The sequence below is a fragment of the Pseudaeromonas paramecii genome (genome assembly GCF_039540575.1).
Taxonomy (GTDB): domain Bacteria; phylum Pseudomonadota; class Gammaproteobacteria; order Enterobacterales; family Aeromonadaceae; genus Pseudaeromonas; species Pseudaeromonas paramecii.
In genome coordinates, this window is the sequence record NZ_BAABFC010000020.1 from 1 (window position 1) to 57,671 (window position 57,671).

47 protein-coding genes and 1 riboswitch (1 of these 48 running past the window's edge) are annotated in these 57,671 nt (G+C 62.4%); of the genes, 18 read left to right on the forward strand and 29 right to left on the reverse strand.

Features of this window, described 5'->3' with window-relative positions:
- Positions 1-64 precede the first annotated feature (64 nt).
- Genes ABD847_RS13495 through ABD847_RS13505 form a run of 3 tightly spaced genes read right to left on the reverse strand, consistent with a single transcriptional unit; the run spans position 65 to position 5,775 of the window.
- The gene (locus ABD847_RS13495) at positions 65-1,456 is read right to left on the reverse strand and encodes an efflux transporter outer membrane subunit (protein WP_345013896.1); all 1,392 of its coding nucleotides are present in this window, start codon (positions 1,454-1,456) and stop codon (positions 65-67) included.
- Positions 1,449-4,601, reverse strand: coding sequence for an efflux RND transporter permease subunit (locus ABD847_RS13500; RefSeq protein ID WP_345013899.1), 3,153 nt, complete (start codon positions 4,599-4,601; stop codon positions 1,449-1,451). Before ABD847_RS13500 ends, ABD847_RS13495 begins: the two co-directional genes overlap by 8 nt.
- Before the next feature lie 7 nt (positions 4,602-4,608).
- Positions 4,609-5,775, reverse strand: a complete 1,167-nt coding sequence (locus ABD847_RS13505; RefSeq protein WP_345013901.1) for an efflux RND transporter periplasmic adaptor subunit — start codon at positions 5,773-5,775, stop codon at positions 4,609-4,611.
- A 148-nt stretch (positions 5,776-5,923) separates the two neighbouring features.
- Here ABD847_RS13505 and ABD847_RS13510 point away from each other — a divergent pair, with 148 nt between their 5' ends.
- Positions 5,924-6,577: a TetR family transcriptional regulator gene (locus tag ABD847_RS13510; RefSeq protein ID WP_345013903.1), complete on the forward strand. Its 654-nt coding sequence runs from the start codon at positions 5,924-5,926 to the stop codon at positions 6,575-6,577.
- 161 nt (positions 6,578-6,738) lie between these two features.
- Complete coding sequence (locus tag ABD847_RS13515; protein WP_345013905.1) at positions 6,739-8,841, forward strand: methyl-accepting chemotaxis protein; 2,103 nt, start codon at positions 6,739-6,741, stop codon at positions 8,839-8,841.
- 56 nt (positions 8,842-8,897) lie between these two features.
- Here ABD847_RS13515 and ABD847_RS13520 read toward each other — a convergent pair whose 3' ends face one another.
- From ABD847_RS13520 to sstT, 11 genes are all read right to left on the reverse strand, one after another.
- On the reverse strand, positions 8,898-10,859 hold the full coding sequence (locus ABD847_RS13520) for a carbohydrate-binding module family 20 domain-containing protein (protein ID WP_345013907.1): 1,962 nt from the start codon (positions 10,857-10,859) through the stop codon (positions 8,898-8,900).
- Between the two features lie 263 nt (positions 10,860-11,122).
- Positions 11,123-12,856 (reverse strand): methyl-accepting chemotaxis protein, encoded by a 1,734-nt coding sequence (locus ABD847_RS13525; RefSeq protein WP_345014078.1) that lies wholly within the window; start codon positions 12,854-12,856, stop codon positions 11,123-11,125.
- 121 nt (positions 12,857-12,977) lie between these two features.
- On the reverse strand, positions 12,978-13,988 hold the full coding sequence (gene mglC, locus ABD847_RS13530) for a galactose/methyl galactoside ABC transporter permease MglC (protein WP_345013909.1): 1,011 nt from the start codon (positions 13,986-13,988) through the stop codon (positions 12,978-12,980).
- Between the two features lie 16 nt (positions 13,989-14,004).
- The gene (gene mglA / locus ABD847_RS13535) at positions 14,005-15,516 is read right to left on the reverse strand and encodes a galactose/methyl galactoside ABC transporter ATP-binding protein MglA (protein ID WP_345013911.1); all 1,512 of its coding nucleotides are present in this window, start codon (positions 15,514-15,516) and stop codon (positions 14,005-14,007) included.
- 57 nt (positions 15,517-15,573) lie between these two features.
- Positions 15,574-16,560, reverse strand: coding sequence for a galactose/glucose ABC transporter substrate-binding protein MglB (gene mglB, locus ABD847_RS13540; protein WP_345013913.1), 987 nt, complete (start codon positions 16,558-16,560; stop codon positions 15,574-15,576).
- A gap of 184 nt (positions 16,561-16,744) precedes the next feature.
- Complete coding sequence (locus tag ABD847_RS13545) at positions 16,745-17,779, reverse strand: fimbrial protein (RefSeq protein ID WP_345013915.1); 1,035 nt, start codon at positions 17,777-17,779, stop codon at positions 16,745-16,747.
- Positions 17,776-20,274 carry a fimbria/pilus outer membrane usher protein gene (locus tag ABD847_RS13550; RefSeq protein WP_345013917.1) on the reverse strand — a complete coding sequence of 833 codons (2,499 nt, stop codon included), beginning with the start codon at positions 20,272-20,274 and terminating at the stop codon, positions 17,776-17,778. Before ABD847_RS13550 ends, ABD847_RS13545 begins: the two co-directional genes overlap by 4 nt.
- Positions 20,228-20,944 (reverse strand): fimbrial biogenesis chaperone, encoded by a 717-nt coding sequence (locus tag ABD847_RS13555; RefSeq protein ID WP_345013919.1) that lies wholly within the window; start codon positions 20,942-20,944, stop codon positions 20,228-20,230. Before ABD847_RS13555 ends, ABD847_RS13550 begins: the two co-directional genes overlap by 47 nt.
- Before the next feature lie 8 nt (positions 20,945-20,952).
- Positions 20,953-21,486: a fimbrial protein gene (locus ABD847_RS13560; protein WP_345013921.1), complete on the reverse strand. Its 534-nt coding sequence runs from the start codon at positions 21,484-21,486 to the stop codon at positions 20,953-20,955.
- A 234-nt stretch (positions 21,487-21,720) separates the two neighbouring features.
- Complete coding sequence (locus tag ABD847_RS13565) at positions 21,721-21,969, reverse strand: hypothetical protein (RefSeq protein ID WP_345013923.1); 249 nt, start codon at positions 21,967-21,969, stop codon at positions 21,721-21,723.
- A gap of 89 nt (positions 21,970-22,058) precedes the next feature.
- Complete coding sequence (sstT, locus tag ABD847_RS13570; RefSeq protein ID WP_345013925.1) at positions 22,059-23,309, reverse strand: serine/threonine transporter SstT; 1,251 nt, start codon at positions 23,307-23,309, stop codon at positions 22,059-22,061.
- 375 nt (positions 23,310-23,684) lie between these two features.
- On the opposite strand from sstT, the gene ABD847_RS13575 reads away from it, so the two are divergent.
- Positions 23,685-25,064: a PhoH family protein gene (locus ABD847_RS13575; RefSeq protein ID WP_345013927.1), complete on the forward strand. Its 1,380-nt coding sequence runs from the start codon at positions 23,685-23,687 to the stop codon at positions 25,062-25,064.
- Here ABD847_RS13575 and thiQ read toward each other — a convergent pair.
- From thiQ to thiB, 3 genes are read right to left on the reverse strand one after another with little or no spacing between them, the layout of a single operon-like run.
- Entirely contained in the window at positions 25,061-25,786 is a 726-nt protein-coding gene (gene thiQ, locus ABD847_RS13580) for a thiamine ABC transporter ATP-binding protein (RefSeq protein WP_345013929.1), read from the reverse strand. The genes ABD847_RS13575 and thiQ overlap by 4 nt on opposite strands.
- Positions 25,770-27,365 (reverse strand): thiamine/thiamine pyrophosphate ABC transporter permease, encoded by a 1,596-nt coding sequence (thiP, locus tag ABD847_RS13585; RefSeq protein ID WP_345013931.1) that lies wholly within the window; start codon positions 27,363-27,365, stop codon positions 25,770-25,772. The genes thiQ and thiP overlap by 17 nt, the downstream gene beginning before the upstream one ends.
- The gene (gene thiB, locus ABD847_RS13590; protein WP_425568468.1) at positions 27,366-28,352 is read right to left on the reverse strand and encodes a thiamine ABC transporter substrate binding subunit; all 987 of its coding nucleotides are present in this window, start codon (positions 28,350-28,352) and stop codon (positions 27,366-27,368) included. It abuts the gene before it with no gap.
- Between the two features lie 42 nt (positions 28,353-28,394).
- Positions 28,395-28,486: riboswitch (TPP riboswitch) on the reverse strand.
- Between the two features lie 68 nt (positions 28,487-28,554).
- Between thiB and ABD847_RS13595 the strand changes: the two genes are divergently transcribed.
- On the forward strand, positions 28,555-28,845 hold the full coding sequence (locus ABD847_RS13595; protein ID WP_345013933.1) for a PilZ domain-containing protein: 291 nt from the start codon (positions 28,555-28,557) through the stop codon (positions 28,843-28,845).
- 3 nt (positions 28,846-28,848) lie between these two features.
- Here ABD847_RS13595 and ABD847_RS13600 read toward each other — a convergent pair whose 3' ends face one another.
- On the reverse strand, positions 28,849-29,793 hold the full coding sequence (locus tag ABD847_RS13600; RefSeq protein WP_345013935.1) for a hypothetical protein: 945 nt from the start codon (positions 29,791-29,793) through the stop codon (positions 28,849-28,851).
- Between the two features lie 161 nt (positions 29,794-29,954).
- Here ABD847_RS13600 and ABD847_RS13605 point away from each other — a divergent pair, with 161 nt between their 5' ends.
- Entirely contained in the window at positions 29,955-30,419 is a 465-nt protein-coding gene (locus tag ABD847_RS13605; RefSeq protein ID WP_345013937.1) for an acyltransferase, read from the forward strand.
- 26 nt (positions 30,420-30,445) lie between these two features.
- Here the strand turns inward: ABD847_RS13605 and ABD847_RS13610 are convergent, their stop codons facing one another.
- The 6 genes from ABD847_RS13610 to galE all read right to left on the reverse strand — a co-directional run bounded on the left by ABD847_RS13610 (position 30,446) and on the right by galE (position 37,133).
- Positions 30,446-31,660 (reverse strand): glycoside hydrolase family 26 protein, encoded by a 1,215-nt coding sequence (locus tag ABD847_RS13610; protein ID WP_345013939.1) that lies wholly within the window; start codon positions 31,658-31,660, stop codon positions 30,446-30,448.
- A 109-nt stretch (positions 31,661-31,769) separates the two neighbouring features.
- Positions 31,770-32,783 carry an aldo/keto reductase gene (locus ABD847_RS13615; RefSeq protein WP_345013941.1) on the reverse strand — a complete coding sequence of 338 codons (1,014 nt, stop codon included), beginning with the start codon at positions 32,781-32,783 and terminating at the stop codon, positions 31,770-31,772.
- A gap of 60 nt (positions 32,784-32,843) precedes the next feature.
- Positions 32,844-33,875 carry a galactose-1-epimerase gene (gene galM / locus ABD847_RS13620; RefSeq protein WP_345013943.1) on the reverse strand — a complete coding sequence of 344 codons (1,032 nt, stop codon included), beginning with the start codon at positions 33,873-33,875 and terminating at the stop codon, positions 32,844-32,846.
- Between the two features lie 3 nt (positions 33,876-33,878).
- Positions 33,879-35,039: a galactokinase gene (gene galK / locus ABD847_RS13625; RefSeq protein ID WP_345013944.1), complete on the reverse strand. Its 1,161-nt coding sequence runs from the start codon at positions 35,037-35,039 to the stop codon at positions 33,879-33,881.
- A gap of 8 nt (positions 35,040-35,047) precedes the next feature.
- Positions 35,048-36,088: a galactose-1-phosphate uridylyltransferase gene (gene galT / locus ABD847_RS13630; RefSeq protein WP_345013946.1), complete on the reverse strand. Its 1,041-nt coding sequence runs from the start codon at positions 36,086-36,088 to the stop codon at positions 35,048-35,050.
- Positions 36,089-36,110: 22 nt separating this feature from the next.
- Positions 36,111-37,133: a UDP-glucose 4-epimerase GalE gene (gene galE, locus ABD847_RS13635; protein WP_345013948.1), complete on the reverse strand. Its 1,023-nt coding sequence runs from the start codon at positions 37,131-37,133 to the stop codon at positions 36,111-36,113.
- 323 nt (positions 37,134-37,456) lie between these two features.
- On the opposite strand from galE, the gene galR reads away from it, so the two are divergent.
- The 8 genes from galR (at position 37,457) to ABD847_RS13675 (ending at position 45,867) form a co-directional block, all read left to right on the forward strand.
- Positions 37,457-38,473 carry an HTH-type transcriptional regulator GalR gene (galR, locus tag ABD847_RS13640; RefSeq protein WP_345013950.1) on the forward strand — a complete coding sequence of 339 codons (1,017 nt, stop codon included), beginning with the start codon at positions 37,457-37,459 and terminating at the stop codon, positions 38,471-38,473.
- Between the two features lie 297 nt (positions 38,474-38,770).
- A complete protein-coding gene (locus ABD847_RS13645; RefSeq protein WP_345013952.1) occupies positions 38,771-40,015 on the forward strand; it encodes a maltoporin in 1,245 nt (414 codons plus the stop codon).
- 90 nt (positions 40,016-40,105) lie between these two features.
- Entirely contained in the window at positions 40,106-41,206 is a 1,101-nt protein-coding gene (locus ABD847_RS13650; protein WP_345013954.1) for a glycoside hydrolase family 53 protein, read from the forward strand.
- 55 nt (positions 41,207-41,261) lie between these two features.
- Positions 41,262-42,383, forward strand: a complete 1,122-nt coding sequence (locus ABD847_RS13655) for a glycoside hydrolase family 53 protein (RefSeq protein WP_345013956.1) — start codon at positions 41,262-41,264, stop codon at positions 42,381-42,383.
- Positions 42,380-43,417, forward strand: a complete 1,038-nt coding sequence (locus tag ABD847_RS13660) for a glycoside hydrolase family 53 protein (protein ID WP_345013958.1) — start codon at positions 42,380-42,382, stop codon at positions 43,415-43,417. The genes ABD847_RS13655 and ABD847_RS13660 overlap by 4 nt, the downstream gene beginning before the upstream one ends.
- A 153-nt stretch (positions 43,418-43,570) precedes the next feature.
- A complete protein-coding gene (locus ABD847_RS13665; protein WP_345013960.1) occupies positions 43,571-43,924 on the forward strand; it encodes a hypothetical protein in 354 nt (117 codons plus the stop codon).
- Positions 43,925-43,993: 69 nt separating this feature from the next.
- Positions 43,994-44,944 carry a hypothetical protein gene (locus ABD847_RS13670; RefSeq protein WP_345013962.1) on the forward strand — a complete coding sequence of 317 codons (951 nt, stop codon included), beginning with the start codon at positions 43,994-43,996 and terminating at the stop codon, positions 44,942-44,944.
- Positions 44,945-45,114: 170 nt separating this feature from the next.
- On the forward strand, positions 45,115-45,867 hold the full coding sequence (locus ABD847_RS13675; RefSeq protein WP_345013964.1) for a substrate-binding periplasmic protein: 753 nt from the start codon (positions 45,115-45,117) through the stop codon (positions 45,865-45,867).
- 6 nt (positions 45,868-45,873) lie between these two features.
- Here the strand turns inward: ABD847_RS13675 and ABD847_RS13680 are convergent, their stop codons facing one another.
- From ABD847_RS13680 to ABD847_RS13700, 5 genes are all read right to left on the reverse strand, one after another.
- A complete protein-coding gene (locus ABD847_RS13680; RefSeq protein ID WP_345013967.1) occupies positions 45,874-46,203 on the reverse strand; it encodes a hypothetical protein in 330 nt (109 codons plus the stop codon).
- Positions 46,204-46,316: 113 nt separating this feature from the next.
- On the reverse strand, positions 46,317-47,324 hold the full coding sequence (locus ABD847_RS13685; RefSeq protein WP_345013970.1) for a glycoside hydrolase family 53 protein: 1,008 nt from the start codon (positions 47,322-47,324) through the stop codon (positions 46,317-46,319).
- Between the two features lie 144 nt (positions 47,325-47,468).
- Positions 47,469-47,885 (reverse strand): early set domain-containing protein, encoded by a 417-nt coding sequence (locus ABD847_RS13690; protein ID WP_345013972.1) that lies wholly within the window; start codon positions 47,883-47,885, stop codon positions 47,469-47,471.
- Positions 47,886-47,920: 35 nt separating this feature from the next.
- Positions 47,921-49,942 carry a methyl-accepting chemotaxis protein gene (locus ABD847_RS13695; RefSeq protein ID WP_345013974.1) on the reverse strand — a complete coding sequence of 674 codons (2,022 nt, stop codon included), beginning with the start codon at positions 49,940-49,942 and terminating at the stop codon, positions 47,921-47,923.
- A gap of 332 nt (positions 49,943-50,274) precedes the next feature.
- The gene (locus ABD847_RS13700; protein WP_345013976.1) at positions 50,275-51,357 is read right to left on the reverse strand and encodes an ABC transporter ATP-binding protein; all 1,083 of its coding nucleotides are present in this window, start codon (positions 51,355-51,357) and stop codon (positions 50,275-50,277) included.
- Positions 51,358-51,916: 559 nt separating this feature from the next.
- Between ABD847_RS13700 and ABD847_RS13705 the strand changes: the two genes are divergently transcribed.
- The 5 genes from ABD847_RS13705 to ABD847_RS13725 all read left to right on the forward strand — a co-directional run.
- Positions 51,917-53,146 (forward strand): extracellular solute-binding protein, encoded by a 1,230-nt coding sequence (locus tag ABD847_RS13705; RefSeq protein WP_345013978.1) that lies wholly within the window; start codon positions 51,917-51,919, stop codon positions 53,144-53,146.
- Positions 53,147-53,220: 74 nt separating this feature from the next.
- Entirely contained in the window at positions 53,221-54,525 is a 1,305-nt protein-coding gene (locus tag ABD847_RS13710; protein WP_345013980.1) for a carbohydrate ABC transporter permease, read from the forward strand.
- A gap of 12 nt (positions 54,526-54,537) precedes the next feature.
- The gene (locus ABD847_RS13715; protein ID WP_345013982.1) at positions 54,538-55,389 is read left to right on the forward strand and encodes a sugar ABC transporter permease; all 852 of its coding nucleotides are present in this window, start codon (positions 54,538-54,540) and stop codon (positions 55,387-55,389) included.
- A 17-nt stretch (positions 55,390-55,406) separates the two neighbouring features.
- On the forward strand, positions 55,407-56,618 hold the full coding sequence (locus ABD847_RS13720) for a glycoside hydrolase family 53 protein (RefSeq protein WP_345013984.1): 1,212 nt from the start codon (positions 55,407-55,409) through the stop codon (positions 56,616-56,618).
- Positions 56,619-56,696: 78 nt separating this feature from the next.
- Positions 56,697-57,671 carry the beginning of a beta-galactosidase gene (locus ABD847_RS13725; RefSeq protein WP_345013986.1) on the forward strand. The gene runs 1,080 nt beyond the window's last position, so the window shows 975 of its 2,055 coding nt (coding positions 1-975); the start codon lies at positions 56,697-56,699; its stop codon lies beyond the right edge, outside the window.

The following is a 57,671-nucleotide window of genomic DNA, read 5'->3' on the forward strand; positions in this document are numbered from 1 at the left end:
TAATGCCGCACCATTCCCTGGCTGCGGACATGGGCTTATGCAACTGGAGCGGCATTAGGATCAGCTATTTAGCCGGCTCGGCCTGCGCCTGCCAGCCTCCACCGATGGCCTTGTATAGGCTCACCTGGTTGGACAGGGCCGCCAGCTGACTGGAGACCAGACTCTGCTGGGCGCTGAACAGGCTGCGCTGAGCATCCAGCCGGGTCAGGTAGCTGTCCACACCGTGCTGATAGCGCTTGTCCGCCAGGGTGAAGTAGGTCTGGTTGGCTTCCACCTGGGCCTGTTGGGCCGCCAGCTGTTGCTGGTAGTCCGTCTGGGCGTTCAGGCCGTCCGAGACTTCCTGGAAGGCGGTCTGGATGGTCTTCTCATAGGTGGCGACCGCCTGCTGCTGATCGATCTTGGCGACATCCAGGGTCGCCTGGTTGCTGCCGAAGTCAAACAGCGGCAGGGACAGGCTGGGCACGAAGGACCAGCTGCCGGAGCCCGCGCTGAACAGATCCCCCAGCTCGGCACTGGCGGTTCCCGCGGTGGCCGTCAGGCTGATGCTGGGATAGAAGGCGGCTCGCGCCACCCCTATGTTGGCATTGGCGGCCTTGAGGCTGTGCTCCGCGGCGGCGATGTCCGGCCGCTGGGTCAGCAGGCTGGAGGGGGCGCCCACCGGAATGGCGGCGAATTGTACCTCGGCCAGCTGGCTGGGCAGCGCCAGATCCGCCGGCAGCGGGCTGCCCATCAACAGGGTCAGGGCGTTGCGATCCGCCGCCTGCAGCCTGTGGTACTGGGCCGCGCTGGCCTTGGCGCTCTCCAGGCTGGTGCGGGCCTGGGCCAGCTCCATCTCGGAGGCGGCCCCCAGGGCCTGCTTGCGGGCGATGAGGTCGTAGCTCTCCTGCTCCGTGGCCAGGGTCTGCTGGCTCAGGGCCAGCAGCTGGCTGTCGGCGATCAGGTTGAGGTAGGCGTCCGCCACCGAGGCCACCAGCGCCAGCTGGGTGCTGCGCTGGGTCTGGGTTTGCGCCAGGTAGTTTTCCAGGGCCTGGTTCTTCAGGTTCTGCACCCGGCCAAACAGATCCAGCTCATAGGAGGTCACCCCCAGGTTGGCACTGTACTGGCTGCTGATGCTGGCATCGCCGCCGGTCACGGTGGAGGGCGAGCGGGAGCGGCTGCCGCTGGCGCTGATGTCCAGCCCAGGGAACTGGGCCGCCCGTTCGATGCGGTATTGCGCCTCATAGCGCTGCACCGCCAGCACCGACAGGCGAAGATCCCGGCTGTTGTCCAACGCCAGCTGGATCAGGCGCTGCAGGGCCGGATCCTGGAACTGCTGTTGCCAGCCCAGGGGCGCGGCCTCGCTGGTGCCGGCCTGCCAGGTGGCGCCGGCCGGGGTGGCCGGGCGCTCGTAGTCGGGGGCCAGAGAGCAGCCCCCCAGGATCAGGGTCAGGCTCAGGGCGAGCAGGGTCTTAGTCATGGTTTACCTCCGACTGGGCGTGGGCCAGCCGCTCGGCCCGGGATTCGTGCTTGGTGAAATAGCGGATGATCAGCACGAAGAACAAGGGAACGAAGAAGATGGCCAGCACGGTGGCACTCATCATGCCGCCCAGCACCCCGGTACCGATGGCGTGACGGCTGCTGGCACCGGCGCCGGAGCTGATGGCCAGGGGCAATACCCCAAGCATGAAGGCCAGCGAGGTCATCAGGATGGGGCGCAGACGCATGCGCGCCGCTTCGGCCACCGCTTCGGTGAGGCCCCTGCCCTTGTCATACAGCTCCTTGGCGAACTCCACGATCAGGATGGCGTTCTTGGCCGACAGCCCTATGGTGGTCAGCAGGCCCACCTGGAAGTAGACATCGTTCTCCAGGCCGCGGGCGGTGGCGGCGACTATGGCCCCCAGCACCCCGAGGGGCACCACCAGCATGACGGAGAAGGGGATGCTCCAGCTTTCATACAGGGCCGCCAGACAGAGGAACACCACCAGCAAGGAGATGGCATACAGGGCGGGCGCCTGGGCACCGGCCTGCCGTTCCTGATAGGACAGACCCGTCCACTCCAGACCTATGCCGTCGGGCAGCTGCCGGACTATCTCCTCGATGGCGGCCATGGCATCCCCGGTACTCTTGCCGGGGGCGGCTTCACCGACGATTTCCATGGCCGGTACACCGTTGTAGCGCTCCAGACGGGGTGAACCATAGCCCCAGCTGGCGCTGGCAAAGGCGGAGAAGGGCACCATGTCGCCACCGCTGTTGCGCACGTACCAGCGGTTGAGATCCTCCGGGTTCATGCGGAACAGGGCATCGGCCTGCAGGTAAACCTTCTTCACCCGACCCCGATCCACGAAGTCATCCACATAGGAGGAGCCCCAGGCGGCGGACAGGGTGTCGTTGATGTCGGAGACCGACAGCCCTTGAGCCATGGCCTTGTCGTAGTCGATCTTGACGTTCAGCTGGGGGGTGTCTTCCATGCCGTTGGGCCGTACCCGTACCAGGTTGGGGTTCTGGGCCGCCATGCCCAGCAGCTGGTTACGGGCCTCCATCAGCTTCTCGTGTCCCACCCCGGCGCGGTCCTGCAGGTAGAAGTCGAAGCCGGTGGCGGTACCCAGTTCGGGAATGGCCGGCAGGTTGAAGGCGAAGACCTGTGCCTCCTTGATGCTGAACAGGAAGCCCATGGCCCGGCCTATGATGGCGTTAGCGCTGCGATCCGCGCTCTTGCGCAGGCTCCAGTCCTTGAGCTTGATAAAGGCCATACCGGTATTCTGACCTGAGCCGGCGAAGCTGAAGCCCGCCACCGTCATCACTGTCTCGACGTTGTCCTTTTCCTGCTCCAGGAAGTAGTTGCGCATCTTGCTCATGACTTCCTCGGTGCGCTCCTTGGTGGCGCCCACCGGCAGTTGCACCATGGACATGATGACCCCCTGATCCTCTTCCGGCAGGAAGGAGGAGGGCATGCGCATGAAGAGCACGGCCAGGATACCCAGCATGGCGGCGTACAGGATGCTGTAGCGGATCCCTTGCTTCACCACCTTGCGCACACCGCGCTGATAGGCGTGGGAGCCCCGATCAAACCAGCGGTTGAACCAGCCGAAGAAACCGCGCTGCTCACCAAACTCACCGTGCTTCATGGGTTTGAGCAGGGTGGCGCACAGGGCCGGCGTCAAGATCATGGCCACCAGCACCGACAGCACCATGGAGGAGACGATGGTGATGGAGAATTGGCGATAGATGGCTCCCGTCGAACCACCGAAGAAGGCCATGGGCACGAACACGGCGGAGAGCACCAGGGCGATGCCCACCAGGGCGCCGGTGATCTGATCCATGGACTTGCGGGTGGCTTCCAGGGGCGAGAGATCCTCCTCGCTCATCAGACGTTCGACGTTTTCCACCACGACGATGGCATCGTCCACCAACAGGCCGATGGCCAGCACCATGCCGAACATGGTGAGGGTGTTGATGGAGAAGCCGAAGGCAGAGAGCACCCCGAAGGTCCCCAGCAACACCACGGGCACGGCTATGGTGGGGATCAGGGTGGCGCGGAAGTTCTGCAGGAACAGGTACATGACGCAGAACACCAGCACAATGGCCTCGATCAGGGTGTGCACCACTTCCTCGATGGAGATCTGGACGAAGGGGGTGGTGTCATACGGGTAGACCACCTCCATGTCTTCGGGGAAGTACTGGGACAGCTCGGCCAGCTTGGCCTTCACCTTCTCGGCGGTGTCCAGGGCGTTGGCGCCGGTGGCCAGCTTGACCGCCAGTGCCCCTGTAGGCTTGCCGTTGTACTTGGCCTCGGCATCAAAGCTTTGACCGGCCAGTTCCACCCGGGCCACATCCTTGATGCGCACCTTGGCACCATCCTGGGTTACCTTGAGCAGGATATTGCCGAACTCTTCAGGCGTGGTCAGACGGCTCTGTCCCATGATGGTGGCGGTAAACTGAGTCCCCGCCAGGGACGGGGTACCGCCCACCTTACCCAAGGCCACCTGGGCGTTTTGCGCCGTGATGGCAGAGGTCACATCGGCAGGAGTCAGCTTGAAGCGCTCCAGCTTGTTGGGATCCAGCCAGATGCGCATGGCGTACTGGCTGCCGAACACGCTGATTTCCCCCACGCCATCCAGCCGGCTGACCGGCTCCTTGATGTTGGAGACCAGGTAATCGGAGAGGTCATCGTTCCCCCAAGTGCCCTTGGGGGAGATGATGGCGGCCACCATCAGGAAGCTGCTGGAGGTCTTGCGCACGCTGATGCCCTGTTGCTGCACCACTGTGGGCAACTGGGAGGTGGCCTGCTGCAGCTTGTTCTGCACCTGCACCTGGGCGATATCCGGATCCGTACCCGGCTGGAAGGTCAGGGTGACAGAGACGTTACCGGCGGCATCGCTCTGGGCGGACATGTAGAGCAGGTGATCCAGCCCCGTCATGTTCTGTTCGATGATCTGGGTCACCGACTCTTCCACCGTCTTGGCGGAGGCGCCCGGGTAGCTGGCGGAGATCCCCACGGCCGGCGGGGCTATGGTGGGATACTGGGCGATGGGCAGCTGGGTGACGGACAGCAGGCCCGCCAGCATGATCACCAGGGCGATGACCCAGGCGAAGATGGGGCGGTCAATAAAAAATCTTGCCATGAGGCGGTTACTCCTTGTCGGCGCCAGGGGTGGCGGCGGCTTCTTGCGGGACTACCTTGGCGCCGGCCTGTACCTTCTGCAGGCCGGCCACGATCACCTTGTCGCCCGCTTGCAGGCCGGACTCCACCAGCCAGCTGCCGTTGATGCTCTGGCTGACCTGAATATCCCGCTGTTCCACCTCGTCCTGACCGTTGACCACCAGCACGCTGGTGCCGCCCCGCGGGGTACGGCTCACCGCCTTCTGGGGTACCAGCAGGGCGTCGGATCGTTGGCCTTCATCCAGGCTGGCACGCAGGAACATGCCGGGCAGCAGCAGGCCATCCGGGTTTGGCACCACGGCCCGCAGGGTCACCATGCCGGTGGTTTCATCCACACTGGCATCGGCAAACTGCAGCTTGCCCTCTTGGGAATAGGCACTGCCGTCTTCCAGGGTGAAGCGCACCAGGGGCTGCTGATCCTTGTCGGTGGCCAGCTTGCCCTCGGCCATCAGGCGCTTGAGGTGCAGCAGATCCGTGCTGGATTGGGTCAGGTCCACATACAGGGGATCGAGCTGACGAATGGTGGTGAGGGCATCGCTCTGGGAGGCGGTGACCAGGGCGCCTTCGGTGACGGCAGAGGCGCTGATCCGGCCGGAGATGGGGGCCTTGATCAGGGTGCGATTGAGATCGATCTGGGCACTCTTGAGGCTGGCCTTGGCGGCGGCGACCTGGGCCTGATACTGCTTCCAGCTGGCCTGGGCATCGTCATAGTCCTGCTGGCTGACGGCCTGGATCTTCACCAGCTCGGCATAGCGCTTGGCCTGCAGGCGGCTGGAGGCCTCCAGGGCTTCGGCCTGGGCCAGGCTGGCTTTGGCACTGGCCACGCTGGCTTCATAAGTGTCCGGATCTATCTGGTACAGGGGCTGGCCGGCCTTCACCTGGCTACCTTCGGTGAACAGGCGCTTCTTCAGGATGCCGCCCACCTGAGGCCGGACTTCGGCGATGCGATAGGCGCTGGTGCGGCCGGTGAGCTCGCTGGTCAGCGGCAGGGTGACGGGTTGCAGGGTGACCACATCCACCGGCGTGGCGCGGGCCGGGCCGGCCGGTTGGGCCGTGGTGGCCTCGCCGCAGGCGGTCAGCAGTAGGCTGGAGAGCACCAGGGCGACCAGCGTGGGGCGAAAGGAGCGAGCGGGCATAATGCGTGAATCCTCTTAAGTGTCCATTCGTGCTAGGTAGGAGGGGAAGCCGATTTGGCAAAGCGCTTCCTGCATGGCAATATACATACATGCAAGAATGTATGTAAGCGGTTTTTGCGCATTTTTACCCTGATTACCTGAGGACACAATGGCTCGTAGAACCAAGGCTGAAGCTCAAGAAACCCGCCGTGCCATCATGCAGGCGGCCATGCGCCAGTTCAGTCAGCAAGGCTGGGCCGCCACCAGCCTGGTGGATGTGGCCCGGGAGGCCGGCGTGACGCGCGGCGCCATCTATTGGCATTTCGAGAATAAGGCGGAGCTCTTGATCGCCCTGTGGCAGGAGCTTTGTGAGCCCATAGGCCAGATGCTCTCCGCCAGCTTGAACGTGGATGAGCCGGATCCCCTGGGTCACCTGGAGCGCTTCTTGTTGCTGCTGCTGGAGAATGTCACCGAAAGTGACTCCCACCGCGAGTTCTTCCGCCTGTTCTTCAATCAGACGGAGCCCAGCAGCGAGGTGGAGGCATTCCATCGGATGATCAAAGAAGAGATTGCGGTCTACCAGTCGGAGCTCAAGGCGGCGTTATGCAACGCCATCCATCGTGGGCAGTTGCCCTCCGATCTGGATGTGGATCAGGCGGCGGTGTTTATCCACTGTGCCTTGGATGGCTTGATCCTCAACGCCCTGCACCCCTGCAGCATGATCAGCCTGGCCCTGCATACCAAGACCTATGTGCACTTCATCCTCTCGGCGCTGCGTCATGGCCTGCCGGATGAGGCCAACACAGGGTGTTGTGCTAAATAGGTGCCCATAACTGGTGCAACTGATGATAACTGGTGCTTTTTTGTTAATTTATCTGTTGCTAATCAAGATGTTAACCATAGTTTTTCGCTAATCCACGCTGGTTTTTGTCGGCAGCCATCCCTATTATCGGGTGCTTCTTGGTCGTAGGTATGGAAGGATTCATGCGTAAACTCTCCTTACAGTGGAAGATTTCACTGCTGGCCGGTGGCTGTCTGTTGCTGGCCATGGCCACCCTGACGGGCATAGCCCTGTTCGACATTCAGCAGAGCAACCAGATGGTGGTGGCGCAGATCAGCGATGAGCTCAAGCTCGATGCTGAACAGCAGATGATGCGCCAGGCGGCGCTGCAATCGGCAGAACTGACCGACTTCCTCTCCGAGGTGTATGTACGGGGCGAGGCGGCGGTACAGGCCCAGCTGTTCCAGAAATCCTTTGCCGAAACCAACTTGCTGGATGGTGAGCTGCTGCGTGGCGCCGTGATGCATACCCTGCGGGCCACCCTGGAGAGTTCAGCCAGCCTGTTGGGCGGCTTCGCCATCTACCAGCCCAATGCGCTGGATAATGCCGACGGTGTCTACACCGGGGCCAGCTATCTGGGTTCCAACGATGCGGGGCGCATGGCCTTCACCTGGCGCAAGCTGGGGGACAAGCTCTCTCGCGGTAGCCTGGATGAGATCCAACTGGTGGGTGACAAAGCGGATCCCTTCTACGGTTGCACCCTGCAAAGCCAACAGATCTGCCTGCAGGAGCCCAGACTGGTGGACGGGCAACTGCAGACCAGCCTCTCTTTGCCCATTGAGCAGAATAAGAAGCTGATCGGTGCCCTGGGTTTGACGGTGGATCTGAGCCGTTCTCAGGCCATGATGGAGCAGGTGGACACCCAACTGTATGAGGGGCAGGGGGATGTGGTGCTGCTCAGTGGCCAGGGCACAGTGCTGGCCAGCACCGCCGAGGGACTGCAGGCAGGTCAAGGGCTGGCAGCACAGGATGCGGCGCTGGGTGAGCGGGTCGGTCAGTTGTTGGCGGCGGCGGACGAGCAGCTGAGCTGGGCCGATGGCATGCTGGAGCTATTCCTGCCCATCGCCGTGCATGGCAGTGCCAAGCCTTGGGCCATGCTGATCCGGGTGCCGGCCCAGGCGGTGCTTTCCCGGGCCAGCGGCATGGAACAGCAACTTTCCGCCGAACTCAAAGGCACCCTGACCGAGCTGATGCTGCTGGCGCTGCTGATCACCGCCATCGGCCTGGGGCTGTTCAGCCTGCTGGCTCGGCAGATTGCCCGGCCCTTGGCCGGGGTGGCAGATCGCCTCAAGGATATCGCCCAGGGGGAAGGGGATCTGACCCAACGCATTCGCCTCGACCGGCACGACGAGCTGGGGCAGCTGGCCAACTGGTTCAACGCCTTCTTGGACAAGATCCACGGCACAGTCCGCACCCTGGTAGGCGGTGTCGGCACCAGCCGGGAAGCCACCCAGGCGGCTGTGGCCTTGACTGCCAGCAACAAGGCGGCCCTCAACAGCCAGTTCCATGAGCTGGACATGGTGGCCTCGGCCATCGAGGAGATGCACCAGACCTCCCAGGAGGTGGCGGTGAGCGCCAACCGGGTGGTGAGTGCGGCAGACAGTGCCGAGGAGGCGGCCCAGCAGGGTAAGGCGGTGGTGGAGGAGACCCGCCAGGCCATGGAGCAACTGATGGACTACATCAATGCCACCAAGCCCAAGGTGGAGTCCCTGTCTGCCAACAGCGACAACATCAGCCAGATCCTCGAGGTGATCACCGCCATCGCCGAGCAGACCAACCTGCTGGCCCTCAATGCCGCCATCGAAGCGGCGCGGGCCGGCGAGCAGGGTCGCGGCTTTGCCGTGGTGGCGGATGAGGTGCGCAACCTGGCCCGGCGCACCCAGGATTCGGTGGTGGAGATCCGTCAGGTGATCGGCGATCTGCAATCCGGCACCCGGGAGGTGGTGAACGGCATCCTGGAGAGCCATCAGCAGGCGGACGTGACCCAGCAGCATGCCCGTCAGGCGGTGAGCCATATCGAGGAGATCACCCACGCCATCGCCACCATCCAGCAGATGAGCAACCAGATTGAGGTGGCCATCAAGGAGCAGGGGCAGGTCAGCGGTGAGATCAGCGTCAATATCAATAATGTGCGCAAGTCCAGTGAGCAGGTCATCGCCCAATCCAACCATGCCGACGAGATGCTGACCCAGCTGGCCGGCCTGGCGGATGAACAGCAGCGCCTGGTGGCACAGTTCAAGGTGTGATGCGGCATAAAAAAGCCGCGACCTAGGTCGCGGCTTGGCGTGGTGAGGCTGTCCGCTTAGAAGCTGCCGGTGGAGCTGGCGCTGCTGCCGCTGGCGCCGGTAGTGACGGTGTTGTTGCCGCCACTTTGCCAGACCAGATTGGTGGTGGCGCTGGTTTCACTGCGCTTGATGCACTTCCAGCTGATGGTCTTGTTGGCCGGCACGCTGACGGCACCGGTCCAGGTGGGATAGCTGGTGGGGTTGAGCTTCACGGCGGAGGCCGGCGCCCAGCTACCCAGGGTGGCATCATCCCCAACCACGTAGACAGACTGCCCCAGGGTGGTGGTGCCGTTCTGGCAGGTGAAGTTCACCGTGGCGGTGCCGGGTTGCGGCTCATCACCGCTCTTGGTCACTGAGACGATGGTGGCACTGCTACCGTCGAAGGTGATGGTATAGGTGCCGGCGCCCTCGGTGATCAGGTAATCGGTCGAGGGAACGGCCACGGTCCAGTCGGTGTAACGGCTGATCTTAAAGCGCGGGTTGTCGGTACCGAAGGTGGCCGTGTAGGTCCACAGATTGCCTTCACCCTTGGTCATGGCGGTGGCCGCCCAGCTGTTGGGGGTGCCACGGAAGTAGGCGTTCTCCCAACCCACAGGATCCGGGGTATCACCACAGCCCTTGCCCACGTAGATGGCGGCCGCCTTCATGCTGCCGACATTGAAGTGCGCCATACCGCCGCTGACGGTCACGCACTGCTTGTCACCGGTAACGGAGCCATACTGACCATCCGGCATGCCGGTCTGCAGATCCACGCTCATGGCGGAACCTTCTCGGTTGATCACCACAAAGCCCTTACCGTTACGGCCGAAGGCGATCTGGTTGTTGCCGTTATCCCACCAGTTGGTCATGCCTTGACCATCGGTCTTGTTGCGGAAGGCCACCATGTTGGCGATATCGCCCCAGCGGTGTTCGCAGACCCAACCGTTGTTCTGGCAACCCTGGGCGCTGGCGCTGGGCGGGCCTTGGTCGCTGTCATCAAAGTAGTAGCTAGACATGACCTTGGGGTAACCATAGGGCCAGGCCAGCATGAAGACGTTGGCCAGGTTGTACAGGTCGCCGTTCTTGTAGTTCAGCACGTTGGCACCACCGGCACCGTGACCACGCTGGTTGTCATGGTTATCGGTAAACACAACGGCGCTGTTACTGGCCATAAAGCCCCAACTGGTGCCAAATGTCTTCAGGTAGCTCAGCTTCTTGTTCTTGAACACATCGCCGATATTGGCGCTGTACTTGAACTCGGTGACCGGGCCGATGGAGGTGTAATCGGTGGACTTGATGGCTTCTGACCCGTAGGGGTCGATTACTTCCTGGAAGATGTACTTGGGCGTCTGTTGCAGGCGTGCCAACACGGCGCTCATCTCATAGGGATCTATGTGCTTGGCGGTGTCGAAGCGGAAGCCGGCAACACCAAGATCCATCAGATGATTCATGTAGTTGGCGGCTGTCTGCTGCACGTAGCTGGAGCCGGTGTTGAGATCCGGCAGGCCACTGAGGCCACAGTTGCGCACCCGCCAGGCGTTGGAGCCGTAGTCTTCCGGGTTGATGCCGCACAGCGGCTGGTGGAAGTCCTGGGCGCTGTACATGGGGTAGCTCAGGGTGCCGGTGTTGAAGCTGGAGCCGGCGGTGCCGGTGCCAGAGCCGAAGGCCATGTGTTGCCAGATGACATCCACATAGATGTCCACCCCGGCGGCCTTACAGCGGCTCACCATGTCGGCAAATTCCTGCTCGTTACCGCTGCGACTCACCAGCTTGTAGCTCACCGGCTGATAGCGGGTCCACCAGGCCGAGCCTTGGATATGCTCCTGGGGCGGGGATACCTGGACGGCTGAGTAGCCTTTGGGGCCCAGCACGTTTTCACATTCGGCGGCGATGTCGTTCCATTTCCATTCAAATAAATGGACGAACACTCCTGCCTGGGCACTCTGACCCAGACTAGCCAGCAGGCCAGCCATCAGGGCCGTCTTCACTATTGCTTTCATTAGCTCAAATCCTTATGTCATGTTTTTATGGTGCCGTCTGGAATCTGGTTAAGGACGACGGCGGTGAGATTTTTGTGGATCTCGGCTTGGCATGCCATCAGGGGGTGGTGAAATGGTGACCTGTCTCTCGTTGTGTCAAGTGAATTTATCTTTACCTGAATGGTGAGGATTGTTGATTATCGGACATGGTGTGATGGCGGGGCAGTGAGTGGGTTGAGATGAGACAATCACCAAGGGGGCCATCGGCCCCCTCGTTCATGGGCTTATTGCAGCTTGAAGCGTTCGACTATCTGGGTCAGCTGACGGTAGGTTTCGCCGATACCGGCGGTGCTGGCCACGGTGGCGTCGCCATTGCCCTGCAGATGGTGGATCACCTCTTTGATGGCGTTCATGTTGCGGCTGATCTCGTCGGTGACGGCCCGCTGCTGTTCGGCGGCGGTGGCCATCATGGAGCTGAGATCGTTGATCTCCACGATATGGGTGGACATCTCATCCAGTGAGTGGGTGACCTGGCGGGTGTTGTCGGCGGTACGCAGACAGCTGCTCTTGGTGGCATCCATGGATTGCACCACAGTGCCGGTGCCTTGCTGCAGCCGGGTGAGCATCTCCTTGATCTCCAGGGTGCTGCTCTGGGTGCGGGCCGCCAGGGCTCGTACCTCGTCCGCCACCACGGCAAAGCCGCGGCCCAGATCCCCCGCCCGGGCTGCCTCGATGGCGGCATTGAGGGCCAGCAGGTTGGTCTGCTCGGCGATGCCGCCGATGACCCCCAGAATGGAGCCGATCTGTTCGGCATCCCGCTGCATGGTCTGGATGGAGCTGGCGGTGCCCTCCACCTCATCTACCAGGGCACTGACGCTGTCGATGGCGATGTTCACCACCTGGCGGGAGGTTTCCGCCTGCTCGCTGGTCTCCTGGGTCAGCTTGGCGGTGGCGGCGGCGTTCTCGGCCACCGAGTTGGCGGTGCTGCTCATCTGGGTGATGGCGGTGACCACCAGATCCGTTTCCTGCACATGGCTGTCCAGCAGTTGCTGACTGGTGTCGGTCTGTTGGCTCAGCTGCTGGATGCCGCTGCTTAAGCGCTCCGAGGCCTGGCGCACCTCCAGCATCATGCCCTGCAACTGTTCGATGAAGCGGTTGATGCCGGTGCCGATCTGACCCAGATCATCGTCGCTGGTCACCGCCAGACGTCGGGTAAGGTCGCCACTGCCGCGGGAGAGATCCAGCACCAGATCCCGCAAGGAGATGATGGGACGGTAGGCGACCCGGGTGGCGGCCACCGAGATCAGCATGATGAGGATACCGGCCACCACCAGGCTCAGGGTGATGGTGCGGTTCAATCCGGCGGTGATGCTGTGGATGTAGTCCAGATCAACATAACCCGTCAGGGTCCAGGGGTTACCCTGCACCTCGATCTGCTGGCTCTGGGGCACCAGATCGGCATCCGGGTGATCGCTGAACAACAGGGTGCCTTTGGCATCGGCCAGCTCAAAGTGGCTGCCGTGCTGGCTGGCCTGGGCCAGTTGCTCCTTGACCGGGGTGAGGTCGAGGTAGAAGAAGTAGGCGGAGTCGGCTCCTCTGGGCACCAGTATCCGCACCAGCGGCTTGCCGTCCTCCTCCAGAATGGGACTGACCTGTACCTGTTTGCTGTCTGCGGGGATCAGCTCGCGCAGCGCCTGTACCCGGCTGGCGTCCTCGATGACACCGCCGCCATCGAACGCCATGTCGCCGATCACCTTGACGATATTGTAAAAACCGGTTTCCTCCAGGGTTTTCTTGACGTTGGTGACGCCGAAATTGAGGTTGGCGGCCAGCAGGATTTTTTGCTGGATATCGCTGGTGAGCTTCTCCTTCACCCAGGCGATCTGTTGCTGGATGGCCTGGGTCTGGGAGGCCTGGATATGGCGGCTGACGACGTAGTTGACGCTGAGGTAGGCGGTGAGCACTGTGATGAAAATGACCGAGCAGAACAGCACATAGATCTTGGTCTTAAAAGGCATCATCTTCATGTCGATTCCCTGATAAGGACTGGGGGCTTGAGGTGGAGTGTAGACCCCAATGGGAGGGGCGTCGGATACGACGCCCCAAACTGTGTGGCAGGATCCACGCCTTGGCGTGGCCTTACTTCTTCTTGGCGTACTTGAGTGAGTCCAGTGCCACCGCCAGTATGATGATGGCGCCCTTGATGATGAACTGCCAATAGGGGCTTACGCCGATATAGGTCAGGCCGTAGTTGATCAGGGTAAAGATGATGACCCCGGTGACCACTCCAGCGACCGTGCCCACCCCGCCGGAGAAGGAGACACCGCCCACCACGCAGGCGGCGATGGCGTCCAGCTCGTACATGAAGCCCAGGTTATTGGTGGCACTGCCCACCCGGCCCGCTTCTAGCATGCCGGCGAAGGCATAGAAGACCCCGGCCAGGGCGTAGATCAGCACCAGATTCACCGCCACATTGACTCCGGATACCTTGGCCGCCTCCGGGTTGCCACCGATGGCATAGATGTTTTTGCCGAAGCGGGTCTTGTTCCACAGGATCCAGATAAAGGCGATGGCCAGGGCGGCGTAGAAGGTGAGATAGGAGAGCTTGAATCCGCCTATTCGGATGAAGCCCTGGGCAAAGTGGGAGAAGCGCGGATCAAAGCCCGCCACCGGTGAGGCGCCCACGTAGTCGAAATACAGGGAGTTGATGCCGTAGACGATGATCATGGTCCCCAGGGTGGTGATGAAGGGGGTCACGTTCAGGTAGGCCACGATCAACCCGTTGATCAGGCCGATGAGCCCGCCGATGAGGCAGACCACCAGGATCACCACGGGAATGGGCACCTCACCCAGCGCCGGGAACACCTTGTTCACATTGGTGAGGGATTGCAGCAAGGTGGCGGCAATCAGCGCCGCCAGGCCCACCTGGCGACCGGCGGAGAGGTCGGTCCCCTGGGTGATGATGAGGCCGGCGACCCCCAGGGCTATGATGATGCGCACCGAAGACTGAGTCAGTATGTTGCTCAGGTTGGTGAGGCTCATGAAGGAGGGTTCCTTGACGATGATCACCAGCAAGAGGATCAGTAACACCGCATAGATGCCCCCTTCCTTGAGGGTCCGCATCAGGTTGAAGTTTTTTGCCCACTCCATAATGTTCTTCCTGTTCTTATAGGTACAAGGAGGCCAGGCGCAGGATCTCGCTCTGGTCGGTCTCTTTGGTATTGACGATGCCGGCGACCCGGCCATTGCTCATCACCAGGATGCGGTCTGTGATCCCCAGCAGTTCGGGCATCTCGGAGGAGATGATGATGATGCCCTTGTCCTTCTTGGCCAGCTCCAGGATCAGCTGATAGATCTCGAACTTGGCCCCCACGTCGATGCCGCGGGTAGGTTCGTCCAGCATCAGCACCTCGGGTTGGGTCAGCAGCCAGCGTCCTATGATCACCTTCTGCTGGTTACCGCCGGAGAGGGAGCCGATCTGGGTGCGCTGGCTGGGGGTCTTGACCCGCATGGCATCGATGACCCATTGGGTATCACTCTTCATCTGCCTGTCGCTCAGCAGCCCCATGGGTCCCTTGTAGTGATCCATGTTGGCGATGAGGGAGTTGAAGGTGATGTCCAGCTGGGAGTAGATGCCGGTGGAGCGGCGTTCCTCGGTGACCAGAGCGAAGCCGTTGGCGATGGCTTCGTGGGCACTCTGGTTACTCATCTCCTTGCCGTGCAGGCGGATGCTGCCCTGGCTGCGCTCGCGCACCCCGAACAGGGTTTCCACCACATCGGTGCGGCGGGCGCCTACCAGGCCGGCGATGCCCAGGATCTCACCCTTGTGCAGGTTGAAGCTGACGTCCTGGATGGAGGGCTGGTTGCGGGCGGTCAGGTGCTCCACTTCCAGTATCACCTCCTTGGGCTCATTGGTTTTTTCGGGGAAGCGCTGGGTCAGCTCCCGGCCCACCATCATGCCGATGATCTGATCCATGTTGAGGCCGGCCAGCGGCTCGGTGGCGATCCACTGACCGTCCCGCAGCACGGTGATCTCGTCACACAGCTGGAAGATCTCCTCCATCTTGTGGGAGATGTAGACGATGCCGCAGCCCTTGTGCTTGAGCTTGTTGATGATCTTGAACAGGTGATGCACCTCCTTCTCCGTGAGGGAGGAGGTGGGTTCGTCCATGATGACAATCTTGGCGTCGTAGGAGAACGCCTTGGCGATCTCCACCATCTGCATCTGGGAGACCGACAGGCTGGCCACCTTGGCGCGGGGATCGATGTCGATATCCAGCTCTTTGAAGATGCGCTGGGTATCGGTGAACATCTTGCTGTGGTCCACGAACAGCCCCTTGGTGGGGTAGCGGCCCAGCCACATGTTATCCATCACGCTGCGCTGCAGCACCAGGTTCAGCTCCTGATGCACCATGGAGACGCCGTTTTCCAGTGCCTCTTTGGAGGAGGTGAAATCCACCTCCTTGCCCTGGAAGAAGATCTTGCCCTCGTCCTTCTGATAGATGCCGAACAGGCACTTGAGCAGGGTGGACTTGCCGGCGCCGTTTTCCCCCATCAGGGCATGCACCGAGTGGGGGCGCACCTTGAGATTGACCTGATCCAGCGCCTTGACACCGGGAAAGGACTTGCTGATGTCAATCATCTCCAGCAGCCATTCGGATGTTTGTTCTGTTCTCATAGGGTCGTCTTGGGTCTGGGGTGGGGGCAGGGAGCCAGGCTCCCTGCCGCAGGGGGGTTACTTGAAGTCGGCCAGGTTGTCCTTGTCGACGCCCACATAGGGGATGCGGACCACCCGGTTTTCCAGCTTCCAGGTGGTGCCTTCACCGGCCGGTTTGCCCAGCCCCAGGTTGCGGGTCAGGTCGAAGGTGGCCTTGGCCTGATTGGCGGCATCGTTCAGCACTGTCCCGGCCATGGCTCCTTGTTCAATCAGGGCCAGGGCTTCGGCCAGGGCGTCGACGCCGAACACCGGGATGGCGGTCTTGCCCTGGGCCTTCAAGGATTCGATGGCGCCCATGGCCATGCCGTCGTTGTTGGCGATGACCAGCTCAATCTTGTTGGCGTTGGGGCCGGAGATCCAGGCATCCATCTTGTCCTTGGCCATGGCGGTATCCCACATGCCGGTGTCCAGGTGCAGCTGCTCGGTCTTGATGCCCTTCTCGTTGAGGGTCTTCACCACGTAGGTGGTGCGGGCTTCGGCATCCGGGTGGCCGGGTTCCCCCTTGAGCAGCACGAACTGGATGGCGCCATCCTTGTTCAGATCCCATTCCGGGTGGGCGGCCCACTGCTTGGCGATCAGTTCACCCTGGATGATGCCAGACTCTTTGGAGTCGGTGCCCACATAGTAGGCCAGGTCATAGCTGGCCATGTCGGCGGCACTGGGTTCCTTGTTGTAGAACACCACAGGGATGTTGTCGGCCCGGACCTTTTCGATCACCACAGAGGCGGCGGCCGGATCCACCAGGTTGATGGCCAGCGCCTTCACCCCCTTGGCCAGCATGACGTCGATCTGGTCATTCTGCTTGGACTGGTCATTCTGGGAGTCGTTCATCAGCAGCTTGACGTCCGGCGCCTTGGCCGCTTCCGCCTCAATGGCCTTGCGCACCACCGACATGAAGTTGTCGTCGTACTTGTAGATGGTAAAGCCCAGGGTGGTTTCGGCGGCGGCCAGCTGGCTCAGGGTCAGGCCGGTGATCAGGGTGGCGACTGCAGTCAGTTTTCTCATTGTCCTTCTCCGGTTTCCGTTTGGGTATAGGGGGGATGTCCCCGTTAGAGCGTAGAAGCTGCATGAATGTGTCGGTAATGTAGCCGCCCTGTTAACCGACAAACTGTGATCTGCCTTCTAAACAGTGAAAGCGTTTGCAAATAAACCCAACCGGTGATGCTCGGCAGGGGGTCGCCATGCCAGCTCACTGATAGATGAGGTTAAAGGTGACGCTGGCGTTGGCCTGGCCGGCGGTGACTGTGGCTTGGGTTTGCAGGTAGCGGACCCGCAGGGGCAGGGTGAGGCCGGCCCCTTCGGCCAGGCTGGCGCCTGAGTAGAGCGGCGTGTCGGGAAAACGATTAAGGGGCAGGGGGGTGTTATCGCTGCGCAGTAGCTGGATGGCGACACCGCTGGCGCCCCCGCCGTTGAGCTGCACTATGCCCTGCTCGCCGGCATTGCTGACATCGGTGTCGGCGATGGCATTGAACAGGATATTCACCTGGGCCACGCTGCCGGTGCAGTTCTCCAGCTGGAGATGGAAGGGGCGCGGTGCCGTGGTGTAGCCGATGCCGGAGAACTGGTTCAGGTTGTAACTGCCCATCTCCACGCTGAGGTTCTGGGAGCCACTACTGACGCTACAGGTGCGTCCCGTGACATTGAGACACAGGGCTTCACCACCGATCTGCAGCCTGGCCACCGTCTGATCACCAAAGCGGATCTCCCCCAGGGTGGCACCGGCCGGCAGGCACCAGCTGCCGGCCCACAGGCTGCTCATGACGAAGAAGTCGATACGCATGGAGCTGGGATCGGTCAGATCGTAGCTGGTGGGGGCCGAGAGGCTGCCATAGGGCTGAAAATAGCTGTTGAGGCCCGAGGTGCTGAGGTTCCAGCTGGGGGCATAGCCGATGCCGGGCAGGGCCGTGATGCCGTAGATGGGGTTGCCGTTGGAGTTGCCGTAGTTGCCGGAGGCGTACCCCAGCGGACTGTTGCTGCCCACCATGTTGAGATAGCCTGCCGCCTCGCTGCCATCGCAGCTACTGGCCCAGGTATTGATGCCCTGGGCGCCGCCAAAGTCGAAGGGGTGTGAGCCCACCGAGGTGGTGATGGTGAGGCTCTTGCTCTGCCCGCTGTGATTGTACAGGGTCGGCGCCGAGCCGCTGTCGATGGTACAGGTTGCCCACACGGCAGGGGTGAGCAACAGCAGCAGGCCACACCAGAGGCTGCGCAGGGCTGGGATCATGGGGCTGACTCCTGAGTGGGCCGACACAGGCCGGGCTGCTCGGGCAGATAGAGGGCGGCGGCATTGGGTTTGGCGGGTAACTGATAGTCTAGCTGGCAGCGGCGCGTCGCATCGTCGCCCCAGCGCACCCGCAATCGTCCCTGACGGGCATGGACCCGGGCATACAGCTGGCCCCCCTGGGTCACGGCGCCAACCGTCTCGCCTGACTCGTCCTGCACCTCGGCTCCGAAAGGCAATGGCGTGCCGCTGGGCAGGCTGGCGGGCAGCAGCAGGGGGTAGCCGCGCCGGCTGGCAAACTGCAACCGGATCACGGCACCGGCATCCGGTTGTACCTGGTGCTGGGTGGTGAGCAGCTCGACCTGGCTGTCCATCTGCGCCGGATCCAGCTCCAGGACATTCTCCCGGAACGGGGTGAGATAGGGCGCCACCGCCCGGCCCCGGCGGTCGAGCCGTATCTCGGGCCAGTTGCGCAGCCGGGCCCCGGCGGCGCCAGGGGCCTCTATGATGGCAACGCTCTCCCCCAGCTCCCGGCTGGTCAGCAGGCCGCCGTCGTGCAACAGCAGGGCGCCACGGCTGCCCAGGCCCAGTTGCCGCTGGCGCTGATCATCCCCGCTGACGCTGCCACTCACGATCATGGCCTGCGCTCGCCACTGGCCATTGGCCCCGAGGGAGTGGCGCGTTTGGCCCGCCTCCTGCCACTGGGCCGTGCTCAGCCCATAGCTCCAGGGTTCATCCCCGGCACCGTTGCCCGCCAGATAGGCCTGACTCTGCCAGCCTTGCTGGGCACTCTTGTCCAACATCAGGCTCAGGGTATGGGGCCGGGTCCCCCCCAGGGGCAGGCTGAGGCTCAACTGGTAGTGATTTTCCGCCTCGATGTCGTCACCGGCACTGCGCCGGGCGGACAGGTTGAGACTGACGGGGCCCAACAGGCGCTGATAGCCCAGCTGACCGTACCACAGGGCGTCGGCTTGCCAGTCGGACTGCCAGGAGGCGGAGAGGTAGAGGCTGCCACCCTGGCCCGGCAGGGGCTGGTTCAGGGTGAGATCCAGGCGGCGACGGGGCGGGCCGACCCAGGTGGTTTTCTGGGTCTCAGCCTGCCGCTGTTGCAGGGCTTCGGCCAGGGAACGGTAGTCGGCGGAGCCGTACTGCTGACCGGTGAGCGTCAGGCTGCTGCCGGTGCTGTTCCACTGCCGATTGAAGCGAGCCCGCCAGCGTTGGCTGGTCTGGCCGTCCCCCGGGTTGGCCTGGGTCAGATCCAGTGACAGGGCACCCCAGGGGGTATTGAAGGCCAGCCCCAGCAGGCCGGCGGCATAGTGTTCGCTCAGCTGGCCACCGAGATAATAGCTGCTGAGGTTGCTCAGCCCCTGATGCCAGCTGGTTTCCAGCAGGGCGGGGTGGGCACTCAGATCCTGGATGTCCACCTGGCCTGCGGTGGCGCTGTAACGCCGCTGTCCGCTGCGCAGCAGCTGAGGCAAGCCGTTATTGGCCACGCTGAACACCTGCTCGCTGCCATCCGCCTCCTTCACATGCACCTCCAGATCGCCGCCGTAGCCGGTGGGATTGAGATCGTCGATGACGAACTCCCCTGGCGGCACATTGGTCTGATACAAGAGGCGCCCCTGCTGCAGCACGGAAACCCTGGCATGGCTACGGGCCTGACCGCGGATCACGGGGGCGAAGCCCTGCTCCTTGTCCCCCAGCATGCGGCTGTCCGTGGCCAGGCTGGCGCCGAGGTAGCCGACGGAGTCAAAGAATTGTCCCTGTGTGTTGGACTGCCCCAGGGTCAGGCGCCCCTGCCAGTCCGGCAGGCTGCGCCACAGGTTGGTCTCCAGGTTGTTCCAGTCGCTCTGCCCTTGATTGGCTACCGACAGGGTGGAGCGATGGCGCAGGCGCCATACCTGCCAGTTGAGGCCACCGTCCAGGCTCAGGAAGCCTTGGCTCCTAGTCTGGCTGGCGGTCCGGTAGCGGTAAAAGTTGACATCGTAGTTGAGCAGGGCGGCGGTCTCGCCGCTTTGCCATGAGCCGGCACCTGGCCGGGATTTGATAAGCCAAACCTGGGGCACCGTCAGTAACAGGGCCAGGCGGGCGCCGTCGTAGCGCCAGCTGATCTGCGGGTCCAGTTCGGCCGGCGCCACGCAGGCATCCGGGGCAGTCAGGGCGGTGACTTGCTTCTGGTCATCGGGGGCGCGAAGGCCCAGCTGGGCCAGCAGATCCGCCGTCAGACAGGGCCGCAGGGCCTGGCCGGCCGGCGCCGCCAGTTGGAGGTTGATGCGTCCCCGGTTGACCTCGTTGACCCAGACATCCAACGGATAACGGCCTGGCGGCAGCGGGCCCTGGGCCAGCCGCTTCAGGTCCAGCTGTGCCCCGCCTTGTTGCTGCAAGAAGGTGGTATCGAAACGGATCTCTTCGGCGGCCAGCCCCTGGCTAACGGCCAGCAGCAGGCTGAGGCTAACGCGCCACCGCCAGTTGTTGGGGTCGCAGGGCGCCATAGTCATCAATGCTCTGTAAGGTCAGCTGCAGGGTCCCCTTGCCAGGCGGTGAGGCCAGGGGCAGCGCTTGGCGGGAGAAGGGCGCCAGCATCAGGCTGCTGGGGGTCAGCGCCTGTTGGCCTTGCGGCAACACCAGTGTCAACTGGGTCAGCGTCAGGTGATAGGGGCTGGGGTTGTCCAGCCACAAGGTCTGGCCGTCCAGTCGGCTCTTGAGCAGGGTGGGGGCCTTGGCCACCTCTGGGCTCAATCCCGTGGGCCGGAAAAACAGCTTGAGGCGGGAGCGGATGGCCAGTTGCAGGTAGTTGCTGTCCTCCGCCGGTTTGGGCGGGATATCCAGCACATTGAGCCAGAACAGGGATTCCCTGTCGGTCGGCAGGGCCTTGCTCTGGGTGTAGGTCAGGCGCAGGGCCTGGGCCTGCTTGGCATCCAGCCGGAAGATGGGCGGCAGCAGGATAAAGGGTACCTGGGTCTGATCGGGCTTGGCGTTGGGATCGCCCTCATCCAGCCAGGCCTGCACCAGGGCCGGCGCCTCCCCCGGGTTACTCAAGGATACCGACACCTCCCGCGCACTGGCGGGATAGATGACCCGGGTGGTGTTGATCACCACGTTGGCCTGGGCTGGCGCTATCAGCGCAGCGGCCAGCCAGACCAGGTGACGCAGGTGGTTTATCAGCATGCCGTGACTTACAGGTAGTCGAGACTGAAGATCGCCTGGGCTTCCACACTCCCGGCGGTGGCGCTGCCATTCTCTGAGAAATACTGGGCATACAGCTGAATGGCTGCCGTGCCGGAGGAGGCATCTACCGACAGGGAGTTCTGGGCGCTCTTGCTACCCTTGGACAAGTCCAGGGCGACAAAATTGGCGTTGAGCAGTTGCACCTGGACATTGGTGGCGGGGGAGACGGCCGCGATGTTGTTCAGGGTGCCGTTGCTGGTATCGATGTCATCCGTCTGTTCAAAGTAGAGCCCCACCGAGGTGGCGCCGGCATCGCAGCCGGTGAGGCTGACGGTGAAGGGGGTGCGCCCGGCCCAGCTACTGGCACTGGCGAGGGTCGTGGCCGCCAGGGTGGGCAGGGTGACCGTCTGACTGCTGCTGGAGAGCACACAGGTGTTGCTGGTGAGGGCACCGGTGAAGTTGATGGTGCCGTCGTAGGCATGGGCTGCGGTACTGAACAGGGTGCTCAGCAGCAGAGCGCGGGTCAGTTGATTGGCGTTCATTTTCCATTCCTTCGTCTGTTGTTTCTGGATGGCCGACTGTCATGCAGCGGCTCTTTTTTTTGGATTGGTTCTTCTTTGACCACCTCATGCTAAGAAGTGTTAAGGAGTAAAGATGTGAGCGGCTTCGAGTTATAAGCCTCGCTCGGCCGGGGCAGATGTTATTAATGTGATCCTGATGCATCTTTAGGTGTGAGCGTTACCCATTTGGAGCTAAATGGTTGGTTTCATTTGAATTTAGTGGTAGGTCAACAGCAGGAGACCCCTGTGTACCTGGTGTGTGTCGGGGGCTAGCCAGAGGCGGCTGAGGGGTCTGTGGGCGGCAAGGCAGTGGGCAAAGTGTAGTTGGGCAGGTTGACTGGATCGGGTTTGATCCAGGCTGATCTGACAGGTGGTCTGGCGTAGCTGACCCACCAGGTGCAGGTGACCCGTGTCGGCCTGCAAGGGGAGCAGGCAAAGCGCCAGGAGCAGCCAGAGAAGTTTCATGTCGGGGTCATGCGCCGAGGCGGTGGGTCACTTCCGCAAGTATATCCGGCGGGTGGGGATTTTGCCCCGGCAGGCCGGGGCAAATGGCATCAGGCTTCGCTGGGGGTGCTCAGGCCGTCTGCGTTGGACTCGCTGTGGCCCTGGCAGGCGGCGGCGGTGAAGATGACGTCGGTCGAGCTGTTCAAGGCCGTCTCGGCGGCATCTTGCAGCACGCCAATGATGAAGCCCACGGCCACCACCTGCATGGCCACCTCGTTATCGATGCCAAACAGGCTGCAGGCCAGGGGGATGAGCAGCAGGGAACCCCCGGCCACCCCGGAGGCGCCGCAGGCGCTGACGGTGGCGATGATGCTCAGCAGCAGGGCGCTGGGCAGATCCACCGGTATGTCCAGGGTGTGTACGGCAGCCAGGGTCAGCACTGTGATGGTGATGGCGGCACCGGCCATGTTGATGGTGGCACCCAGGGGGATGGAGAGGCTGTAGGTCTCCCGGGGCAGGCCTAAGCGTTCGCACAGGGCCAGGTTCACCGGGATGTTGGCGGCGGAGCTACGGGTGAAGAAGGCGGTGAGGCCGCTCTCCTTCAGGCAGGTCAGCACCAGGGGATAGGGATTCTTGCGGGTGACGCCGAAGACGATGAGCGGATTCACCACCAGGGCGATAAACAGCATGCAGCCCAGCAGCACCAGCAGCAGCTGGGCATAGCCCAACAGGGCACCGAAGCCGCTCTCGGCCAGGGTGCCGGCCACCAGGCCCAGGATCCCCAGGGGGGCGCAGCGGATCACCGCCCGCACCAGGCTGGAGACGGCGCCGGCCAGCTCCTGGATCAGGTTGCGGGTGGCCTCACTGGCGTGACGCAACGGCAGGCCCAGGGCCAGGGCCCAGGCCAGGATGCCGATGTAGTTGGCGTCGGCCAGCGCCTTGACGGGGTTGCTCACCAGGTTGAACAGCAGGTTGCCCAGCACCTCGGTGATCTGGCCCGGTGGGGTGAGCTGGTCTGCGCCGGCCACCAGCTTGAGGCTGGTGGGGAAGGCGAAGCTGGCCAGCACGGCCACCAGGGCGGCGCTGAAGGTACCGAACAGATAGAGCAACAGCAGGGGGCGCATGCGGGTCTGGGTGCCCTGTTGGTGGCCGGTGACGGCGGCCAGCACCAGAATAAACACCAGGATCGGGGCCACGGCCTTCAAGGCGCCGACAAACAGGGTGCCCAGCAGGCTGGTGGCCTGAGCGGCGGCCGGGGCGAAATAGGCCAGCAGCAGGCCCAGGATCAGGCCGATGACGATCTGGCTCACCAGGCTGAGGTTCAGCAGACGCCGGATGAGGGAGGCGGGGGTTTGACTCATGTCCGTTACTGGCACCCAGTGGTGCCCTCCTGTGGTTACTGTATTGGATTAGGTAATTTTGCGGGGGTGGAATATCCCATGATCTTCCCGGGGGATCCAGTTCGCCGGCTGTTTCTTTGCCCTTTGATGGGCGCTTTGTCTGGTTTTATCGTCTAAATGTGGGCAAGAGGGCGAAAGGGTGAGGTGGTGTTCATTAAGTGAGCGAACGAATGGCCTAAGTGTGCGGACGGTGCCATTTTTGGCCACAGGGCCAAGGGTGACCGGTTGCTCGTGACTGGGGGGGAGCGTAGGGTAGGTCATGAGCCTGTCATCCGGCTGTGGTCTAACGGACATCTGTCTGACGCAACCGGATCATCGCATCCCAGGAGACTGCCTATGGATAATGACGTCTGCAAGCTGTTCATCCTCGACACCAACGTTCTGCTGCACGAACCCCTCGCCATCTACTCCTTTGACGAACACGACGTGGTCATCCCCATGACGGTGCTGGAGGAGCTGGACAACATCAAGGACCGCCAAAAAGATGTGAGCCGGGAGGCCAGGGTGGCCATTCGCACCCTGGAGGATCTGTTCAGTCACTCCACCCCAGAAGAGATAGTGGCCGGGGTCAGCCTCAAGGACAGGGCGCCCCAGTGCAGCGGCCGGGTCAGCATCTTCGCCGATCACCACCTGCCGGAAGGGGAGGAAGTGTTCACCAACAAGGAGAACGACAACCGCATCATCAACGCCGCCCTCTATCTGCAGAAGAAACACGGGCCACGGCCCGTGGTGCTGGTGACCAAGGACATCAACATGCGCCTCAAGGCCAAGGGCGCCGGGCTCAAGCTGGTGGAGGACTACCGCACCGATCAGCTGATCGACGATATCCGCCTGCTGGCCAAGGGCTTCCAGGTCATCGAGGGATCCTTCTGGGACAAGGTGGGGGAGTGCGAGAGCAGCAGCCAAGGGCGGGATGTGTTCCACCGCATCAAGGACGGCCTCATCGGCGACACCCATATCAACCAGTATCTGATCGACGAACACGAGGAGTTTGTCGGCCGGGTCCACGGCTATGAGCCGGGCAAACTGGTGATCAAGGATATCGGCCGGGAGCGGTTGATGGCCCGCCACGCCTGGGGCGTGCATCCCAAGCACATCTACCAGGCCATGGCCCTGGATGCCCTGCTGGATCCGACCCTGGATCTGGTGATCCTCACGGGCCCGGCGGGCAGCGGCAAGACCCTGCTGGCCATGGCGGCGGCGCTGGAGCTGGTCATAGAGCGGGGCGTCTACGAGCGCATCATAGTCACCCGCAACACCCCGGAGATCGCCGAGAGCATCGGCTTCCTGCCCGGTACCGAGGAGGAGAAGATGATGCCGTGGCTGGCGGCGGTGACCGACACCCTGGAGGTGCTGCACAAGCACGATGTCAGCAAGGAAGGCTCGCTGCAGTACATCATGGAGAAGGCCAACATCCAGTTCAAATCGGTGAACTTCATGCGCGGTCGCAGCCTGCAGAACACCTTCGTGCTGCTGGATGAGTGCCAGAACCTCACCGCCTCCCAGCTCAAGACCATCATCACCCGCTGTGGCGAGGGCACCAAGCTGGTCTGCTCCGGCAACCTGGCGCAGATCGACTCCAACTACCTGACCGCCGTCACCTCGGGGCTCACCTATATCGTCGAGCGGTTCAAGGACTTCGAGGGCAGCGCCAACATCTACCTCAACGGCGTGGTGCGCAGCCGCTTGGCGTCCTTCGCCGAAGAGAACCTCTAACCGGCTGGGGCGCTCAGCCCCAGATAGCGACTCACGGCGGCGCCTCTGGGCGCCGCCAGCTCCTCTACCGACCCCTCCCAGGCCACGGCGCCGGCTTCGATCAGCACGAAGCGCTCGCCGATTTGCCGTACCTCATCCGGTTGGTGGGTGATAAACAGCACGCCTATGTCTTCATCCCGGGCCAGGCTGGCCAGCTCGGCCAGCATCTCCTGGCGCAGGGCCGGATCCAGGGCGCTGAAGGGCTCGTCCAGCAGCAAGAAGGGCTGGCGGCGCACCAGGCAGCGGGCCAGGGCCACCCGCTGCTGCTGACCGCCGGAGAGCTGATCCGGTCGCCGGTCCAGCAGCTCGGCGATGCCCAGCCGCTGGGCGGCGGCGGTGATGGCGGCTTGTTGCGCTTGGTTCAGCCGCAGGTTGGGGTGCAGCCCCAGGCCTATGTTGTCCCGGGCGCTCAGGTGCTCAAACAGGTTGTGGCTCTGGAACAGGCTGGTGAAGGGGCGGGCCGCCGGGGCCAGGGGCAACAGGTCCTGCTCCACCTTGTCCGGCGACCGGTAGAGGAGGCGGCCGCCATCCGGGCGCAGGAAGCCTGCCAGCAGCGCCATCAGGGTGGACTTGCCGGCGCCGCTGTGGCCCAGCACTCCCAGGATCTCGCCCCGCCGCAGGGTCAGGCTGAAGCAGCCTTGCCAGTCGTCCTGGCACAGGGTCAGCTCATCGGCAATCAGCATCTTTTCCTCCAATGCCCCGCTCCAATATTCCCAGCAGGGCCAGGCACAGGGCCAGCAACAACAAGGCGGTGGCGGCGGCCTCGTTCAATCGGTAGCTGCCCAGCTGCTGGTAGAGCAACCAGGGCAGGGTTTGCAGCTCGCCGCTGCCAAACAGGGCGATGGCTCCCAGATCCCCCAACGACAAAATCATGGCCAGGGCGAAGGCCCGCCCCAGGGCCGGACGCAGCAGGGGCCACTCCAGCCGGGTGAGGCGGGCCAGTCCGGCGAGCCCCAGGCTGTCAGCCAGGCGATCATAGCGGTGCGCCACGGCCTCCATGGCCGGCTGCAGGGTACGCAGGGTATAGGGCAGGCTGGCCAGGGCGTTGATCAGCACCACCAGATAGAGCCCCAGGCCGAACACATCGGTGAAGGGCATCAGCAGGATGAACAGGCCTGTGCTCAGCACGGCGCTGGGCAGCACCAGGATCAGGTTGCCCAGGGATTCCAGGCCCTGGGCCCAGTGGCGGCGACCCAGCCGCAGGCGCAGATGGCGGCTGCTGATGAGCAGCAGCAGGGTCAGCCCCAGGGCCAGGCTGGCGGCCAGGGTGCCGATGAGCAGGGATTGCCCTGTGCTGTGCCACAGGCGGGGCGAGGCCAGGGCGCGCCACAGCTCGGGGCGCAGGCCGCTCAGCAGGATGGCCAGCAGCGGCGGCAGGTAGAGCAGGGCCACCAGAGCCAGGCTGGCGCCATCGTGCAGGCGGGCTCCCAGGCGGGCACCATCCTGGCGGCGATAGTGATCGCTCACCTTAAGCTGGGGCGGCTCGCTGGGCCAGCGGTGGTGCAGCAGCAGTATGAGGCCGGAGAGCAGCAGCTGCCACAGGGCCAGTTGGCCGGCGGCCTGCAGGTCGAAGTCGTAACGCAGGGCCTGATAGATGGCCACCTCCAAGGTGGTGGCGCCGGGGCCGCCCCCTAAGGCCATGACGGTGGCGAAGCTGGTGAAGCAGAGCATGAAGATGAGGCCCGCCAGGGCCGGCAATTGAGCACGCAGCGCCGGCCACTCCAGATGGTGGAACAGGCTCCAGCTGGCCAGTCCTAGCTGCTCGGCCAGCCGCCACTGGTTGGCCGGCAAGCGCTCCAGGCTCTGCAGCCACCAGCGGGCCGCCAGGGGCACGTTGAAGAACAGGTGGGCCAGCACGATACCGGAGAGGCCGTAGAGGTATTGAGGCAGGCTCAGCCCCAGGGAGCTCAGCAGGCGGGCCAGCCAGCCGCCGTGGCCGTGCACCGCCACCAGGCCGAACAGGGCGATGATCACCGGCAACACCTGGGAGAGACCAAACAGCTTGAGCAGCAGACTGCGGCCGGCGAAGCGCCGCCGGTGCAGGGCCCGACTCACCGGCAGGGCCAGCAGCAGGCTCAAGCCGGTGGAGAGCGCCGCCTGACCCAGGCTGAAGATCACCACCTGGCGCAGGTAGGGATCCTGCCACAGGGGCGTCGCCGCCAGGGGCGCCTGACTCAGCAAAGCAATCAGCGGGCCCAGCCCCACCGCCAGCAGCAGGCCGGCGGTGATGCCGCCGGGCAGCCACCAGTAACGACGGGGCATTTAGCGGCTGACCGCCTGACGCCACTCCTGGATCCAGGCCTTGCGTCCCTGCTGGATCTGGGTTTCCGACAGGCTGAGGGTCTTGGCCGGCAGCTCGTTCTGCTCGAAGTGCTCAGGCAGGGCCACCTGGGTCACCGGATACATCCAGTTGCCGGTGGGGATCAGAGTCTGTACCTGGTCACTCACCATAAACTGCAGGAACTGCTGGGCCAGCTCAGGATGAGGCGCGCTCTTGAGGCGGGCCGCCACCTCGATCTGGGGCAGGTGGCCCTCCGCAAACAGGGCGGCACGATACTGCTGCTTGTTCTCCGCCAGGCGGTGGTAGGCGGGGGAGCTGGTGTAGGAGAGCACCAGATCCGCCTGGCCTTCCAGGAACATGCCATAGGCCTCGCTCCAGCCCTTGGTGACTGTGATGGTCTTCTTGGCCAGCTGTTGCCAGGCGGCGGCGGCCTGATCGCCATAGACCTGCTTCACCCACAGCAGCAGGCCCTGGCCCGGGGTGCTGGTGCGGGGATCCTGATAGAGGATGGTGAGATCCGGCCGCTCCACCAGCTCCTTGAGGCTCTTGGGCGGGTTTTTCAGCTTGCTGCTGTCGTAGACGAAGGCGAAGTAGCCGTAGTCGAAGGGGACGAAGGTGTCATCCTGCCAGCCGCCGGGCAGGCTGAGGGCCGACAGATCCGCACCGTGGGGGGAAAACAGGCCGGTGGCCCGGGCGTCTGCCAGCATGGCGTCATCCATGCCCACCACCAGATCCGCCGGGCTATGGCGGCCTTCCAGACGCAGGCGGTTGAGTATGGCCACCCCGTCATCCAGGCTGACGAACTTGAGATCGCAGTGACATTGGGCCTCGAAGGCCGCTTCTATCTTGGGGCCCGGGCCCCATTCGGAGGCAAACGAGCTGTAGGTGTAGACGGTGAGTTCCGGGGCTTGGGCCAGGGCGGCACTGCTGAGGCCGCCGAGCATGAGGGCCAGGATGGGATGACGCATGGGGGCTCCTTGGGCTATGGGGCGATGCGTCCGACTGTGCCTGGGCACGGTCGCTCAAATCCCTACGCCAGTATGAGCTGGATCAGGTAATTCGGGTATGATCTCAGCGGACGCCCGCACCCCGTTTGAGAAACAGGGGGCATTGTATTAACGTTTTTGTGTGAAAGCCATAACTGACGAGCAACCGCCCTAAGGAGGTCAGGTGCTGGATCACAATCAAGAAAGACGCACCTTCATGCGCATGGTGGTAGACGCGCCCGTCTGCCTGATCCAGGGGGCCAAGCGGGTGGATGGCATCTGCCGGGATCTCAGTGCCACCGGCATGGCCATCGAGTTGCCGGAGGATGAGTTTGCCGTGGGGGATCGCCTCTACGTCAGCCTGGCCACCAGCAGCAACGCCTTACCGCCGTTCCAGGCCGAGGCCAAGGTGTTGCGGGTGGAGGCTGATGGTCACCTGTTCCGTCTGGGGGTGGAGTTCATCACAATCACCTGAGGCTCATTGGGCCACCTCAATGGCCTGAAAATGACCTGAGTCCAGATACATCTGCGTGGTTTGCGCCACCTGGCCCGGGGGATACAAGCCCGGGCCGGCCACCTCCAGCAGGACGCCGCCCTGGTTCGGCAACTGCCGATCTTCCGCCTGGGCCGCCATACCCACCGCCAATAAGGCGTGGTTTGGCACCAGCACCAACTGCAAGGGCAGCTTGGGAAAACGGGAGCGCAGCAGCGCCGCCATCAACACCATCTTGCTATCGCAATCCCCCACATTCTGCGCCAGCACCTGGCGCGGCAGCAAAAAGCTCAGACCCCGGCTGCCGCCTTCGCCGCCCAGGGCCCGGTAGGGAATGGACTGCACAAAATCCAGCATCCAGCCGATGAGACGGCGCTGATCGTCGGCATTGGGCGGGCTCTGCTGCGGCTTGGCCTGCTCGGTGACGGCCTGCAGCTGGGTGGCCAGGGTGGCCAGCTCCGGGGCCAGGGTCTGCACCAGGCGGGCATAATCGTAGCGCACCACGGCTTGGCCCAGGGTGTCCTGATCCTGCACGAAGTAGTGTTGCGTCAGATACTCGCCCCAGCGCTGGGTCCGCTGTTGGCTGAGCCATTGGCTGATCTCGGACCCCAGGGCGGCATCGGCCACTTGGTAGTTCATCTGCCACTGGCCGTTCTGCCGATGCAGCTCGAAACGCTGTGCCGGGTACTGGGTGGCGGCATCCTGCATCAGGGCCCGGTAGACATAGGCATCGGCCATGGCCGGGCGCCAGTCGATGAGGGCCGGCACCTGGGTCTGAGGGGGCAGCTTGCTTTGCAGGCGCAGCACCTGGCCATCCGGAGTCTGCCATTGATAGTGCAGCACGGCACCTTGGCTGTAGAAGGCCAGCTGTTTGGCTGGCATGGGCTGGCTCAGCAGGGTGAGCAACAGGGCAACACAGGTGCGCAGCATGGGGCATCCAGAGCGACTGAGATGGCTCGATTGTGGCCAAGGCCGGCCTTGGGATCAATCCGCTTCATGCCGGTGTGTGGCATGGGTTCGTGCGCCGTGACGCAAACACAGGTGGCCTGCCTGGCTATGCTGTGGGCCGGTTAACCGGACAGGAGAACAGCATGGGCGAACCAAACCGTCGTCAGGCCGGGGTGCAGGAGGTGATCTTTGGCGAGGGGGTGACGCTGGTGGAACCCGTGAACCTCTACGGCTGCCAGCTGGGGGACCAGGTGTTTGTCGGCCCCTTCGTCGAGATACAGCGCCATGTGCGGATAGGCGCCGGCTGCCGCATTCAGTCCCACAGCTTCATCTGTGAATATGTGACCCTGGGAGAGGGCTGCTTCATCGGTCACGGCGTCATGTTTGCCAACGATCTGTTTCGCGATGGTCGGCCCAATCCGGATCCCGCCAGCTGGGGGCGCATCCGCCTGGGTGACCGGGTGGTGGTGGGCTCCAACGCCACCGTGCTGGCGGTGACCATCTGCGATGAGGCGGTGATCGGTGCCGGCAGCGTGGTGACCCGGGACATTGAGCAGAAGGGCATCTATGCCGGCAACCCGGCGCGGCTGATCCGGCCGCTGCCCTAAGCGGCGACCGGATCAGGGGTCTGTGCCTATTCGAGCGTCGCCGCGCTCATATCCACTTCGCTTTGGGTCAGCACCGCCGAGTCCTGCAGCAGCTCGGTGACGTGCTGGTTGCTCACCAGGGCCTGGTGTTCCCGGCTGCCGTCTGCGTTGTTCCAGTCATGCCAGCTGACCCAGTAGGCAATGGCCGGGTACTGGGCCAGCACGCTGGCGTACTGGCGGGTGTCGAAGCTGCCGGCGGTGGCAGCGGTGCCGGCCAGGGTGGGGCCGTATTCCCCCATGCCCAGAGGCTTGCCGAACTGCAGATAGCTCTGGTAGTCGTCGATAGAGAGGCTGTCGTCGTAGCGGGTGCCTGCCACCACATCCACATAGTGGGTTCCGGGATAGCACCAGCTGACGCTGGCGATGCCGTAGCTCTCATCCGTGGTGAGCGGCCCACGGTTGGGGGAGTAGACCCACAGCAGGTTGTGCAGCCCCTTCTGTTGGGTGAAGTAGTCGAACATGTCCCGCCAGACCTGCTTGTAGGCCTGACAGCCGCTGCTGCTGGACTGGGTGGAGATGCCCCACCAGAACCAGCTGCCGTTCATCTCCTGCATGGGCCGCCACAGCACCACCACACCGGCATCCTGCAGCTCCTGCAGGGCGGTGGCGATGCGATCCAGCTTGCGGCGCCAGACGGTATGGATGTCGCTGCCCTCATCCACCAGATCGGCAAGATCCACCAGGCTCATGTCACCGCCATAGGTGCGGGTCAGATCCCCGCCGCCATAGTCATTCTCCAGGTCGCTTTCGTCGTTCCACCAGGGGTTGTTGGGGCTCCAGTTGATGGTCACCAGGCCGCCGGCCTGCCAGTGGGCGATCAACGCCTGGTTGGCGTTGGCGAGCTGCGCCGGGGTGAAGATGCGGTCGTACTCGTAATCCAGCCCCACCACCGCCGGGCGCTCGCCGGTCTCGGTGGCCAGGGTGTCGATCAGGGGCGCATAGCCGACGGTGCCGCTGCTGTTGAGGATCTGATCCCCGTGTCCCGTGTTCTGGCCCGCCAGCACGCCGGGCAGGGTGTCGTTGCTCAGATCCTGCAGGTAGTTGAGTTCGAGCCGGGCGGCGTCAGAGGCGTCGGTATCGCTGGGACTGATGCTGGTGGGCAGTGTGGTGGTGTCATCGCCACCACCGCCGCAGGCGGATAGCAGGGTGAGGGCGGCCAGCAGCAGGCCGAGCCGGCCAATCCTTGGGGTTGCAGGAGACATGGGGATCCTTGTTGAGGTTAAGTTGAGATTCAAAGAGAACCTTATTCCTCGGCAGGATCCCGGTGAAGCCTAGGGGTGAAAATGTGTGCGCCGTTTCACCCGCGGCGGCTCATTCGGCCGCGGCAGCCTGGCTCAGCAGGGCCTCGATGGCCGCCAGTTCGTCTGGGCTCAGGGGCGGCTGCTGCAGGGCGCTCACCGCCGCCTCGATCTGGCTGACCCGGCTGGCGCCCATGAGCGCGCTGGTGAGGGTCGGGGTCCGCAGCACCCACTGCAGGGCCAGATCGCTCAGGCTGCGGCCGCCTTCGGCGGCCAGGGCGTTGAGTCGCAACAGCAGCTCACGCCGCGCCGGCGTGATGTCGCTCTCCCGCAAGAAGGGGCTGGCACTGGCAGCGCGGGAGTCGGCGGGAATGCCGGCCAGGTACTTGTCTGACAGCAGGCCGCCGGCCAGGGGGGAGAAGGCGATGCAGCCCATGCCCAGCGCGTCGCAAGCCGGCAGCGTCTCCGGCTCTATGTGGCGATCCAGCAATGAGTAGCGCACCTGGTTGATGAGACAGCGCACCCCCAGGTCGGCCAGCAGGGCCGATGCGCGCCGGGCCAGCTCGGCGGGATAGTTGGATAGCCCCACATAGAGGGCCTTGCCCTGTTTGACCATCAGCGCCAGGGCCGCCATGGTCTCCTCCAGAGGCGTGTTGGGATCGGGTCTGTGGTGATAGAAGATGTCCAGGTAGTCCACCTGCATGCGCTTGAGGCTCTGGTGCAGGCTGGCAAACAGGTACTTGCTGCTACCGCCGTCGCCATAGGGGCCAGGCCACATGATGTAACCCGCCTTGCTGGAGAGGATGAGCTCGTCCCGGTAGGCGGCCAGATCCCGGCGCAGCAGGATGCCCAGCGTGCTCTCGGCGCTACCGGGGGGCGGGCCGTAGTTGTTGGCCAGATCGAAGTGGGTGATGCCCAGATCGAAGGCACGACAGAGCATCTGCCGGCAGGCGTGCAGATCCGCGTCGGCGCCGAAGTTGTGCCACAGGCCTAAAGAGAGGGCGGGCAGCCGCAGACCACTGTGGCCGCAGCGGCGATAGGCCAGCGATTGGTAGCGGTGCTCGTCGGCCTGATAGGGTGAGGTCATGGTCGCTCCTTGGATGGGTGATGGCAGACAAAGCAACAAGGGCCCGCAGGCCCTTGAGTGTCAGTGTGATGCAAACTGGTACTGGATTTCATGCTCGTAGCACTCCCCGGGGGCCAGCCAGCAGCTGGGCTGCGGCCAGTGCGGGTGGTGTGGACTGTCGGGCAGTAGCTGGGGCTCAAGCGCCACCCCCTGGTAGTCGGCATACTCGCCACCGTCCCGGGCGGGGGTGCCCGCCAGGTAGTTGCCGGTATACAGCTGCAGGGCAGGCAGGCTGGTGAACAGGCTGAGGGTCAGATCCCCGGAGCCTGAGACCAGGCGCGCCGCCGGCTGCTGCTGCCACGTTTTCGCCAGGTTCAGCAGGAAGCTGTGGTCATAACCCTTGGCCAGCTGCTGCTGTTCATCCGCCAGGAAGTCCTGGCGCAGCCGCTTGCCATCCCGGAAGTCGAAGCTGCCACCGGCCACCGGCCGCAGCTCGCCAAACGGAATGCCCATGCCGTCGGTGGGCAGCATCTGATCCGCCGCTACCTGCAGGTGATGGTCTCGGATGTCGCCCTGGGCTCCATCCAGGTTGAAGTAGGCGTGGTTGGTCAGGTTCACCGGGGTGAGGGCATCCGTGGTGGCCTGCATGCGGATACTCAGCCGATTATCCGCCAGCAGCGCGTAGGTCACGCTCACCTGCAGGTTGCCGGGAAAGCCCTGTTCGCCATCCCAGGAGTCCAGGGTGAAGCAGACCAACTCCACCGACTGTTGGGCTATGGCCCAGCGCCGCTTGTCAAAACCGATCAGTCCCCCGTGCAGGCAGTTTTCCCCCTGGCTCGCCACCACATAGCGATCCCCGCCCGGATAGGGCAGATGGGATTTGGCGATGCGGTTGGCGTAGCGGCCTATCATGGCCCCCAGGTAGCTGCTCTGCTGGTCGTAGCCCTCGGCCTGGGGGCAGCCCAGCAGCACCTCGCGCCGCCGGCCATCGGCCATGGGTACCCGGCAGGAGAGCCAGGTTGCACCCCAGTCCATCAGGGTGACCTGCATGCCGTTGTCGTTGGTCAGGGTGACCAGGGTCGGCGCCTTGGGATACGGATCGGCTTGGTTCATGGCTTACTCCAGAACGCCAGCTCCGGCGGAGGGCTGGCAGATGTAGAGGGTGGGTTGCAGGCCGGATACCACCGGATACTGCGCCTTGACGGTATCGCATACCTTGTCGGTGAGGGCCTGGGGCACCAGGGCCACCACGCAGCCGCCGAAGCCGCCGCCGGTCATCCGCACGCCACCCTGGGCACCGATCACGGCTTTCACCATCTCCACCAGGGCGTCGATGGGCGGTACCGTGATGGCGAAGTCATCCCGCATGGAGGCGTGGGAGGCGGCCATCAGCTCACCCATGCGCACCATGTCGCCCCGGGTCAGCACATCGGCGGCCTCCAGGGTGCGGGCATTTTCGGTGATGACGTGGCGGGCCCGTTGGGCCACCACGGGATCCAGCTCGGCGGCGCGGGCCTCGAAGTGGGGCAGATCCAGATCCCGCAGGGCCTTGACGCCGAAGTGGGCGGCGGCGGCCTCGCACTGGGCGCGGCGGGTGTTGTACTCGCTGTCCACCAGACCGCGACGGACGTTGGAGTTGATGATCACCACGTCAAAGCCAGCCGGCATGGCCACGGAGCGGGTTTGCAGGCTACGGCAGTCGATGAGCAGGGCGTGGTTCTTCTCCCCCAGGGCGGAGATGAACTGATCCATGATGCCGCAGTTACAGCCGACAAACTGGTTCTCGGCCTGCTGGCCGTTCAGGGCGATCTCCGCCTGGCTGATGTCCAGCTTGCCCAGGGCCTTGAAGGTCTGGCCTACCGCCACTTCCAGGGAGGCGGAGGAGGAGAGGCCGGCCCCCTGGGGCACGTTGCCGCTGATCACCAGATCGGCGCCGCCTAGCCTGAAGCCGCGCACCAGCAGGTACTTGACCACGCCGCGCACATAGTTGGCCCATTGATACTCGGGATGAGGCTGGATCTCGTCGGCCAGATCGAAGCTGTCTTGCTGGTTGTCATAGTCGGCGGAGATCACCCGCACCTGGCTGCCCTGACGGGGGGCGGCGCTGATGACGGTGTTGTAATCGATGGCACAGGGCAGCACGAAGCCGTCGTTGTAGTCGGTGTGCTCACCGATGAGGTTGACCCGGCCCGGGGCCTGGATGGTCAGGGGAGCTGTGTAGCCAAACTGCTCGGCAAAGACACGCGAGGTAGTGGCGATCAGGGTTTCAATGCTCATGGTGATCCTCAAGCTTGTTCACGGAAATGGACGTCGCTGACGCTGCGCAGGCGGTCGGCGGCCTGTTCGGCGGTCAGGTCACGCTGGCTTTCTGCCAGCATCTCGTAACCGACCATAAATTTACGCACGCTGGCGGAGCGCAGCAGGGGCGGATAGAAGTGGGCGTGCAGCTGCCAGTGGTCATTCTCTTCGCCATTGAAGGGGGCACCGTGCCAGCCCATGGAATAGGGGAAGGAACACTGGAACAGGTTGTCATAACGGCTGGTGAGCTTTTTGAGCGCCAGCGCCAGATCCTGACGTTGTGCCTCGGTGAGATCCGGCAGCCGCTTGACGGCAAACTTGGGCAGCAGCAGGGTCTCGAACGGCCAGGCGGCCCAGTAGGGCACCACCGCCAGCCAGAATTCGGTTTCCACCACGGTGCGGCTGCCATCGGCCAGCTCACGCTGGGCATAGTCCAGCAGCAGCGGGCGGCCCTGCTGGGCGAAGTAGGCGCGCTGGGTCTCGTCTTCCCGGGCGGCCTCGTTGGGCAGGAAGCTGTTGGCCCACACCTGACCATGGGGGTGGGGGTTGGAGCAGCCCATCATGGCGCCCTTGTTCTCGAACACCTGGATCCAGGGATACTGCTGCCCCAGCTCGGCGGTCTGCTCACACCAGGTATCCACCACGGCAGTCAGGGCCGGCACGCTCATCTCCGGCAGCGTCTTGCTGTGATCCGGGGAGAAGCAGATGACCCGGCTGGTGCCACGGGCGCTGTGCAGCTGGAACAGGGGATCCTGGCTCTGCGGGGCTTCCGGGGTGTCGGTCATCAGGGCGGCGAAGTCATTGGTAAAGACGAAGGTGCCCTGGTAGTCCGGGTTGATATCACCGGTGACCCGCTTGTTGCCGGCACACAGGAAGCATTCCGGATCGTGGGCCGGCTTGATGGCGCGGTCCGGTTCATCCTGCTGGCCCTGCCAGGGACGTTTGGCGCGGTGCGGCGACACCAGGATCCATTGGCCGGACAAGGGATTGAAGCGGCGATGCGGGTGGTCGGTTGGTTCAAACAACATGATCAAATTCCTTGTAGACAAATTACTCGGCCGGATAGCCCTGGGGATTCATGGACTGCCAGCGCCAGGTGTCGGCGGTCATGTCCGCCAGGCTGCGCTTGGCCTGCCAGTGCAGCTCGCTGGTGGCCTTGGCCGGATCCGACCAGCACTCGGCCACGTCGCCGGCGCGGCGGGGGGCGATGACGTAAGGCAGTTCGCGGCCGCAGGCGGCGGAGAAGGCCTTGAGCATGTCCAGCACGCTGTAGCCCTGGCCGGTGCCCAGGTTGTAGATGTGCACACCCGGCTGGCCATACTTGACCTGCAACGCGGCCACGTGACCGTCAGCCAGGTCCATCACATGGATGTAGTCCCGTACCCCGGTGCCGTCTGGCGTGGGGTAGTCATCGCCAAATACCGACAGGTGCTCCCGGCGACCCACCGCCACCTGGGCTATGTAGGGCATCAGGTTGTTGGGGATGCCTTGCGGATCTTCCCCCATGCGCCCGCTGGGATGGGCCCCTACCGGGTTGAAGTAACGCAGCAGGGTCAGGGACCAGTCCGGCGCCGCTTTGGCGAAGTCCTTGACGATGAGCTCCACCGTCAGCTTGCTCTGGCCATAGGGATTGGTGGCCTGCAGGGTGGGGAAGTCCTCGCGGATAGGTACCGCATGAGGATCGCCGTAGACGGTGGCGGAGGAGCTGAAGATGAAGGTCTTGACGTCGGCCCGGCGCATGGCCTGCAACAGGGTCAGGGTGCCGGCCACGTTGTTCTCGTAGTACTCCAGGGGCTTTTGCACCGACTCGCCCACTGCCTTGAGACCGGCAAAGTGGATCACTGCATCGATGGCTTCCTCGGCGAAGATGCGATCCAGCAGGGCCGCATCCCGAATGTCCCCCTGGTACAGCTTAGGCGTGTTGCCGCTCAGCTCGGTGAGCCGGGTCAGTACGCTGGGTTTGCTGTTGCAGAAGTTGTCCAGCAGCACGGGCGTCATGCCGGCCGCCATCAGCTGCAGGCAGGTGTGACTGCCTATGTAACCTGTGCCACCCGTTACCAGAACTCGTAACATAGAAGACTCCTTGAAACCCCGTCTTAACTGGTGTGCGGGGTGGTGTAATCGCTTACCCTTAAATTTAAGCCTCTCGCCGGCGTTTTGGAAGCGAAAAACCGCGAAAACCTGTGATGCAAGTCATAAAACACCGGGTTTGTTTGGGTTCCATTTCAGGCTATCGTGTAACGGCTGGTGTAAATGGTGTGATGCGTGTCAATGTTGCGACACCGGCAGGCTGTTCGTTGGGAAAATGTGCTGGGGCTGGTCGAACAAACCCCGGTATAGTGCTTCCACGGTTTTTAGGGGTTTAACCTGGCTTTCACTTAACGAGAATAGTAAAGATGGCAACCATCAAAGATGTTGCACGTTTATCTGGCGTCTCTGTCGCCACTGTGTCCCGCGTCATCAACAACTCACCCAAGGCCAGTCAGGCCTCGCGGGATGCCGTGTTCAAGGCCATGGCCGAGCTGAAATATCATCCCAATGCCAATGCCCGTGCTCTGGCCCATCAGAGTGCCGAGACCCTGGGGCTGGTGGTGGCGGATGTGTCGGATCCCTTCTTCGGCACCATGGTCAAGGCGGTGGAGCAGGTGGCACAGAACACCGGCAACTTCCTGCTGATCAGCAACGGTTACCATGACGCCAAGAAGGAGCGTCAGGCCATTGAACAGCTGATCCGCCACCGCTGTGCCGGCCTGGTGGTGCATGCCAAGATGCTGCCGGATGAAGAGCTGGCCCAGCTGATGGGGCATATTCCCGGCATGGTGATCATCAACCGTACCGTACCGGGCTTCGAGACCCGCTGCATTGCCCTGGATGATCGCTACGGCGCCTGGTTGGCCACCCGTCACCTGATCCAGGAGGGGCACAAGAAGATAGGTTTCCTCTGCTCCAACCATCTGATCTCCGATGCCGAGGATCGCATGCAGGGCTATGTGCAGGCGCTGCAGGAGCATGGCATCGAGGTGGATGAGCGCCTCATCTCCCGGGGTAGCCCGGATGAGGAGGGAGGCGAGATCGCCATGACGGAACTGCTGGGCCGGGGGCGCAACTACACGGCGGTGGTTTGTTACAACGACTCCATGGCGGCGGGCGCCCTGTCGGTGCTGAGCGATAACGGCATCGAGGTGCCGCAGGAGATCTCCCTGGTGGGGTTCGACGACGTGTTGATCGCCCGCTACTTGAGACCCAAGCTCACCACCATCCGCTATCCCGTCTCCGCCATGGCCACCCAGGCGGCCGAATTGGCCCTGGCGCTGGCCCATCAGGATGAGGAGCCGGGCGTCGAGATCCCCGAGATCACCAACATGTTCAGCCCGACCCTGGTGCGGCGCCATTCGGTGCGCAACCTGCCCTGATGCGTGAGTTATCTCGCTAACCCGGCCCCTTGGCCGGGTTTTTTTATGGTGCATTGTAATCGATAACACTCATCTTGATGCAATTAAATGTATAATTATCAATATCATACGATTTGTTGCATTCTGGTGTGCCATGTTGTTCAGACTTTTTTATGAAAACAGATCATTTTTTGTGAGATCTATCATGTCGCTGGCGGTCGGCATGTCTCTATAATTCGTCCGTGTCGGTGAAAACGCTTACCCGACAAGTCTGGCTGATATAACAAAGTTACAGTGCAACCACAAAAAGGAATCCCTATGAAAGCGAAACTGCTCTCTGCCACAGTGGCAATGGCCCTCGCGATGACTGCAACCACCGCCTCCGCGGTTGATTTCCATGGTTACTTCCGCTCCGGCGTGGGTGTGTCTCAAGATGGCTCTACCCAGAGCTGGATGATCCCCTATGTAGGTCGTCTCGGTAACGAAGCCGATACCTACGGTGAAATTCAACTGGATCAGGAGCTGTATAACAAGGCGGGTGTCAGCTTTGGTGTGAGCAGCATGGTCTGCATGAGTTCAGGGCAGGGGCGCGGCTGGGAGTCTACTTCTGGCGGTGATGCTGATTTCGCCCTGTGTCAGTTTAACGTGCAGGCCAAGGGGTTGTTGACGAGCAATCCGGATGCCGTGGTGTGGGCGGGTAAGCGCTACTACCAACGTCATGATCTGCACATCATCGATACCAAGTACTGGAACATCTCAGGTCCGGGCGCCGGTATTGAGAACATCAAGGCCGGTGAAGGTGCCTTCTCCCTGGCCTGGCTGCGTGGCGACACCAATCTCAACAGCAGCAACTTGAACGTCAATTATCTGGACGGTCGTTATGCCGGCTTCAAGCCGTGGGACGGCGCCTGGACCGAGTTCGGCATCACCTATGCCCTGAAGAACGCCACCGATGCACAAGATACGGCGACGACTTTTGATGATTTCAAGAACAGCATGATGCTGACCGCCGAAATCAGCCAGTACTTCGCCTCTACCGGTATCAACGAGAAGTTTGTGCTGCAATACGGCGACAAGGCCATGGCTCACAACATGATCGACCAAGGTGGTGGCTGGTATGACGTCTGGAATGGCGACAACTCCGATGCCAAGGGCTGGCGTTTCATCAACAACGGCGATCTGCCCTACAAGGACTTCGTGTTCAACTATGTGTTGACCTACGGTCAGGCCAAGGACTACGCCGATTGGACCGACAAGACTGAACTCTTCTCCCTGGTGGGGCGTGCCCAGTATCAATGGACCGACATCATGAAGAGCATCTTCGAAGCCGGTACCTTCAGCAAGAAGACCGATTACACCGGTGGTTCTTCCTGGAAGGATGCGGGTCAGAAGTTCACTGTGGCACAAGCCTGGTCGGCCGGCTCTGGCTTCTGGGCTCGTCCTGAGCTGCGTGTCTACGCTTCCTACCTCAAAGACGGTGGCGATGGCGAGAACAAGACCTTCAATGGCAGCAGCGACGACAACACCTGGAACTTCGGCGTACAAGCCGAAGCCTGGTGGTAAGCCACGCATGATTTGGGGTAGAGAGGAGGGGGCCGAAAGGCTCCCTTTTTTCATCTGGCGAACGCCTCATCGACAGACGGAGAGAGCAAGATGTGGAACAGGGAGCTGAAAGGGTTACTGATCCTGGGCTGGCTGTGCAGCCTGCCGGCCTGGGCCTTTATTCGCGGCGCCGATGTGTCAGGCCTGCCGCAGCTGGAGGCGCAAGGCGCCCACTACAGCGACGAGCAGGGCCAGGCGGATCTGCTGGTGATCCTCAGGCGTAACGGCTTCAATGCGGTGCGGCTGCGGGTGTGGAACCAGCCGGGCCAGGATCCCCGGTTTCCCGCCAACCAGAGCGGCCCCGAGGGCTACAGCAGCCCGGCCCAGGTGGTGGCCATGGCCAGGCGAGCCCAGGCCTTGGGGCTGGAGGTCATGCTCGACTTCCACTACAGCGACTGGTGGGCCGACCCCAGCAAGCAGTATGTCCCGGTGGCCTGGTCTGATATGACGGTGCCCGAGATGACTCGGGCCCTGGAGGACTTCACTCGTCAGACCTTACAGCAGCTCAAACAGGCTGGCGTGACCCCCAGGTGGGTGCAGCTGGGTAACGAGGTCACCAACGGCTTGCTCTGGCCAGTGGGCAAGGTGCCCCAGTGGGATAACCTGGCGGGCTTTTTGAAGGCTGGCGGTGCCGCGGTCAAGGCGGTCTTTCCCCAGACACAGGTCATCCTGCACCTGGATTGTGGCGGCGATAACGCCAAATCCCGTCGCTGGCTCGACACCATCACGGGGCTGCAGGTGCCCTTCGACATCATAGGGCTCTCCTTTTATCCGGTATGGCATGGCTCCTTGGCCCAGCTCACCGCCAACCTCACCGATCTTCAGGCCCGTTATCGCAAGCCGCTGATGGTGGTGGAGGCCGCCTATCCCTGGACCACCCAAAACGGCGATCAGGAGAAGAACATCTATACCGATACCGGGCCTGAGCAGGATCCCATGACACCGGCAGGGCAGGCCGCCTATTTGACTCGCCTGAACCAGGTGGTCATTGGTGCCGGCGGCGAGGGGATCTTCTACTGGGCGCCGGAATGGATCCCCACCCCGGGGGCGGGGAAGAACGCCGTCACCGGCTGGGATAACGTCACCCTGTTTGATTTTTCCGGTCAGGCCTTGCCCGGCCTGGCCGTCTTGGGTCGGGCCGGCGCCCACTGAGCGCGCCCCCCCTCTCTTTTTTACTGATCCTGCCGCGTAGATGGAGACGCCAAGCATGATGATCCGAACCCTTTTCCTGGTTGGACTGCTCAGTGCAGCCTGGCTGGGTCTGGCCCAGGCCAAGCCGATTATCGGCGTCGATATCTCGCACCTGCCGCAGCTGGAGGCCGCCGGCGCCCGCTTCTATGACCAGGATGCCAAGACACCCGAGGACCTGCTGCTCATCCTCAAGCGTCACGGCATCAATCGCATTCGGCTGAAGGTCTGGAACGAGCCGGGCAAATACCCCGAATTCCCGTCCGATCAGAGCGGACCTGAGGGCTACAACGACCCCACCCAGGTGGTGGCCATGGCCAAAAGGGCCCAGGCGTTAGGCCTGGAGGTCATGATTGACTTCCACTACAGCGACTGGTGGGCCGACCCGGGCAAGCAGACGATGCCGGTGGCCTGGCGCAACCTGGATGCTGCTGCGGTCAGTGAGCGCCTGTATGCCTTTACCCAGGGGGTCATGACGCAGCTCAAGGCGGCCGGGGTGACGCCCGCCGAGGTACAGGTAGGTAACGAGATCTCCAACGGCATGCTCTGGCCCCTGGGCCGGGCTCCGCAGTGGGACAACCTGGCGCGCTTTATCCAGGCCGGCGCCCGGGCGGTGAAGGCGGTGTCGCCGAGCTCGCGGGTGGTGCTGCACCTGGACTCGGGTGGTGACAACGCTCGTTGCCGCCGTTGGTTCGATGCCATGGTGGCCCGCGGCGTGCCGTTTGATGTGATTGGCCTGTCATTCTATCCCGTGTGGCATGGTGCCTTGGCGGATCTGCAGCAGAACATGGCGGATCTGAGCCAGCGCTACCACAAGCCGGTGATCGTGGTAGAGACCGCCTACCCCTGGACCCGGGACAATGGCGACAGCCAGAACAACATCTACACCAGCACAGGTCCAGAGACCTTCCCCATGACACCGGCCGGTCAGCAGGCGTTCTTGCGCGCCCTGTGGCAGACGGTCAGGTCGGTGCCCGAAGGGCGAGGCGAAGGGGTCATCTACTGGGAGCCGGACTTTATTCCCCAAGCGGGGGCGGGCTGGAAGGCCGGAGCCGGGGATGAATGGGACAACGTCACCCTGTTTGACTTCGAAGGGCGTGCCCTGCCGGGACTCAAGACCTTAGCGGAGGCGGCACTATGAGCCACTTTATCCGCGGTGCGGACATGTCATCGCTGCCGGAACTGGAGTATCACGGCGGCGTCCTGCGCGCCAACGGCCAGGTGGTGGATGGCCTCAAGCTGCTGCATCAGGCTGGGCTGAACGCGGTACGCATCAAGGTGTGGAACGATCCGGGTAACCCGGATCATTTTCCGGCCAACCAGAGCGGGCCGCAGGGCTTTAACAGTCCGGCACAGGCCCTGGCCTTGGGTCGGCGGGCCACGGCGGCGGGTCTGCAGGTGATGCTGGACTTTCATTACAGCGACTGGTGGGCCGACCCGGCCAAACAGTTTATGCCCCAGGCCTGGCAAGGACTCACGCTACCCCAGGTGTGCCAGGCCTTGCACGGCTTCACCGCCGCCGTGCTCAGCGACATGCAGCGGGCGGGGGTGGATGTGCGCTGGGTGCAGGTGGGCAACGAGATCAGCCACGGCATGGTCTGGCCTTTGGGTTTCCTGCCCGGCAACTGGCCGGCATTGGCCGCCCTGCTGCGTGCCGGCGTCGCGGCGGTGCGGGAGGTTGCACCTGGCGCCCAGGTGGTGCTGCATCTGGACTCCGGTTGCGATCAGGATCTCTATCTTCGTTGGTTCGAGCAGGCGCAGGCACTGGATGTGGGCTGGGATTGCATCGGCCTGTCGTTCTACCCCTGCTGGCACGGCGCCTTGCCCCACTTGGCTGCCAACCTCCATCAGCTGGCGGCGCGCTTTGGCTGTCCACTGCTGGTGGTGGAGACGGCCTATCCGCGGCAGCTGGATCCCCAGCGCAATGGCCAGTGGTTGCTGCAACACACCGGCAGCGAACCCTATCCCGCGACGCCCCAGGGCCAGGCGCAGTTTCTCCACGCGCTGGCCGAGGTGGTGCGAGCCGTGCCCGGAGGCCTGGGGCAGGGGATCTTCTACTGGGAACCGGCTCTGCTGCCGTTACCCGATGGCAGCCGTGGCGTCTGGCAGAATGCGACGCTGTTTGATGATGACGGTGTTGGGTTACCCGGACTGGCGGCACTGGGGCAAGTCTAGAGTACGTCGAGTAAAACAGTGCCACATGCAGTCGCGCACTGCTGATCTGTGAGGCGCAAAAGAGTATTTCAGCGCCAGGATGTATCTAATGCGCCATCACCTCAGGAGTGCAGCTAGATGTCACCCATATTAGGGTTCTTGAACGGATCATTCTTGGCATTGTATGCGCTGGCGGTGGTGGTGCTGGTCATGCTGAATGGCTCGGCGTCGTTGCTCCCCTGCCTGTTGCCATTTGGCCTGGCGTTGCTGGCGAACCGTCGGGCCGCCGGTCGGAGAACCTGCTGGTTGGCCTTGTTGTGCAATGGGGTGATTGGCTTGATCCCGCCGGTGATGTGTTACCTGGCCTTTCTGGCGGATAACGCCATCGTCTTGTCCGGTGTGCTGGTCTTAATGGCCCTGATGCTGTTAACCCTGGGCTGGAATATCCAGTTTCTCTGGTGTCGCCTGTCTGAGCGTCGGCGTCCGGATTTGGCTAGCCTGGGGACGCAGAACAGTCCCAGTCCATAGTGGCTTGGTGATGGGATAGCGCGTCTTTGTCTCGATGCTATTGGAGTGGGTTAGCTTAATAGGAAAAGTATGTTTGCCGGTATCGTCAGTGGGTCTGGGTTATTGCGTCGCGCCGCGTTTGCCTTGATAAAGCATCCTTTGTTGCTGGTTCCGCTCTTGTTTTGCTGGCTGAGCTGCGCGCCCGTCATTATTTACCTGCAGTTTTACTTCGATTGGCATCGCTATTCTCAGGGGCAGCAGTGGCTGGTGGCGTTTTTAGCCATTTTGTTCTTTTCGCTGATGCTGTCGTTTGCCAGTCTCATCTTGCTCGAGCTGATCCGCCAGATTGAGGCGGGCGAGCGGCCCCGACTGGCAATGGCCGTGGGCAAGGCACTGCCTTGTCTGTTGGAGGCCTTGCCCATTACCGTCGTTTGGGCGCTGATATGGTTCATCATCATGCTGCTGTCCTGCCTGTTTCATCGTCGTGACGCTGACAGCGAGGATGGGGTGGTGAATGCCGAGGCAATTGCCGAATCGCTGGCAGGATATGAGACGGCTTCCGTGTCTGTGTCGTTTTTTGCCGCCTTGAACAAGGGTGTCAGGATGGTGGTGTTTCTGATCTTCGTTGCCATGTCCTGGGAGCATAGCGATGTGAGTCGTGCCGTAAGGCGCGGCCTAGCGGTGGCTAGAACCCATGATAAGGCGTTTGTCGTTGGCTTTCTGCTCACCGAACTGACGGCGATCCTCCTATTCATCCCGCCGTCCATCTTGTTTGTTGTGCATCATAAGGTTGGCCTTGAGCTGCCGGACTGGGTCTGGTTGCTGACCATCCTCTATTGTGCCGTGGCCTGGAGCCTGTCGATGTTTCTTGAGCAGCTGTTTACCGCCGAACTATATCTTTGGCACCTGATGTGGGAAGAGGCCTGCACGCAGGCTGCCCTCGATGATCAGCCTGCTCCCGCACTGTCTGAGGTCAGGCGGCCATCCATCCTGGACGATATTGCAGACTTGTCCCGTCTGGCGGTTAACTCGGCTCAGTAGGGAACCGGCATTCAACTCATCCTGGCTACTCCTGGCCGGATCTGCTGGATCGTAACCTAACGATCTGTTTTATTGATGAATGTGCTTCTCCCTATTCGGCTGAAGAGGCGCAGTGGCTGTCTTATACTGAGGGTCTTGTCTCAGACCGGCCTTGGCGGGTTGGAGGGGGAATGGTTCGGCGACGGGTATGGGTCTGGCTCTGGTTGGCAGTCGTGTCCGGGGGGCGCGCTCTTGGCGCCTGGGCTGCTGATGCGCCTATCCAGTTCATCACCGAGGAGTGGCCCCCCTACAACTATCAAGAAGACGGTCGCCTGAATGGTGTCTCGGTGAGGCTGGTGCAGGCGCTGCAAGCCGAGCTGGGCCGGCACGAACCCATCCGCCTCTACCCCAGCATGCGGGCAAAACGCATTCTGGAGTCGCAACCTCGCACCCTGATGTTTTCCATGTTCCGTACCGCGGAGCGGGAGTCTAAATACAAGTGGATCGGCCCCATCGGCCGGGATGCCATCTATTTTTACCAACGCCCGGATAGTCCGTTGCAGATCCACAGCCTGGACGATGCCAAGGCGGTGCCAGTGGTCGCCTGCCGGCAGGCGGGGCTGGTGTATGACACCCTGGTGGCTGCCGGTTTCAGCAACCTGGAGGCCTCTGCCTATAACAGCAAACAAGTGTATGGCAAGCTGCTGCTGGGGCGTGCCGATCTGGCCATCAGCGATTCGCCGCAGGGCGTACGCTATCTGTTGCGGCAGTTGAACCTGCCAGCCGACGCCTTGCAGCAGACGCCGGTGCAGTTGCTGGCCTCGGATCTCTATATCGCGGCCTCGCCGGATTTCCCCGATGAAGAGATTGCGCGCTGGCAGGCGGCGCTGGAGCGGATCAAGGCCCAGGGGGTGTTGGAGCGCCTCTATCAGGAGCTGGACTGAGACGGCTCAGACCAGGGTAAACAGCAGCCCTAAGCCGAGCAGGGGCAGGGCCCACCATTTGACCGGGATCCAGAACAGATCGTGTTTGGCCTTGAGCTCAAACTCGGTGTGGGTCTGCTTGTCGATCACCACCCGGCCGGGCCGGGATTCGAGCTTGCGGCCCAGCCACCAGAGCGCCAGGGCAGCCGGCAACACATCCAGCAGCCACACCCAGCTGTGCTGCATGCGAAAGGCCGGGGTGCCGGTCACCTTGTCCACCAGCAGCTCCATGGCCAGCACCAAGACCACCACAATAACGGGTACGGCAATGCCCCAACCTCGCCAGATAACAATCATTACGACTCCTTACTCGATCTTTGATCGGGAAAACCGCCAGTCTGCGGCGTTTGGCGTTGGGATTCAAATGTTGCGTATGAATACGAGCCCGACCAGGGTCGGACTCGTTGGGCTTAGTAGTTGAGGAAGGCGTCCAGCGCCGTGGTGGGGCGGCCGTTGTTGCTGAAGGCGCCCAGGCTGTAGCCCTGCCAGTTGCTGTAGCTTTCCGGCTCCCAGTAGAAGACCCCCAGCCCCTTGTTGTTGGGGATGTAGTTCATCTTGTTGAGCAGGTCGTTGATGGTGGCGTAGCTGTTGCTGGGATCGTCCCAGGGCATGCCCACCTCGACGATCATCACCTCCTTGTCATAGCGGGTGGCCATGTCGGAGAGGTTGTCGTAGCAGAGGTTGTCCAGGGTAAACCAGTCGCCGTTGCCGCTCTGGGTGGGATAGATGGAGGCACCGATCACGTCCCACTTGGCACCGTTGCTCTTGAGGCCATCGAACATCCAGCGGAATAGGCTGTTGTTCTCGCAGTTGGCCAGGTGAACGATCACCTTGGTGCTGCTGTTCACCGCCTTCACCGCGTCATAGCCGCTGTTGATGAGCCAGGCGAAGTTCTGCATGTTGGTGGAGGCCTTGCCTTCGGGCCATAACATGCCGTTGTTGGTCTCGTTGCCCACCTGCACCCACTTGGGCGTGATGCCGGCGTTCTTCAGGGCGATGAGGGAGTCGTAGGTGAAGTGCCAGACGTTGTACATCAGGGTGTCGAAGGAGGCGGTACTCCAGGCGGCGGGCTTGGTCTGCTGGCCCGGATCCGCCCAGCTGTCGCTGTAGTGGAAGTCGATCAGAATGTCGAAGCCATAGGCCTTGGCCCGCTTGGCCTTGGCGATCACGTCAGTGATGTTGTTCCAGCCGTCGGTGGGGTTGACCCACACCCGCAGCCGCACGGCGTTGAGGCCGTGGGCCTTCAGGATGGGCAGCAGATCCTGCTTGGTGCCGGCATCGTTGTAGAAGCGGTAACCGGCGGCTTCCATCTGGGTCATCCAGCTGACATCCGCGCCTTTTACCAGGGCGTTGGCATGGGGTTGGTAGAGGGCGGCCAGGGTGAGTCCCAGGCCCGCCAGGGTCTTGAACGCTTTCATTATTGTCAGTCCTTATGTTGTTGCTTCTCTTGTAGGGCTGGCCGTCATTGGCCAGGAGGCGGCATCTCCTTGCGGCATGGCGACTCACTAAGCCTCCTCCTTGGGCTTAGTGAGTCGGGGGGACGGCAACCCGTCCCCGCGGCCTTAGAGCTTCTTGATGGAGACCAGGATGTGCTTGGGATCCCGGCGATCCAGCACGAAACCGTAGGTGCCGTCAGCCTCCGGGGTGAAGCGCATGTCGCTCCACTGATAACCGGCCTTGGCCTGCACTGGGCTGTCCAGGGTCAGCTTGGCGGTGGGGTCGAACTGACCGAAGGTGGTGTCCCCCTTCCACTTGGCATCGGCGAACTTGAACTTGTAGGCGCCGTGGCTGGCCTTGAGCTCGACCTTGGCCATCAGTACACCGGGTTCCTGTTGGGCCAGCTGAGCGGCATCCGGCGCCTCCCAGTTGTTCATCTCGCCACGCAGGAACAGGGGGCGGGTCTCGGCGGTATCCTCGGCGGCCCAGACGTTGAGGGCGCTCAGCAGCAGGGTGGCGGTCAGGATCAGTTTCTTCAGCATGGTTGTGTTTCCTCGAATGAAGGGCAGGCGCCCGGTTACAGGGTGAATTGGCCCACCAGACGCTGCTGGGCGCCGGAGAGGTCCTGCAGCTGGTGGCTGGTATTGGCCACCTGGCTGATTTCGTCGTGATTGAGTTCGGCAATCTGGTTGATGTTGGCCAGGTTGCGGGCGATCTCGGCGCTGGTGAGCTGTTGCTGCTCGGCGGCGGCGGCGATCTGGCTGCTCATGTCGGTGATCTCCTGCAGGGCCTCCGAGATGGCAGTGATGGTGTCCTTGGTCTGCTGGCTGTCGCCGATGCACACCTGCATGGTTTGGCCACTGGCGGCGATCTCGGTGACCGCCTGACCCACGCTCTGCTGCAGGGAGGAGATCATGGCCTGGATCTGGGTGGTGGAGTCGGCGGTGCGCCGTGCCAGGTTGCGCACCTCGTCCGCCACCACGGCAAAGCCGCGGCCCTGCTCGCCGGCCCGGGCGGACTCGATGGCCGCGTTGAGCGCCAGCAGGTTGGTCTGCTCGGCGATGTTGCTGATCACCTCGACGATGCCGCCTATCTCCACGCTCAGGCCATGTACCTGCTCGATCACCCGGTGGGAGCTGCTCAGCTGACGAGCCAGATCGTTGATCCGGGCGATATTGCTGTCGCTCAGGGTGCGGCCCTGCTGGGCCATGCCGTTGACTTCCACCACCGACTCCATGGAGTGGTGGGCCGCCTTGGCCACATCGGCCACGGTGTGCTCCATCTCCACCATGGCGGTGGCCACGCTGGCGGTCTCGCCGCGCTGCTGGGAGAGTTGCTGGTGGGTGCGATCCAGGGTGGCCAGGTTCTGATCCGCCACCTGGGCCAGCTCGTTGGCGCTGGTCACCACCTCGCCCAGCATCTGCCGCATCTGTTCGGTCAGGCTGTTCATGCCCTGGGCCAGTTGGCCAAACTCATCCCGCTTCTGGTAGCTCACCCGGCCCGTCATGTTGCCCTGACACAGGGCGGTCTGGACGGCGAGTATCTCCTTGAGCGGCTTGCGGATGGCACTGATGGTGCGCCACAGCAGCAGGCTGGCGGTCAGCAGGCCGATGGCCAGGCCCCCCAGCAGCACATACTCCAGGGTCGCCAACTGATTGCGGGTGTCGTTGACCCGGCTCTTCAGGCGGGTGTCCACCAGGCCGTCGATCTCCCCCAGCGCCGCCAGTACGCCATCCACGATGCGGGTGGATTGCTCGCTCTGGTTGCGGATGGCCAGGCTCTCCTGGCTTAGGGCCAGGTGTTGGCCCAGCAGGCCGTCATCGTCGCTGGTGGCCTTGAGCAGGGCATCCAGCCGCTTGCCCAGCTGGCCTTCAAACTGGATGGCACCGCCGAAGGCGCCTTCCTGCTTGAGCAGGGCCGGGCCCAGCTCATGGCGCTGGGCCTGCAGCTTTTTGCGCAGTTCCCGGTTGGCCTCCAGCCGGCGGAGTACTCGAATCGGATCCTGATCCGCCAGGGCCTCCTGGGTGTTGCTGACCATCAGCTCCAGGTTGTTGGTGAGGCTGCGGCTCAAGGCCACGGTATAGTGCGCCCCCAGGGGCGCCACCATCAGGGCCAGCTCACTGGCAAAGTGCTTGCTGTCCTTGGCCAGACCGGCCTCGGCGGACAGCGCCTTCTGGCGCGTCAGGTTGTCGCCATAGCTGGCCAGCAGCTCACTGGCCAGCTGCCAGTAGACCTGCTGCTGCTCCGCCAGACCGCTGAGCTGCGCCTGCAACTCGGCGTCCTGACCGATAAAGTCCTTGAGCTTGGCCAGATCGGCCTCGAAGGCGGTCTGCCACTGGGTCAACTGGGCCTTGTCCCGGCTCAGCACCTCGGGGTCGCTCTGGGAGAGCAGGCTGCGCAGGGCCTTGTCCTCGAAGAAGAGATCCCGAGTCACGGCCCGGCTCTGTACCAGGGTGGGGGCGATACGACCGGCCAGCACATCCACTTGTGCCGCCATTTGCCGTCCTGAGAACCAGGCCGCCAGTATGATGAGCAACAGCAGGGCGATCATGAGGCCGAAGCCCCAGGCGATACGTTGGATGATGGAGAGATTTTTCATGCCTACCTCTGATATCGATTACATTGTCGACCCCAAACTGCAAGGGTGCCAAGCGAAGACATAATAAACATTGTTATCAGCAGCTTATGGCACATCACCCCTGCCGGCAGCATTGTCATTATAAAATTCAGGGCGATTAAGCCCGCTGCTCTGCCGATGATTAGTGTAAATGTTTCACTAACTGTGCGTTAAGTTACAGCAGTTTCCTAACAAGTCGGCAATGGGGTTTGTCGAGCTTGCGAGCGCCGTCGCAATCTTTTTGTTGTGCCGGCGGACCGGCGAAAAAAAAGCCCCGCGTGAGCGGGGCAGGGCGTGGAACGCTTGTAAGGAAATCAGCGACTGATGCGCAGCCCGGCTTCGTTGAACAGCAGGGCGTTCTTGGGTTCAAAGTGGATGGCCAGTTGCTGGTAGGCCTTGAAGTTGTTGTCACCGGGCAGCAGCATCTTGAAGCCGTCGATGCCGTGGCACTGGCCGAACAGGTAGGTGCTGTTACCCAGGCGCTCCACCACTTCACAACTAAAATGCAGCCCCAGCCCTTCGCCTTCGGCCACCAGGTGTTCCGGGCGCAGACCCAGGGTGACGCTGTCGCCCACCTTGAGCTCGCTGGTTTCCATGGGCAGGTCCAGCTGCTTGCCGTCACCCAGCTGGATGCTCAGCTGGCCGGGTTGCCAGGCCAGCACCTTGGCGGCCATGAAGTTCATCTTGGGGGAGCCGATAAAGCCGGCCACGAACTGGTTTACCGGCTTGTAGTAGAGATCCATGGGGGAGCCGACCTGCTCTACCTTGCCGTAGTTCATCACCACGATTTTGTCCGCCAGGGTCATGGCTTCCACCTGATCGTGGGTCACGTAGATCATGGTGGTCTTCAGCTCCTGGTGCAGCTTGGCGATGTGCAGACGCATCTCGACCCGCAGCTCGGCATCCAGGTTGGAGAGGGGTTCGTCAAACAGGAACACCTGGGGATCCCGCACGATGGCGCGGCCGATGGCGACCCGTTGACGCTGGCCGCCGGAAAGCTGCTTGGGTTTGCGATCCAGCAGGTGGGAAAGCTGCAGGGTTTTGGCCACCATCTCCACCTTGTGCCGGATCTCCTCCTTGGGCATGCCATTGACCTTGAGGCCATAGCCCATGTTCTCGGCCACCGTCATGTGGGGGTAGAGGGCATAAGACTGGAACACCATGGCCACACCGCGGTGAGCCGGGGCCACGTCGTTCACGACAGTATCGCCGATGGAGATTTCCCCATCGGAGATCTCTTCCAGGCCGGCAATCAGACGCAGCATGGTGGATTTACCGCAGCCGGAGGGGCCGACGAACACGGTAAATTCGCCATCTTCAATGTCCAGATCGACGTTGTGCAGTGTCACTGTCTTGCCGAACCGCTTGATCACATTTTTCAGTCTGATGCTCGCCATCTGGCTAACTCCTTGATGATAAATAAAATTCACATGCGAGACGCTCGTCGGGATCGGGATGGCCACCAGGGGAAGGCCCGTCGAGATCGTCAGTTACCCAGCGCCGGGATGGCGGCGAAAGGCCCGTTGGTCGTACCCGTTGAGGGCAATATAACAGCGCAGTGTAATCGCTTGCACAAAGTGCTGTAACTTTTGTGGATAAGATCACAGCCTTGGCATCTTGTTCTGGCAGACAGGACGCGCAAAACGTAACGTTAGACCAAGCGGTGTAATCGTTATCCTTGGCGTGAGTTTCCAGTGTATGGGGATGCCGGCCAGACAGGATAACGGGGTGACAAGGGTAAATACCAAGTTAAAACAGGTTGTTACCCATCAAGATTGGTCTTTTGAAGCCATCTGTCATCCCGAAGAGCCTTGAACGCTGTCGGCGATAAGCGCGGCAATCCGGGTGAAACTTAAGCACCGCCATCTCGGTGTAACACAAACACAAATAACACATTGGCTATGTGGCTGTAATGGCTAAGACAACACGTAACTGGACAGGAATCGAGGAGCAATGATGAAAATCAAGACGTTAACCGCCGCTGTCATGATGTCCCTGGGCTTGCTGAGCGTGGTGGGGCAAACCGCCCGTGCCGCCGACGGTGAACTGCTGGTATGGGAAGATATCAAGAAGTCCAACGGCATCACCGACGCTGTGAAGGCCTTCGAAGCCAAGTACAACGTCAAGGTGAAGGTCATGGAAATGCCTTACACCCAGCAGATCGAGAAGCTGCGCCTGGACGGCCCGGCCGGCATAGGTCCGGACGTACTGGTGCTGCCCCATGACCAGGTGGGTACCGCCGTGGTGCAGGGCCTGATCTCCCCGCTGAAACTGACCCCGGAATACCTGGCCAGCTTCACCAAGCCGGCGGTGGATGCCCAGACCTATCAGGGTCAGGTGTACGGTATCCCCAAGGCGGTGGAAACCATAGTCATGGTCTACAACAAGGATCTGATGCCCAAGGCACCGGAAACCTTCGAAGAGCTCAAGGCTTTCTCCAAGACCCAGCGTGATGCCGGCAAGTACGGCCTGCTGGCCAAGTTCGACGAAATCTATTACGCCTTCGGCGTCGTCTCAGGCATGGGTGGCTATGTGTTCGGCCCCAACTCCGACGGCTCCTTGAACGTGGACGACATCGGCCTGGCCAACCAGGGGGCCAACGACGCCGTTTCCTACCTGAAGAGCTTCTATGCCGACGGTCTGTTCCCGGCCGGTATCGTGGGTGACACGGGTGCCAACGCCATCGACTCCCTGTTCACCGAGAAGAAGGCCGCCGCCGTCATCACGGGTCCCTGGTCCTTCCAGCCCTACAAGGATGCCGGTGTGAACTACGGCGTGGCACCGCTGCCTGTGCTGCCCAACGGCGAACACATGCGTTCCTTCCTGGGTGTGAAGGGCTACAGCGTCTCCACCTACTCCAAGCAGAAGGAGCTGGCGCAACAGTTCATCGAGTTCATCAACCAGCCGGAATACGCCAAGGTTCGCTTCCAGGTCACCGGCGAAATCCCGCCGGTCAAGGCACTGGTGGATGATCCCTTGATCAAGGATGACGAGAAGTCCCGCGCCGTGGCTATCCAGGCCGGCTACGCCGTGCCCATGCCCAGCGTACCGGAAATGGGTGAAGTCTGGTCCCCGGCCAACAGCGCCCTGCAACTGGCAGTGACCGGCAAGCAAGACGTGAAGGCTGCCCTGGATGGCGCCGTTAAAAATATCAAGATGCAAATAGAAGCGATCCACGCCAACTAAGTTGGGACTGTGAATCGGGGGTCTGGGCAGGGCGGTCTTGCCTGCCCAGACCATTTTTGGAGAGGAGGTTAATTGTGGTAGTCGATTCCAGCGCACTCTCGCCCATCGGGGCCAGAACTCATCATGCCAAGGTGGCCGGCACGCTGTCGCTGATCCCCGGCTTTGGCCAGTTTTACAATCGTCAGTATGCAAAGGGCGCGCTGTTTCTGATCTTCCTGGTCAGCTTCATGGGCGTGTTCAATGATTTCCTGCACAACGGCTTCTGGGGCCTCATCACCCTGGGGGAAGAGTTGCCGCGGGACAATTCCGTGTTCCTGCTGGCCAAGGGCATCATCAGCGTCATAGTCGCGGTTTTCGGTGTCGGCATCTACCTGTGGAGCATTCGCGATGCCTACCTGTGCGGTCAGCGTCGGGACGAGGGGCTGCCCCTCAACAGCATTCGTCGTCAGTACCAGCTGCTGCTGAGCGATGGTTTCCCCTACCTGATGATCACCCCGGGCTTCATCCTGCTGGTGTTCGTGGTGGTGTTCCCCATCCTGTTCGGCTTCTCCATCGCCTTCACCAACTACAACCTCTACAACACACCGCCGGCCAAGCTGGTGGACTGGGTAGGGCTCAAGAATTTCATCAACATCTTCCGCCTGGATATCTGGCGGGCGACCTTCTTCGACGTGCTGCAATGGACCGTGATCTGGACCCTGATCGCCACCACGCTGCAGTGTACCGTCGGGGTGCTGCTGGCCATCCTGGTGAACCAGAAGGATCTGCGCTTCAAGCCGCTGATCCGCACCATACTGATCCTGCCCTGGGCGGTGCCTGGCTTCGTCACCATTCTGGTGTTCGCCGGCATGTTCAACGAGACCTTCGGGGTGATCAACAACGGTATCCTGGCCGCCCTGGGCATCGACCCCAAGGCCTGGATGACGGATCCCTTCTGGACCAAGACCGCCCTGATCCTGATGCAGACCTGGCTGGGTTTCCCCTTCGTGTTCGCCATGACCACAGGGGTGTTGCAGGCCATTCCGGACGATCTGTACGAGGCGGCCACCATAGACGGCGCCAACACCTGGCAGAAGCTGACCACCATCACGCTGCCCCTGGTGCTCTACTCCATTGCGCCCATCATCATCACCCAGTACACGTTCAACTTTAACAACTTCAACATCATCTACCTGTTCAACAACGGTGGGCCCGCCGTGGCCGGATCCAACGCCGGTGGCACCGACATCCTGGTCTCCTGGATCTACAAGCTGACCATGTCGTCATCGCAATACGCCATCGCGGCCAGCATCACCATCTTGCTGTCTATCTTCGTGGTCGGTCTCGCCCTGTGGCAGTTCCGCTCCACCAACTCCTTCAAGCAAGATGACATGGCGTAAGGAAGAGCAATCATGAGCGTCAAGCACAGCGTTAAAAAGAGCAATTTCGTCCGCCTGAGCCTCTCCTATCTGCTGCTGGCGGCGGTAGCCATCATCATCATCTATCCGCTGATCTGGACCATTGGAGCCTCGTTGAACCCGGGCAGCAGCCTGCTCAACACCTCCATCATTCCGGATAACTTCTCCTTCCTGCACTACGAGGAGCTGTTCGACGGCACCATCGACTACACCAGCTGGTACTGGAACTCCATGAAGATCAGCTTCCTGACCATGGCCCTGACCCTGGTGAGCGTCAGCTTCACCGCCTATGCCTTCTCCCGCTTCCGCTTCCGCGGGCGGCAGAATGGCCTGATGCTGTTCCTGTTGCTGCAGATGATCCCGCAGTTCTCCGCCCTCATCGCCATCTTCGTGCTGGCCCAGATGCTGGGTCTGGTGAACAGCCACCTGGCGCTGGTGCTGGTGTACGTGGGCGGCATGATCCCCATGAACACCTACCTGATGAAGGGCTACCTGGACGCCATCCCCAAGGATCTGGACGAGTCAGCTCGCATGGACGGTGCCGGCAACTTCCGCATCTTCATCGAGATCATCATGCCGCTGTCCAAGCCCATCATCGCCGTGGTGGCCCTGTTCTCCTTCACCGGGCCCCTGGGGGACTTCATCCTGGCCAGTACCATCTTGCGTACGCCGGACAAGTTCACCCTGCCCATCGGCCTGTACAACCTTGTGTCCCAGAAGATGGGCGCCAGCTACACCACCTACGCAGCCGGGGCCGTGCTCATCGCCGTGCCGGTGGCCATTCTTTACCTGTCGCTGCAGAAGTATTTCGTCTCCGGTCTGACCGCCGGTGGCACCAAGGGTTAATTGCAGAGGAAATGACGATGAAACTGAAAAAGAGTCTGGTGTTTGCCGCCATGCTGCTGGCCGGTGGCATGAGTGTGATGGCCCCGGCCACCGCGGCCGAAACCGTGCAGATCAAGCCGGTGGCCGGTGTGCCTGCCGACTTCATCAAGGGCGCTGACGTCTCCATGCTGAGCGAAGTGGAGCGCCTGGGGGGCAAGTTCTACAACGCCGAAGGCAAGCAGCAAGATGCGCTGCAGATCCTGAAGGACAACGGCTTCAACTACATCCGTCTGCGCCTGTGGGTGGATCCGAAGGATGCCGAAGGCCACGGCTACGGTGGTGGTAACAACGATCTGGCCAGCACCCTGGCCATGGCCAAGCGGGTCAAGGCCATGGGCTTCAAGCTGCTGCTGGATTACCACTACAGCGACTTCTGGACCGATCCGGGCCGGCAGAACAAGCCCAAGGCCTGGGCCAATATGAGCACCGACGAGCTGGTGAAGGCCATTCACGACTACACCAAGCAGACCTTCGCCGAGTTCAAGCAGGCCGGCGCCCTGCCGGACATGGTGCAGATCGGTAACGAGATCAACGGTGGCATGCTGTGGCCCAACGGCAAGAACTGGGGTGACGGCGTGGGCGGGTTCGACGCCCTGGCCGCCATGCTGAAGGCCGGTGTGTCCGGGGTGCGGGAGAACCTGAGCGATCCCAGCCAGGTGAAGATCATGCTGCACCTGGCCGAAGGCACCAAGAACGACACCTTCCAGTGGTGGTTTGACGAGATCTCCAAGCGGGATGTGCCGTTCGACGTGATCGGTTTGTCCTTCTACACCTATTGGAACGGCCCGATCAACGCGCTGAAGTTCAACATGGACGACATCGCCAAGCGCTACAACAAGGATCTCATCGTGGTGGAAGCCGCTTATGGCTACACCTACGAGAACTGTGACAACGCCGAGAACAACTTCACCGAGAAGGAAGCCGAAGACGGTGGCTATCCGGGCACGGTGCAGGGCCAGGCCGACTTCCTGCACGATCTGATGCAGAGCATCGTTCAGGTGCCGGATCAGCGCGGCAAGGGGATCTTCTACTGGGAGCCCACCTGGCTGCCGACCCCCGGTGCCACCTGGGCCACCAAGGCCGGCATGAAGTACAACGACGACGACTGGAAGGAAGGCAACGCCCGGGAGAACCAATCCCTGTTTGACTGCCAGGGCCATGTGCTGCCGTCCATGAAGGTCTTCAACTAAGTTTAACGCCGCGGCATCCTGCTTCCTCTTGCGTATCGGGGGGTGAGGGGATGCCGTTTTTTTTCTCACGGAGTCAAGATGAAGAAGTTTCCTCCCTTAAGCGACAAGGCCCCGGTGCTGCTGCACGGTGCCGACTACAACCCGGATCAGTGGCTGGACTGTCCCGAGGTGCTGGACAAGGACATCGAGATGATGAAGCAGACCCGCTGCAACATCATGTCGGTAGGCATCTTCAGCTGGGCCAGCCTGGAACCCGAGGAAGGCCGCTACGAGTTCGGCTGGATGGACAGGGTGCTGGACCGTCTGCATGAGAATGGCATCTTCGTGTTCCTGGCCACCCCCAGCGGTGCGCGGCCGGCCTGGATGTCCAAGGCCCACGTCGAGGTGCTGCGCGTTAGCAAGGAGCGGGTGCGGGCCCTGCATGGCGGGCGCCATAACCACTGCCTGACCTCGCCCTATTATCGCCAGAAGGTGCAGCAGATGAATGCCGCCCTGGCGGAGCGTTATGCCAAGCATCCGGCGGTCATCGGCTGGCACATCTCCAACGAGTACGGTGGTGAGTGTCACTGCGACCTGTGTCAGGCCCGTTTCCGCGACTGGCTCAAGGCGCGTTACGGCAGCCTGGAAGCCCTGAACCAAGCCTGGTGGGCCACCTTCTGGAGCCACGACTACACCAGCTGGGAGCAACTCGAATCGCCGTCGCCCATTGGCGAGGTCTCCATCCACGGCCTGAACCTGGACTGGAAGCGCTTCAACACCGCCCAGGTGAGCGACTTCTGTGCCCATGAGATCAAGCCCCTGAAGGCGGTGAACCCGGACCTGCCGGTGACCACCAACTTCATGGAGTACTTCTACGACTACGACTATTGGCAGCTGGCCAAGGAGATCGACTTCGTCTGCTGGGACAGCTATCCGCTGTGGCACAACAGCCAGGACGACACCGAACTGGCGGCCTACATCGCCATGTATCATGACCTGATGCGTACCTTGAAGGGCAAGCCCTTCTACCTGATGGAGTCCACCCCCAGCCTGACCAACTGGCAGCCCATCAGC

What these genes read in the sequence shown, in the direction of transcription:
- ABD847_RS13495 (WP_345013896.1), bottom strand. Translation starts at nt 1,456, where the DNA reads ATGACTAAGACCCTGCTCGCCCTGAGCCTGACCCTGATCCTGGGGGGC.
- ABD847_RS13500 (WP_345013899.1), bottom strand. Translation starts at nt 4,601, where the DNA reads ATGGCAAGATTTTTTATTGACCGCCCCATCTTCGCCTGGGTCATCGCC.
- ABD847_RS13505 (WP_345013901.1), bottom strand. Translation starts at nt 5,775, where the DNA reads ATGCCCGCTCGCTCCTTTCGCCCCACGCTGGTCGCCCTGGTGCTCTCC.
- ABD847_RS13510 (WP_345013903.1), top strand. Translation starts at nt 5,924, where the DNA reads ATGGCTCGTAGAACCAAGGCTGAAGCTCAAGAAACCCGCCGTGCCATC.
- ABD847_RS13515 (WP_345013905.1), top strand. Translation starts at nt 6,739, where the DNA reads ATGCGTAAACTCTCCTTACAGTGGAAGATTTCACTGCTGGCCGGTGGC.
- ABD847_RS13520 (WP_345013907.1), bottom strand. Translation starts at nt 10,859, where the DNA reads ATGAAAGCAATAGTGAAGACGGCCCTGATGGCTGGCCTGCTGGCTAGT.
- ABD847_RS13525 (WP_345014078.1), bottom strand. Translation starts at nt 12,856, where the DNA reads ATGCCTTTTAAGACCAAGATCTATGTGCTGTTCTGCTCGGTCATTTTC.
- mglC (WP_345013909.1), bottom strand. Translation starts at nt 13,988, where the DNA reads ATGGAGTGGGCAAAAAACTTCAACCTGATGCGGACCCTCAAGGAAGGG.
- mglA (WP_345013911.1), bottom strand. Translation starts at nt 15,516, where the DNA reads ATGAGAACAGAACAAACATCCGAATGGCTGCTGGAGATGATTGACATC.
- mglB (WP_345013913.1), bottom strand. Translation starts at nt 16,560, where the DNA reads ATGAGAAAACTGACTGCAGTCGCCACCCTGATCACCGGCCTGACCCTG.
- ABD847_RS13545 (WP_345013915.1), bottom strand. Translation starts at nt 17,779, where the DNA reads ATGATCCCAGCCCTGCGCAGCCTCTGGTGTGGCCTGCTGCTGTTGCTC.
- ABD847_RS13550 (WP_345013917.1), bottom strand. Translation starts at nt 20,274, where the DNA reads ATGACTATGGCGCCCTGCGACCCCAACAACTGGCGGTGGCGCGTTAGC.
- ABD847_RS13555 (WP_345013919.1), bottom strand. Translation starts at nt 20,944, where the DNA reads ATGCTGATAAACCACCTGCGTCACCTGGTCTGGCTGGCCGCTGCGCTG.
- ABD847_RS13560 (WP_345013921.1), bottom strand. Translation starts at nt 21,486, where the DNA reads ATGAACGCCAATCAACTGACCCGCGCTCTGCTGCTGAGCACCCTGTTC.
- ABD847_RS13565 (WP_345013923.1), bottom strand. Translation starts at nt 21,969, where the DNA reads ATGAAACTTCTCTGGCTGCTCCTGGCGCTTTGCCTGCTCCCCTTGCAG.
- sstT (WP_345013925.1), bottom strand. Translation starts at nt 23,309, where the DNA reads ATGAGTCAAACCCCCGCCTCCCTCATCCGGCGTCTGCTGAACCTCAGC.
- ABD847_RS13575 (WP_345013927.1), top strand. Translation starts at nt 23,685, where the DNA reads ATGGATAATGACGTCTGCAAGCTGTTCATCCTCGACACCAACGTTCTG.
- thiQ (WP_345013929.1), bottom strand. Translation starts at nt 25,786, where the DNA reads ATGCTGATTGCCGATGAGCTGACCCTGTGCCAGGACGACTGGCAAGGC.
- thiP (WP_345013931.1), bottom strand. Translation starts at nt 27,365, where the DNA reads ATGCCCCGTCGTTACTGGTGGCTGCCCGGCGGCATCACCGCCGGCCTG.
- thiB (WP_425568468.1), bottom strand. Translation starts at nt 28,352, where the DNA reads ATGCGTCATCCCATCCTGGCCCTCATGCTCGGCGGCCTCAGCAGTGCC.
- ABD847_RS13600 (WP_345013935.1), bottom strand. Translation starts at nt 29,793, where the DNA reads ATGCTGCGCACCTGTGTTGCCCTGTTGCTCACCCTGCTGAGCCAGCCC.
- ABD847_RS13605 (WP_345013937.1), top strand. Translation starts at nt 29,955, where the DNA reads ATGGGCGAACCAAACCGTCGTCAGGCCGGGGTGCAGGAGGTGATCTTT.
- ABD847_RS13610 (WP_345013939.1), bottom strand. Translation starts at nt 31,660, where the DNA reads ATGTCTCCTGCAACCCCAAGGATTGGCCGGCTCGGCCTGCTGCTGGCC.
- ABD847_RS13615 (WP_345013941.1), bottom strand. Translation starts at nt 32,783, where the DNA reads ATGACCTCACCCTATCAGGCCGACGAGCACCGCTACCAATCGCTGGCC.
- galM (WP_345013943.1), bottom strand. Translation starts at nt 33,875, where the DNA reads ATGAACCAAGCCGATCCGTATCCCAAGGCGCCGACCCTGGTCACCCTG.
- galK (WP_345013944.1), bottom strand. Translation starts at nt 35,039, where the DNA reads ATGAGCATTGAAACCCTGATCGCCACTACCTCGCGTGTCTTTGCCGAG.
- galT (WP_345013946.1), bottom strand. Translation starts at nt 36,088, where the DNA reads ATGTTGTTTGAACCAACCGACCACCCGCATCGCCGCTTCAATCCCTTG.
- galE (WP_345013948.1), bottom strand. Translation starts at nt 37,133, where the DNA reads ATGTTACGAGTTCTGGTAACGGGTGGCACAGGTTACATAGGCAGTCAC.
- galR (WP_345013950.1), top strand. Translation starts at nt 37,457, where the DNA reads ATGGCAACCATCAAAGATGTTGCACGTTTATCTGGCGTCTCTGTCGCC.
- ABD847_RS13645 (WP_345013952.1), top strand. Translation starts at nt 38,771, where the DNA reads ATGAAAGCGAAACTGCTCTCTGCCACAGTGGCAATGGCCCTCGCGATG.
- ABD847_RS13650 (WP_345013954.1), top strand. Translation starts at nt 40,106, where the DNA reads ATGTGGAACAGGGAGCTGAAAGGGTTACTGATCCTGGGCTGGCTGTGC.
- ABD847_RS13655 (WP_345013956.1), top strand. Translation starts at nt 41,262, where the DNA reads ATGATGATCCGAACCCTTTTCCTGGTTGGACTGCTCAGTGCAGCCTGG.
- ABD847_RS13660 (WP_345013958.1), top strand. Translation starts at nt 42,380, where the DNA reads ATGAGCCACTTTATCCGCGGTGCGGACATGTCATCGCTGCCGGAACTG.
- ABD847_RS13670 (WP_345013962.1), top strand. Translation starts at nt 43,994, where the DNA reads ATGTTTGCCGGTATCGTCAGTGGGTCTGGGTTATTGCGTCGCGCCGCG.
- ABD847_RS13675 (WP_345013964.1), top strand. Translation starts at nt 45,115, where the DNA reads ATGGTTCGGCGACGGGTATGGGTCTGGCTCTGGTTGGCAGTCGTGTCC.
- ABD847_RS13680 (WP_345013967.1), bottom strand. Translation starts at nt 46,203, where the DNA reads ATGATTGTTATCTGGCGAGGTTGGGGCATTGCCGTACCCGTTATTGTG.
- ABD847_RS13685 (WP_345013970.1), bottom strand. Translation starts at nt 47,324, where the DNA reads ATGAAAGCGTTCAAGACCCTGGCGGGCCTGGGACTCACCCTGGCCGCC.
- ABD847_RS13690 (WP_345013972.1), bottom strand. Translation starts at nt 47,885, where the DNA reads ATGCTGAAGAAACTGATCCTGACCGCCACCCTGCTGCTGAGCGCCCTC.
- ABD847_RS13695 (WP_345013974.1), bottom strand. Translation starts at nt 49,942, where the DNA reads ATGAAAAATCTCTCCATCATCCAACGTATCGCCTGGGGCTTCGGCCTC.
- ABD847_RS13700 (WP_345013976.1), bottom strand. Translation starts at nt 51,357, where the DNA reads ATGGCGAGCATCAGACTGAAAAATGTGATCAAGCGGTTCGGCAAGACA.
- ABD847_RS13705 (WP_345013978.1), top strand. Translation starts at nt 51,917, where the DNA reads ATGAAAATCAAGACGTTAACCGCCGCTGTCATGATGTCCCTGGGCTTG.
- ABD847_RS13715 (WP_345013982.1), top strand. Translation starts at nt 54,538, where the DNA reads ATGAGCGTCAAGCACAGCGTTAAAAAGAGCAATTTCGTCCGCCTGAGC.
- ABD847_RS13720 (WP_345013984.1), top strand. Translation starts at nt 55,407, where the DNA reads ATGAAACTGAAAAAGAGTCTGGTGTTTGCCGCCATGCTGCTGGCCGGT.